This window comes from Lentzea sp. NPDC092896, assembly GCF_044754905.1.
In the GTDB taxonomy this organism is placed as follows: Bacteria; Actinomycetota; Actinomycetes; order Mycobacteriales; family Pseudonocardiaceae; genus Lentzea.
The window spans coordinates 113,419-171,089 of sequence record NZ_JBIVPX010000015.1; the positions used below are offsets into that span (position 1 = coordinate 113,419).

The 57,671-nt window shown below is 69.9% G+C and carries 22 protein-coding genes (2 of these 22 only partly in view); 20 read left to right on the forward strand and 2 right to left on the reverse strand.

Features of this window, described 5'->3' with window-relative positions; genetic code table 11:
- Together ACIQF0_RS44670 and ACIQF0_RS44675 are read left to right on the forward strand one after the other, a co-directional pair.
- Window positions 1-476, forward strand: the 3' end of a protein-coding gene (locus ACIQF0_RS44670; RefSeq protein ID WP_401040648.1) for a hypothetical protein. 601 nt of this gene lie to the left of the window's left edge; only the last 476 of its 1,077 coding nucleotides appear in the window; its start codon lies off the left edge, out of view; its stop codon occupies window positions 474-476.
- A gap of 144 nt (window positions 477-620) precedes the next feature.
- On the forward strand, window positions 621-1,484 hold the full coding sequence (locus tag ACIQF0_RS44675; RefSeq protein WP_401040651.1) for a class I SAM-dependent methyltransferase: 864 nt from the start codon (window positions 621-623) through the stop codon (window positions 1,482-1,484).
- Window positions 1,485-1,537: 53 nt separating this feature from the next.
- Here the strand turns inward: ACIQF0_RS44675 and ACIQF0_RS44680 are convergent, their stop codons facing one another.
- The gene (locus ACIQF0_RS44680; protein WP_401040654.1) at window positions 1,538-3,898 is read right to left on the reverse strand and encodes an ATP-binding protein; all 2,361 of its coding nucleotides are present in this window, start codon (window positions 3,896-3,898) and stop codon (window positions 1,538-1,540) included.
- A 150-nt stretch (window positions 3,899-4,048) separates the two neighbouring features.
- Between ACIQF0_RS44680 and ACIQF0_RS44685 the strand changes: the two genes are divergently transcribed.
- The 14 genes from ACIQF0_RS44685 (at window position 4,049) to ACIQF0_RS44750 (ending at window position 17,343) form a co-directional block, all read left to right on the forward strand.
- Window positions 4,049-5,965 (forward strand): S8 family serine peptidase, encoded by a 1,917-nt coding sequence (locus ACIQF0_RS44685; protein ID WP_401040656.1) that lies wholly within the window; start codon window positions 4,049-4,051, stop codon window positions 5,963-5,965.
- Window positions 5,966-6,167: 202 nt separating this feature from the next.
- Window positions 6,168-6,470, forward strand: a complete 303-nt coding sequence (locus ACIQF0_RS44690) for a gas vesicle protein (RefSeq protein ID WP_401040658.1) — start codon at window positions 6,168-6,170, stop codon at window positions 6,468-6,470.
- 17 nt (window positions 6,471-6,487) lie between these two features.
- Window positions 6,488-6,793, forward strand: coding sequence for a gas vesicle protein (locus ACIQF0_RS44695; protein WP_401040661.1), 306 nt, complete (start codon window positions 6,488-6,490; stop codon window positions 6,791-6,793).
- On the forward strand, window positions 6,790-7,473 hold the full coding sequence (locus ACIQF0_RS44700; RefSeq protein ID WP_401040665.1) for a GvpL/GvpF family gas vesicle protein: 684 nt from the start codon (window positions 6,790-6,792) through the stop codon (window positions 7,471-7,473). The genes ACIQF0_RS44695 and ACIQF0_RS44700 overlap by 4 nt, the downstream gene beginning before the upstream one ends.
- The gene (gene gvpJ / locus ACIQF0_RS44705; RefSeq protein WP_319980723.1) at window positions 7,466-7,624 is read left to right on the forward strand and encodes a gas vesicle protein GvpJ; all 159 of its coding nucleotides are present in this window, start codon (window positions 7,466-7,468) and stop codon (window positions 7,622-7,624) included. The genes ACIQF0_RS44700 and gvpJ (ACIQF0_RS44705) overlap by 8 nt, the downstream gene beginning before the upstream one ends.
- Window positions 7,621-7,890, forward strand: a complete 270-nt coding sequence (locus ACIQF0_RS44710) for a gas vesicle protein K (RefSeq protein ID WP_360045624.1) — start codon at window positions 7,621-7,623, stop codon at window positions 7,888-7,890. Before gvpJ (ACIQF0_RS44705) ends, ACIQF0_RS44710 begins: the two co-directional genes overlap by 4 nt.
- The gene (gene gvpJ, locus ACIQF0_RS44715; protein ID WP_360045626.1) at window positions 7,887-8,222 is read left to right on the forward strand and encodes a gas vesicle protein GvpJ; all 336 of its coding nucleotides are present in this window, start codon (window positions 7,887-7,889) and stop codon (window positions 8,220-8,222) included. The genes ACIQF0_RS44710 and gvpJ (ACIQF0_RS44715) overlap by 4 nt, the downstream gene beginning before the upstream one ends.
- On the forward strand, window positions 8,219-8,926 hold the full coding sequence (locus ACIQF0_RS44720; RefSeq protein WP_401040670.1) for a GvpL/GvpF family gas vesicle protein: 708 nt from the start codon (window positions 8,219-8,221) through the stop codon (window positions 8,924-8,926). The genes gvpJ (ACIQF0_RS44715) and ACIQF0_RS44720 overlap by 4 nt, the downstream gene beginning before the upstream one ends.
- Window positions 8,927-9,050: 124 nt before the next feature.
- Window positions 9,051-10,520, forward strand: coding sequence for an FAD-dependent oxidoreductase (locus tag ACIQF0_RS44725; RefSeq protein WP_401040672.1), 1,470 nt, complete (start codon window positions 9,051-9,053; stop codon window positions 10,518-10,520).
- Window positions 10,517-11,563: a hypothetical protein gene (locus tag ACIQF0_RS44730; protein ID WP_401040674.1), complete on the forward strand. Its 1,047-nt coding sequence runs from the start codon at window positions 10,517-10,519 to the stop codon at window positions 11,561-11,563. Before ACIQF0_RS44725 ends, ACIQF0_RS44730 begins: the two co-directional genes overlap by 4 nt.
- Window positions 11,564-11,591: 28 nt before the next feature.
- On the forward strand, window positions 11,592-12,188 hold the full coding sequence (locus ACIQF0_RS44735) for a TetR/AcrR family transcriptional regulator (protein WP_401040779.1): 597 nt from the start codon (window positions 11,592-11,594) through the stop codon (window positions 12,186-12,188).
- 156 nt (window positions 12,189-12,344) lie between these two features.
- Window positions 12,345-15,995 carry a CHAT domain-containing protein gene (locus ACIQF0_RS44740; protein ID WP_401040677.1) on the forward strand — a complete coding sequence of 1,217 codons (3,651 nt, stop codon included), beginning with the start codon at window positions 12,345-12,347 and terminating at the stop codon, window positions 15,993-15,995.
- A gap of 17 nt (window positions 15,996-16,012) precedes the next feature.
- Window positions 16,013-16,405 carry a hypothetical protein gene (locus ACIQF0_RS44745; RefSeq protein WP_401040679.1) on the forward strand — a complete coding sequence of 131 codons (393 nt, stop codon included), beginning with the start codon at window positions 16,013-16,015 and terminating at the stop codon, window positions 16,403-16,405.
- Entirely contained in the window at window positions 16,402-17,343 is a 942-nt protein-coding gene (locus tag ACIQF0_RS44750; protein WP_401040682.1) for a hypothetical protein, read from the forward strand. Before ACIQF0_RS44745 ends, ACIQF0_RS44750 begins: the two co-directional genes overlap by 4 nt.
- A gap of 300 nt (window positions 17,344-17,643) precedes the next feature.
- Here ACIQF0_RS44750 and pdxY read toward each other — a convergent pair whose 3' ends face one another.
- Window positions 17,644-18,495, reverse strand: a complete 852-nt coding sequence (gene pdxY, locus ACIQF0_RS44755) for a pyridoxal kinase PdxY (RefSeq protein ID WP_360045640.1) — start codon at window positions 18,493-18,495, stop codon at window positions 17,644-17,646.
- Between the two features lie 237 nt (window positions 18,496-18,732).
- Here pdxY and ACIQF0_RS44760 point away from each other — a divergent pair, with 237 nt between their 5' ends.
- The 4 genes from ACIQF0_RS44760 to ACIQF0_RS44775 all read left to right on the forward strand — a co-directional run.
- Entirely contained in the window at window positions 18,733-20,028 is a 1,296-nt protein-coding gene (locus ACIQF0_RS44760; RefSeq protein WP_401040686.1) for a serine hydrolase domain-containing protein, read from the forward strand.
- 86 nt (window positions 20,029-20,114) lie between these two features.
- Window positions 20,115-20,399 carry a hypothetical protein gene (locus tag ACIQF0_RS44765; protein WP_401040689.1) on the forward strand — a complete coding sequence of 95 codons (285 nt, stop codon included), beginning with the start codon at window positions 20,115-20,117 and terminating at the stop codon, window positions 20,397-20,399.
- A 229-nt stretch (window positions 20,400-20,628) separates the two neighbouring features.
- A complete protein-coding gene (locus ACIQF0_RS44770; protein ID WP_401040691.1) occupies window positions 20,629-38,880 on the forward strand; it encodes a non-ribosomal peptide synthase/polyketide synthase in 18,252 nt (6,083 codons plus the stop codon).
- Window positions 38,877-57,671, forward strand: partial view of a non-ribosomal peptide synthase/polyketide synthase gene (locus ACIQF0_RS44775; protein ID WP_401040693.1) — the 5' portion only. The gene runs 636 nt beyond the window's last position; only the first 18,795 of its 19,431 coding nucleotides appear in the window; the start codon lies at window positions 38,877-38,879; its stop codon lies beyond the right edge, outside the window. The genes ACIQF0_RS44770 and ACIQF0_RS44775 overlap by 4 nt, the downstream gene beginning before the upstream one ends.

Below are 57,671 nucleotides of genomic sequence, written 5' to 3' on the forward strand. Positions count from 1 at the left end.
CGATGTACGTGCACGTGTCCGCCGAGCACGGCAGCACCGCGCCCGCACAGCAACTCGTCGACGCCGGCCGCCGGATCGCGGAGAACATCCAGTTCCCCGGCACGACGACCGTGACCCCGGCGTACGGCCTGCGCGACCTGCCCGACGGGATGCGGATCTGCGCCTTCGAGGTCGGACAGAGCCTCGACCGGGCCCCGGTCGCGCAGGGGACCAAGCCCGGGACCACCACCACGAGCTACTCGCTGGGCACGTGCGCCGTCCCGCCGACGGTCTTCGTCAACAGCGCTGTCGCGGGCGAACCGGCCGGCACACCGGGACAACCCGTGCAGGGCCGTGCGACACGCTACGTCGACGACAACGGCTACCACCGGTTGTGGGTCCTCGACGCGATCGGGGGAGCCCCGCTCTTCATCGCCGGCGAGGTACCCGAGGCCGATCTGTACGACATCGCCAACCGGCTCGTCCTGCCGCGCTGACCGCGGCTCGAACAGAGGTGAGCCAGAACCTGTCGCCGTTCAGCACTGGGGGGTACAGGTTCTGGGTGACCGGGATGTGGACGCGGCGACGTCGACGCCGGCTCGGCTGGGTTCTGACCGCACTTCGTGAGTAGCGTCGTGACCATGGAGAACGGCGGACCCAGCCGGACGGCGCTCGTCACCGCGTACGCCCGCGCCTACCACCAGATCGTTGACCAGCCACGGATCTTCACCGACCCCCTCGCGGCACGGCTGCTCGGCCATGCCGCGGACGAACTGCCGAGTCTGGGCACGGCCGCGACCGATCGCCTCGGCGGCGCCGTGACGGATCGGCGCCGCCGCCTGGTCTTCGCCACCAGGGCTCGTTTCGCCGAGGACACCGTGGCCGCGGCCGTCACCGCCGGTGTGCGGCAGGTCGTGATCCTGGGCGCGGGCCTGGACACCTTCGCCTACCGCAATCCGCGCCGTGATGTGCGCGTCTTCGAGGTCGACCACCCCGCCACCCAGGCGTGGAAGCGAGAACGCCTTGCCACGACCGGAATCGACAGTCCCGACACGCTGACCTTCGTGCCGGTCGACTTCGAAACCCAAGCGCTGGCAACGGAACTCGAAGCCGCCGGGTTCAGCCGGACGGACCCGGCCGTGTTCGTGTGGCTGGGCGTCGTCTACTACCTGACCCCCGACGCCGCCCACGCCACCCTCGCCTACATCGCCGGTCAGGCCCAGCCGGTCGAGGTGGTCTTCGACTACCTGCGGTCCGCGACCACCGACGCGGAACGCGCCCACCAGCGCGCCCGTGCCGATCGGCTGGCCGCCGTCGGCGAACCCCTGTTCAGCTACTTCACTCCCGACGGCATCGCCGCGCAGTTGCGCGCTCTTGGGTTCACCGATGTCGAGGACCACGCCGCTCCGGATCTGATCGCCGGCTACCTCGGCGGATCCGCGGAGTTCGAGGGCGAACCACCCTCGGCGCTGCACGCGATCCGCGTACTGCGCGCGAGCCGCTGAGGACGCCGTGGGTGCTGGCAACCGACGCGGCCCGTGGAGAAGCCGCGGGCCGTTCATCGAGGACTGTGCGTGGCGAGGTCGTCGGCGAAGGCGACGAGCGCGGCGTCGTCCAGGACGCGGCACTCGGTCCAGCGGTCTCCGAGCACGGTCAGGACATGATCCCGTGCGGCGGCCACGAACGGTGTGATCTTCTTGCGCCGCAGGCGATCCGCTGATCCCAGCAGCACAGCGGCCGACTCGGGATCGCGGGCGCAGAGGTACCGGGCGTGCAGGGTCAGGGCCTCCGCGACCGAGTCGCGGTCACGGGTCGTGTGGCTCAGCGAGATCCGCATGGCCTCCGCAAGTTCCCGCCACGCCGTCGCGTCGCGGAGCGCGTGCCGCACCACGCTCGCCCGCAGGTGGACGGTGGCCTCGACGCGGTCGCTCCCGTTCTCCCCGACGGTGTCCGCGAGCAGGCGGTCGGCGCGGTGCACGCAGGCGGCGGCCGCCGCCGGGTCGTGGTCCAGCAGCGCCAGTGCGGCGGTGGTCTCGGCGAGAGCGGCGAGCAGGGTGTGGCCGCCCTCGGTGAGCAGGCGGACGGCCTCGGCTGCCCTGCTGACGGTGGTCTCCAGGGCACCGAGGTCCAGAGTCAGCAGCGCGAGGTTGAACAGCGTGCGCCCCAGTTCGAACGGTCCGGCGCCCGCTCGGCGTTTCGCCGCCAGCGCCGCCTCCAGCTGCCGGATCGCCTGGTGCGGGCGTCCGATCTCGGCCAGCGCCGACGAGAGGTTGTTGAGCACGCGGCCGAGCGTCGCGTCGTCGCCGGAGAGGCGGGCGCCGGCCAGCGCCTGGCGCAGGTGCGCCAGAGCGGCACCGGGGTTGCCCCGCTCCACCGCGACCATGCCGAGCAGGCTCAGACCGGCGGTTCGCGTGCTGTGATCGTCGTCCGCCGCCACGGCGAGCGCACGCTCCGCCGACTCGCCGGCCGCGTCCAGGTCGCCGCGCAACGCCGCCAGCTGACCCGACCTGATCAGCAACGGCGGGATCCCGCCCGTGCCCACCTGGCTGAGCAGCTCCGCGCCTTCACCGAGCCGTCCAGCGCCCTCGTAGAACTGGGTCAGCGCCATCGCCGTGGCCGCGTCGAGCCGCGCGGGGTCCTCGGCGGCAGCCCAGCGCACCGCGGCCCGGATGTTGGCCGCGTCGAGGGCGCCGAACGTCGAACCGGCGCGCAACCGGTCGAGGTAGTGCGAGGCGATCCGGCCGCGGGCGTCGTGGGAGTCGAGCTGTTCGGCGGCCAGTTCGGCGACGGTGTCCGGCAGCGTGTACCGCGACGTGTCGCCGTCCGGGGTGAGCCGGACCAGGTTGATGTCGACCAGCTCGGTCAGCTCCGGCAACGGCTGGCCGAGCAGCGTTTCGAGGTCCTCCAGGCGGACACCGCCGTGGAAACCGCCCAGGAAGCGGAACGTGGTGCGCGCTTGCGCGGTCACCAGGTCCAGCGTGGCCTCGATCGACGCACGCAGCGAACGGTGCCGGGCGGGCAGGTCGCGCGGCCCGTCGGTGAGGTACCGCAACCGGTGTGTGAGGCGCGTGGCGAGGTCCGCAGGGCTCATCAGCCGCACCCACCCCGCCGCCAGTTCGATCGCCAGCGGCAGGTGCTCGACCTTCTGACAGATGGCGTGCACCGCGTCGTCGGCGCCCTCCAGCCCGGCTCGTCGCACGAACAGCGCTGCCGCCGCTTCACGCGGCAAGCCGCTCAACGCGAGCACGTGTTCGTCGCGCACCCGAAGCGGCCGCTGGCTCGTGACCACGACGGTCAGGCCGGGGCAGCGGCGGGGCAGCGCGGCGAGGTCCGCCGCGGCGTCCACCAGTTGCTCGAACCGGTCGACCACCAGCACCACCCGCCGGTCGCGCAGATGCGCGGCCACCCGGTCCGGCGGCGCCAGCCGGGACGGACCACAGCCCAGCGCGTCCGCCACGAGATCGCCGACCAGCGTCACGTCGCTGACGGCGGACAGGTCGAGCGTGCACACCACCAGATCGGTGCGCCCGCCGAGCAACGCGGCCAGTTCCGCGGCGAGGCGCGACTTGCCGGCGCCCGCCGGGCCGGTGATCGAGACGAGCCGGTGCCGGGTCCGCAGCACCAGGTCCAGCAACGACCGCAGCTCGTCGTTCCGCCCGACCAGGCCGTCCGTGCCGGCAGGTGCCGAGGGGGCCGACGGTGTCGAAGGGCGTGCCGTGGCGAGGAACGCGGTCAGGTCGTCGCCGGTCAGCTTCAGCGCCGTGGCCATCAGCCGCGCCGACTGCGCTCGCGGAACCCTCCTGCCCTGCTCCAGGTCCCGCAACGCGCGGTCACTGATTCCGCTGAGGCGCGCCAGCTCCACCTGGCTCAGCCCGGCGGCGGCCCGGTGACGGCGCAGCAGCTCGGCGAACGCGGACACCGCGCCGACCGTAGCGGAAGTTCACCGGAAACTCCGGCGGTTTCCCTGGCTTCCGCCCGCACCGGGTAGTCATCGTCGGTGCCGGACGTCGGGGGACATGTCCACGATTTCGTTGGGAGGACGGAATTGTCGTACTCATCAAGACGGGTGGTGCTCACCCTTGCGACAGCGGCGCTCGCTTTCGCGGGGCTGGCCACACCCGCGACTGCGGCACAGGGCGAGATCCGCGTGGGCGCGGGGGCGAAGACCATCGCGGGCCGATACATCGTGGTGCTCAAGGAGAACGCGGACGCGGCGGACGTCGTCACCAGGAACGGTGGCGGTGAGGTGAGGCAGACCTGGCGGCACGCGCTCAAGGGGTTCGCGCTCGGGGCCGACGAGACCACGGCCAGGCGGATCGCGGCGGACCCGCGCGTCGCCTACGTCGAACAGGACGCCGAGATCACCGCGGACGCGACCCAGCCGACGCCGTCGGCGTTGTGGGGCCTCGACCGGCTCGACCAGATCAGCGGGAGGTCCAACGGCCAGTACGTCTCCGCCGGTTCCGGTGCCCGCGACGTGCGTGCGTACGTGATCGACACCGGCATCCGCACGACGCACACGGACTTCGGCGGCCGCGCGAGTTGGGGCACGAACACCACTGGCGACAACAACAACACCGACTGCAACGGCCACGGCACCCACGTGGCGGGCACCATCGGAGGCACCACGCACGGCGTCGCGAAGTCCGTGCGGCTGGTGGCGGTGAAGGTCCTCAACTGCTTCGGTTCGGGCACCACCACAGGTGTCATCAGCGGTGTCGACTGGGTGACCCAGAACGCCGTGCGCCCGGCCGTGGCGAACATGAGCCTCGGTGGCGGTGCCAGTGCGGCGCTGGACGCGGCGGTCGAAGCCTCGATCGCCGCGGGCATCACGTACGCGGTCGCCGCGGGCAACTCGAACGTCGACGCCTGCCAGACCTCGCCGGCCCGCGCGCCGAACGCGATCACCGTCGGCGCCACCGACCGCAACGACGTGCGGCCGACGAACTGGACCAGCGGTGGCAGCAACTTCGGCAGCTGTGTGGACGTCTTCGCGCCCGGCGACGACATCACCTCGCTGTCGAACACCAGCGACACCGCCACCAGGTCGCTCAGCGGAACGTCGATGGCGGCGCCGCACGCCGCCGGTGTCGCCGCGCTGTACCTGCAGCGCAACGCGAACGCCTCGCCGACCACCGTCTGGTTCGAGATGGCGTTCACCGAGTCCGTCAAGGACGTGGTGGTGAACGCGGGCGCGGGCTCGCCGAACCTGCTGCTCAACTCCCGCTACACCTTCGGCGGGCCGGACGGCGACTACAACGGCGACCAGCGCACGGACACCACTGTGTGGCGTCCGTCGACGGGCCAGTGGTTCGTGCGCAACCAGTTCACTCAGCAGTGGGGTCAGCAGGGCGACGTCCCGGTGCCGGGCGACTACAACGGTGACGGCGTGTCCGACGTGGCGGTGTGGCGTCCGTCCACCGGTCAGTGGTTCGTGAACGGCCAGTTCACCGTCGCGTGGGGGCAGCAGGGCGACGTCCCGGTGCAGGGTGACTACAACGGCGACGAGATCACCGACGTCGCGGTGTGGCGTCCGTCGACGGGCCAGTGGTTCGTGCGCAACCAGTTCACCCAGCAGTGGGGCCAGCAGGGTGACATCCCGGTGCCCGCCGACTACGACGGCGACGGCGCGGCGCAGGCCGCCGTGTGGCGTCCGTCCACCGGCACCTGGCACTACATCGGTGTGTTCGGCGTCGTCGTGTCCGTCCAATGGGGACAGAGCGGTGACGTTCCCGTGGTGGGCGACTACGACGGTGACGGCGGGTTCGACCTGACGGTGTGGCGTCCGTCGACCGGTGAGTGGCACGTGCGCGGCGTCAGCTCGACGCAGTGGGGTCAGCAGGGCGACGTGCCGGTGCCCGGCGACTACAACGGCGACGGGGTGGGGGACCTGGCGGTCTGGCGCCCGTCCACCGGGCAGTGGTTCGTGCGCGACCAGTTCACCGTCGCGTGGGGCGTGCAGGGGGACAAACCCCTGGCGTCATGACGACAGAGCCGGGGCCGCCTTCCTCGCGAAGGCGGCCCCGGCCGTCCTGCGTTCCAACGGACGCGGCTGAGACGCCTTTCGGCGCTGCGCATTCGGGCAGCTGGACCAGTATTCGATTCGTTCGACCGCCTGAGTGAATGTGTCAATTGTTCCCCTCAGTGGATGCGGTAACGTTCGGTCCCGTATGCCTAAGATGTTTCTAGTGGACGTCGAATCGAACGATACTCATCCACCTGGCAAACCTGAGAAATTGAGTGCCGCATTCGCCATTCGCGCTGCGACGGAGCAGTTCGGTGCTCTGATCGGCAGGGCGCCGGAAGCCGTTTCGGGGATACGCGCGCTGCCGGACGGCGGCTGGTCGGTGCTGGTAGACGTCGTCGAACTCGAACGCATCCCCGCCACCACCAGCATCATCGCCACCTATCGGGTCGACGTCGACCCGGCGGGTGAGCTGTGCGCCTGCGAGCGGCTCAGGCGCTACACCCGTGGAACGACTGACATGTGACGGGACGGTTGCGAGAGGTGAACAACACATCCAGTTCGCTCGCCGACACATTGGAACGGGTTCTCGACAAAGGCGTCGTGATTGTCGGCGACATTGCCGTGTGCGTGGTGGACATCGAGCTCCTCACGTTGCGAGTCCGGCTGTTCATCGCGTCCGCGCAGACAGCGCGTGAAATGGGAATGGACTGGTGGACGAACGATCCGTTCTTCACGCCGAAAGCGGTGGAAACGGACACCGGGAAGAACGAGTTGGCCCAGGCGAACGCCGACCTGCGCGACCGCGTCGCGGCGTTGGAGCGGGCACTGGGGGAGGAACGGGCGTGAGACGCGGCCTGTACGCCTACGCGATCACCAGAGCACGGCGGATCGACCTGGAAGGGCCCTGTCTGATCAGCCATCGGGGCCTGGCGCTGGTCGTGGCCGAGGTCGACCTCGACCGGTTCACCGGGCTCGACTGCGACGAACCAGAGGAGAACAGCCCGTTGGCCGTGCTGGTCCGCGAGCACGACGCCGTGGTGCGCGCCGTGTTCCGGCACGAACCGGTGCTGCCGTTGCGGTTCGGCACCGTCCTCGACGGCGCCGACGCCGCCGTACGGCTGCTCAGCGCCCGTCACGTGGAGGCGCTGGCCTGGCTGGACCGGGTGGAGGGACGGCGGGAGTGGGGAGTGCGGGTCCGCGCGGCCGGGCAGGATCCGGTGAACCTGGACGAGGTGTCGGGAACGGCTTACCTCTTGCAACGGCGTGCACGGCTGGCCGCCGCCGAGAACGCCCGTCACGACGCCGCTGCCGTGCATCGGGAACTGGCCCGGCGAGCCGCCGAGAGCACCTTCCGCGACCTCGCGGGCGATCTGCTCCTCGAAGCGGCGTACCTGGTCGACACCGGAAACGAGGAGGACTTCCAGGCGGAGGTCCACCGGCTGACCGGGGAACTGGGGCTGTCAGCGGAGATCACCGGGCCGTGGCCGCCGTACTCGTTCACGAAGGTGGAGTTCGCCGATGCCTGAGCACAGCACCACGACCCTGGTCGACCTGCTCGACCGCGTAGTGCACCGGGGTGCGGTCGTGCGCGGTGACGTGGTCATCACGCTGGCGGGTGTCGAGCTGATCCGGCTCGACCTGCGACTGCTGCTGATCGGCCTCGGCGGCGCCAGGTGAGTGCGCAGGACGCGGGCAGAGGACTCGGCCGGATCGTCGTGGCGGTCCTGGAGATCGTGTGTGAACTGCTGGAACGCCAAGCACTGCGCCGGGTGGACGCCGGCACCCTCACCGACGAGGAGGTCGAGAACCTGGGGCAGGCGCTGGTCTCGCTGCAACGCCAGTTCGCGGCGCTGCGCGAAGCACTCGGAGAACCGGACACCTCCGCGGTCAGGCTTCCCGTCGACATCGCGAGCCTGCTGCACGAAGAGAGGACATCATCGTGACCGCTCCCGCCACGCAGAACTCGGGCGGCCTGGCCGACGTGCTGAACGTACTGCTGGACAAGGGACTCGTGATCGACGCGTCGGTGCGCGTCTCGCTGATCGGCATCGAGATCCTGGCCATCGAGATCAAGGTCGTGATCGCCAGCGTCGACACCTACATCCGGTACCTGGAGGCGATGCACCGCCTGGAGACGGTCCGGCGCGGAGTGGTCGTACCGCCGCCCGTCGCACAAGGCATCGGCGGCACCTACGGCCTGCTGGCCGCCGCTGTCCCCGCTGTGGTCACCCCTGCCGTGGCCACCCCGGTGCCGGCGGAGCAGACCCACCCGTGAGCCTGCACCTGCACGCCGTCGTACGGGCGACCCATCTGCTGCCGCACGGGTCCCCGTTCCGGCTCGTCGAGCTGGAGGACCTCGCCGTCGTCGTCAGCGAGCATCCCGATGGCCGCGCGCTGACCGAGCAGGAGGCCGTCGACGACCTGGCCGGGTTGTGCGCGCTGCTGCCAGGCGGACCGGTGGTGCCGCTGCGCATCGGCACCACGGCAGTGGACGAGACAGCCGCCCGTGCCGCCGTGCACGCGCTGTCCGTGCCGGTGGTGCGAGACCGGCTGAACCAGCTCGACGGTGTGGCAGAGGTGCACGTGCGCTTGGTGTTCGACGAGGACACCGCACTACGCGCCGTCCACAACGAAAGCGGCTTCACCGGCGGCGGGGCCGATCTCGCCGCCACCATCGCACAGGGCGAACGGATCGCGCGGCAGATCGTGGCCTGGCGCCGGAACCAGGCCGACGGAATGCTCGCGTCGGTTTCAGCCGTTGCCCTCGCGGTGGCACTGCTCGACCCGCCGGTGCACACCGAGGAACACCGCGCGTTCCTGGTTCCGCTCGGCGAGGTCGAGGCAGTGCGGGACGGTGTCGCCGCGCTGGCCGGCGTCACGGCGATCTGCACCGGCCCGTTGCCCGCGTTCCACTTCCTTGACCTGGCACCACGACAACCGCGCCACCAGGACCAGCCGGCATCGCGCTGGGGCTGGTAGGCCCGGCGGCGGCTGGCCCGGCCGGCGCTCGTGGAGGAGCCGTAGCCCGTAAGCCGGATTGACGCCACCTCTCGTCATTCATACATTCGAGCTCTGGTTGTATGAATGACGAGGGGTGGTCCGCGTGACGCTGGGCAGAACCGCCGTCGTACTGGGTGGCAGCACCGCTGGTCTGTGCGCCGCCGGGGCGCTCGCCCCCTACTTCGACCAGGTGGTGGTGCTGGAACGGGACGAGCTCCCGGCCGTCGCGGAGCACCGGCGTGGCGTGCCGCAGAGCAAGCACCCGCACTTCCTGCTGAACTCGGGACGGCGCGCGATCGGGTCGCTGTTCCCCGGATTCGAGGATGAGCTCATCGCCGCGGGCGGGTTGCACCTGATGCCGTCTCTGGACGCCGCCTACCTCGACGGGGAGGGCTGGTCGGCGCGCAAGCGCGGGGCGATGACGATGATCTACGGATCGCGGATCCTCATCGAACGCGTGTTGCGCGACGCGGTTCGAGTTCTGCCCAACACGACCATTCGCGAGGGTGTCTCGGTGCGCGGCCTCACCACGCGGGACGGGGCGGTCACCGGGGTCGGCCTGTCCACGTCCGCCGGCGAGGAGCGCCTCGACGCCGACCTCGTGGTGGACGCGATGGGGCGCGGGTCCGCGGTCAGCGGCTGGCTCGTGGCCGCCGGATGGCCCGAGCCCGAGGTGCGCACGCTCGACGCCAAGGTCACCTACACCTCGCGCTGGTACGAGCTGCCCTCACCGGCCGAGCGACCGGCGTCGTGGTGGTGGCGGCACCTGGTGATCATGCCCACCCCGGACAAGGGGGAGCACCCCGCCGAGCACGAGTTCCTGGTGAACTTCTTTCCCGTCGAGGGGAACCGGGTCATCGCCTGCATGGGCTCGTGGGGAATCGACATGCCCCGCACCACCGAGGCGTTCGTCGAGTCGGCGCGCCGGGTGCGGACGCCGTTGTTCGCGGCCGCGATGGACCGGTGTTCACCCACCTCGGAGGTGCACCTGACCCGGTCGACGGGCAACAAGTGGCGGCGTTACGACCGCGTGAGCACACCAGGTCTGGTGTTCGTCGGCGACTCGATCTGCGCGTTCAACCCGTTCTACGCACAGGGAATCAGCTCTGCGGCGATGTCCGCGCTGTTGCTGCGCGAGCACCTGTCTCGCGCGCGACGCCTCGACGCGGAGGTCTGCACCAGGTTCTCCGCGGCACAACGCAAATCGCTCACCGTGCCCTGGTCGCTGGCCATGGCGAGGGACCAGGGCTACGAGTGCGCGGTGGGCACCGAGAAGGTGCCGGAGTGGTGGCGTCGCGTTCTCGCGGCCATGTCCGGCCCGGCTTTCAGCCTCATCGTCGGTGCGGCGCGTGAGTACGAGGTGGTCGACAAGCACTTCGCGAAGGTGTTCAACATGGACGAGTCGCTGGGCGAGATGATGCGGAACCCGCGGGTGATCGCGGCGCTCGTGCGCTACCGGATCCGGACGGCGCTGGGACGGCAGCGGATCCCCTTCGGGTTCGATCCCCAGGCGGAGCCGCCGGCCACGGACTACTCGCCGAACGGTGCCGCGGCAACGGTTACCGCTCGATGAGCGCCGGGTGCGGGCCGGAGGCGGAAGCCGTCGTCCGCGGCCTCGGCTTCGACTGCCACGACGTGTCACCCGTGGTCTCGGTGCGGTTTCCGTGGGATCTCGCGCACTGGACGATGCCGCTGCTCGAGCTGCTCGTCATCGGCGGCGCCGTTTTCGCTCTGGTGCACGCGGTGCGCCGCTACCGCCACGGCGATCCGATCAACCTGGCGCTGTGGTGGACGTCGCTGGTGTACCTCGCGGTGGTCGAACCGCCGCTGTACTTCCCGGAGTGGTTCGGACTCGACGAGATCTACGGTTTCATCTTCGCCCACAACCAGTTCACCGTGCAGTTCATGTGGGACAGGTTGCCGCTCTACATCATCGCGTTCTACCCGGTGATCAGTCAGCTCGCCTACGAGCTGGTGCGGTCGCTCGGCATCTTCCGGCGCCGCGGCGCGCTCGTGGGGTCGGTCGCCGTCGCCTTCGCCTGCCAGGTGTTCTACGAGGTCTTCGACCACATCGGACCTCGGCTGCAGTGGTGGGCCTGGAACCCGGACAACCGCATCGTCAACCACCCCGCGCTGGCAGGGGTGCCGATGACGAGCATGCTGTTGTTCGCGTCCGTTTCGTTGGGGGCCATGACGTATCTGGTCGTGCGCCTGGCCGGCGAGCGCCGCGGGCGGTCGTTGGTGCCGCGCGTCCTGCTCGCCGGCGTCCTCACGCCACCGACCATGACGATCGCGGGCATTCCGTCGAGCCTCTTCAGCGGCAACGCCACCGCCCAGGCCTGGGTTCTCGGCGTCGAGCTGGCTCTGGTGTGGCTGGCCGGTGGCTGGATCGTCCTGTCGCAGCTGAGGTCGCCGGGCCCTGGTGAACCGCTGTCCGCCTTCGTCCGGATCTACCCAGCCGTCTACCTGGGCGGAATGGCGGTGTTCTGGCTCAGCGCTCTTCCTGACGGCCCACCGATCGCAGGCGCGCTCTACGCGCTCGCCTGTTTCATCGGGGCCGGTCTGTTGCTCGCGGCGCTGCGTCGCGTGCACCGGAAAGCACCTTCCACCGTGTGAGCCAACGCTCTCAGGGATGATGGTGCGCATGGGGTACCACGGCTGGCAGGGCAACCCTCCCGGCACCGAGGACGAGGCGCGCCGCCGGATCGTGAAGGCGGCGATGGCCTGTGTGGACCGCGTCGGGCTCGCCAAGACCAGCATGTCCGTGGTCGCCGCCGAGGCGGGCGTGACGCGGCAGACCGTCTACCGCTACTTCCCACGCCTCGCGGACATCCTCAGCGCCGTCGCGCTGGCAGGCGTCGAGGACTTCGCCGCGCGGATGGCACGGCACCTCGCCTCGTTCGGCAGCCCGGCCGAGGTGGCCGTGGAGTCCGTGGTGTTCGGCGTCCTGGAGGTCCCGCGGGAGCCGTACCTGGGCCTGCTCCTGCAGGCGGGCGAATCCGACTTCTTCACCGTCGCGGTGACCTCCCCGGAGTCCTTCGCGCTCGGCGCGCGCATCCTCCGCGAGGTGCCGGTGGACTGGGCCGGTGCCGGGATCGCCACCGACGACGAGCTCCAGGGGCTCGCCGAGATCCTGATGCGGCTCTTCCTGTCGTTCCTGCAGCATCCCTCGACGCCGGCGCTCACCGACGACCAGCTGCGGGCTCTGGTCCGCCGGTGGATCGGGCCCGCTCTTCGGTAGCCGCCGTGTCCGACAGGCCAGAAGCCGCATGCGCACAACGGTCCCGCGCCGGTTCGCCCGCGTCGACGTCCGCACGTTCCTCCCGGCACGAGCCCGCTGACCGGGCGAGGAAGGGGAGGGGCTAACGACATCGGTTCGGAAGCCGACTACCCGTCCATGCGCGAGAAGTACCTGAAGGCGATCCAGGACCGGTTCATGGCGTTCACCCGGTCCCAGGACGGCTCTTCGGTGCTCGCGCCCGAGGCCGTCGCCGAGGCCGTGCGGCTGCTGGGTCCCGGTTACGCGGACCAGGGGATCCTCGTGCGTGACCCGGAAGCCCTGATGTGGGTGGGGATGTTGCACTGGGCCCGGTACGAGTCCTCGCCGATCGAACTGGCCGGTCGCGACCTCCACACGATGCTGAAGCTGTTCGCGATGGTGCACGACATCGCGCCGCAGTGGCTGCACCCGTTGGCGCGCAAACGGCTCGACGAAGCGGGCGAGCTGGTGCTCGACCAGCGCGTGCGGACGTTGACCGTCACCGGCAGGAGGATGGCGGACGAGGGCGCCCGGCGAGGTGACCTGGTTCTGATCGACCGCGCCATCGGCGTTCTCCTCGAGGCCGTCGAGATGCTGCCGGCCCGGCATCCGTTGCGGGCGGGATCTCTGAACGACGTGGGTAGCGCGTGGCTCACGCGCTACCACAACTCGGGGCTCGGCGAAGACGGTGAGCACGCGCTGCGGATGTTCCGCGAGTCGGTCGCCGCGGCGGATGCCGAAGACCTGCCGGAGATGCGGGTGGGACTGAGCAACGGTGCCCGCATGGTCTTCGACCGCACTGGACGGCCGGAACACGTCGAGGAGGCGGTGAACGAGGGCAGGGCGTCGGTCGAGGCGACGTCGCCGGACGATCCCCGCCGCGGCACCCGGTTGAACGTCCTGGCGGTGGCGTTGCGCAGCCGGTTCGAGGGAACGGGGAACATGGCCGACCTGGACGCGGCGGTCACACTGCTGCGAACGGCCGCTGAGGCCGCCACGGCGGATCACGGCACGGCGGGGATGCAGTGGAGCGACCTGTGTCTCGCACTGAGAATCAGGTTCGAGCACAGCGGTGACGCCGCCGATCTCCGAGAGGCGGTCACCGCCGGTCGCGCCGCCCTCCGTGACACCGGGGACGACGCCCTTCCCGGCACGCGCTCGGCTCGCCTGTGGTCGCTGGGGACCGCGTTGTCGACCTCCTACGTGCATTTCGGGATCGAGAGCGACCTGGTCGAGGCCACCGAGTGCGCCGAGGCCGCGGTCTCCCTCACCCCACCCGGCCACACCGAGGAGACGAGAGCGCTGCACCTGCTGGCGACCGTCACGGCGTTGCGGTTCGAGCTCACGGGCGACATCGACCTGATCGGCCGGGCCGTCGAGCACCACCGGCGCGCCGTGCGGATCATGCCGGACGACTACTGGGCGCGCGACGCCGTGCGGACCGGACTGGCCGCCTCGCTGTTGCGGCGGTTCTCCCGCATGGGACGCGTGGCCGATCTGGACGACGCCGTGCTGGAGGCACGTGCCGCGGTGGAGAGTTCGGAGCGCGGGACGGCGGGCCACGCTGCCTGCGTCGACACGTTCCGGCAGGCTTTGCTGCTGCGCTATCGCCACACGGGTGAACCGGCGGACCTGGCCGAGGCGGCCGAGGTGGCGCGCCGGGCGATCGCGGCGATGGGACCGGACGTTCCCGATCGTCCGCTCCTGCTGGCGAACCTCAGCGACGTTCTGATGAACCTCTTCGCCGCCCGCAAGAACCCCGCGTACCGGCAGGAAGCCATCACGCTGGCGCGGGAGGCGTTCGCCACCATCGGCGCGGCGAACGTGTCCAGAGGCAAGATCGCGCTCAACCTCGCGTTCGTGCTCGCCGGTGGAAGGGACGAGCTGGACGGAGACCGGGAGGACCTGGCTGAGGCGGAACGCCTGTGCCTCAGCGCACTGGCCGAGGCGCCGCGGTCCGAGGGCAGCGCCGAGGTGCTGAACCTGCTCGGGCTCATCACGGCGAGCACGTCCGACGGGCGGCTCACGAACCTCGACCGGGCAGTGGACGCGCACCAGCAGGCACTGGACCTGACGCCGCCGGACGATCCCGCACGCGCGGCCACCCTGGTGCTCCTCGGCACGGCCCGGCAACATCGCTTCGCGGTGTCGGACGACCCCGCCGACGCCGAAGCCGCGATCGACGCCTACCGGGCAGCGGCGTCCCACCCGCTCGCCCGGCCGGAAGTGCGTGCCAAAGCCGCCCGGTTCTGGAGCATGCTGGCGATGACCCGCGACGACCACGCGGAGGCCCTGGAGGGGTTCACCGCGGCGGTCGCGTTGCTGCCCGATCTGACCGGCCGCCGGCTCAACCGGACCACCAGGGAGAACCTGATCGCCGACTGGACAGGGGTCGCGGCCGACGCCGCCGCCTGTGCGTTGCAGGTGGGACGGCCGCGACGGGCCGTGGAACTGCTCGACCACGGGCGCTCGGTGTTGTGGGCGGACGCACTCCGGTCGCAGCAGGACCTCTCCGCACTGCTCGCGCACGTTCCGGATCTCGCCGAGCGGTTCACCGGCCTGCGCGCCCGGCTCGCCGCGGCCGACGCCGACGTGGCCGACCTCGATCCCACCTCGACCAGGCGACGGCGTGACGCGCACACGAGGCTGGTGACGGAGTGGGAGGAACTGCTCCAGCAGATCCGCGGTCTCCCCGGCTTCGAACACTTCCTGCTGCCCATGCCGTTCGCCGACCTGACCCAGGCCGCGGCCGGGGGACCGGTGGTGCTGGTCAACACCAGCAGGCTGCGCTGTGACGCCCTGATCGTGACCGCGGCGGGAGTCGACGTTCTGCCGTTGCCGCTCGATCTCGACGACGCGCTGCGCATGTGCAACGTGCTCCTGTCGGTGATCACCGATCTGACGGGCACCGGACTGGCCTCCCGCGTGGCGGCGCGCAGCAACCTCCGTTCGCTGCTGGCCGAGCTGTGGGACAGGATCGCGGAGCCGGTCCTGACCCATCTGGGGTTCGAAGGGGAGCTCCACGAGGACGAGACCGCGCCACGCGTGTGGTGGTGCCTCGTCGGGCCGCTGTCGTTCCAGCCGATTCACGCCGCGGGCCGCGACTCCGACCGAGTCTTCGACCGAGTGGTGTCCTCGTACACACCAACGCTGTCGATCCTGACCTCGGCACGCGCCCGCCCGGTGTCGGACGCAGTCCCGTCGGTGCTCGCGATCGGCCTGCCCGAGACGCCGGGACAGGCACCCCTGCCGTCGGTAGACGACGAGCTGCGCGTGCTGAGCAGCAGGCTGGCACCCCTGACGACACCGACGGTGCTCCGCGGCGAGGAAGCGACCCGCGACGCCGTCACGCAACTGCTGGAAGATCACCGGTGGGCGCACTTCTGCTGCCACGGCCACCAGGACATCACCGAGCCGGCCAACGGGCAGATCAGGCTCTGGGACCGCCCGCTGACCGTGCGAGACCTGGTCGCGTTGCGGCTCACGCAGGCGGAGCTCGCCTTCCTGTCGGCGTGCGACACCGCGGTCGGCGGGATCGCGCTGATCGACGAGTCGATCAGCCTGGCCTCCGGGCTGTCGGCGGCCGGCTACCGCCACGTGATCGGAACCCTGTGGTCGGCGGACGACGGGCAGTCGCCCGCCGTCGCCGATGCCGTCTACGCGACCCTGGTGCGGCCGGAAGGCGTCGACGCCGCTGCTCTCGCGGTGCACCGGGCCACCCGGGAACTGCACCGGCGGCTACCGCGCCGTCCTGAAGTGTGGGCCTGCTACGTGCACGTCGGCCCCTGACTCCGAAGGAGCTCGCAGTGGACCTCCCCCCGGGATACGACCTGCTGGTCGACCCCGAACTGACACCGGACCCGTCCTGGGTGACGGTCGATCTGCGTGAGGGAACTCCGGTGACGGCCGCGGCCGCGGCGCTGGAAGCACTGCTGCTGACGGACGGCCACCCCGGTGGGATCGTCCTAGCGGTCGAGGGACGACTGATCGGCGCGACGTCGCGTTCCTTCCTCGAAGCCGAGTTCTTCTCCGGCAGACGCACGTTCAGCGACGGCGACCGCGCGGCCCAGCCAGGGCAGTCGACCGCGTTCCGGCTGATCCGCTTCGAATGCGGCGTCTGCGACCGCACCGTGCACCGGATCTTCTACGACGAGCGGGCCGTCCCGGTCTGTCACGGCCCGATGCGGCTGGTCCGATGAGCCCGGCCGACGTCGCCAAGTCCTCGCTCGACATTCTTTCGCTGCGGTTCTTCGTGGTGAGCTTCCTTCCCACGTTCGCAGGCACCTGGTTCCTGCTGACGTTGGTGTGGGCCGGTGCGCCTGGGAACCGGATCGACTTCGGCACTGCCTGGGCCACCACCGCCAAGCTCGGTGCGGGCCAGGTGCTGCTGATCGTCCTCGCCGTCGTGCTGGTCTCCCTTCTGCTCACCCCTGTGCAGCTCGCCGCGGTCCGGCTGCTGGAAGGCCGATGGCCGAGATGGCCGCGAGCCGCGGGCCGGTGGTGGCAGTTGCGTCGCAAGAAGCGGCTCCAGGCACTTGCCGAGCCCGCCGAGTTCGACGAAGGCACACAGCCGGCCCCCGAGGCGGTGTTGCGCGCCGCAGAGGCTGGGGAGCTGCTGTCGCGACGGTTCCCGCATGACGACCACCTCGTCCGCGCCACAGCACTCGGCAACGCCCTGACCGCCATGGAGGACACAGCAGGGCGCGTGTACGGGTTCGACGCGGTGGTCGCGTGGCCAAGGCTCTACGTCGTGCTCGGCGACCGCATGCGAGCGATCGTCGACGATCGCCGCGACGTCCTGGACTCCAGCGCCCGGACCGCGGTCACCGGCGCTTTCGTCGCCGTGGTCTCGGCGGCGCTGCTCCTCCGTTCCGGACCGTGGCTGCTGCTGACCCTGGCGCCTGCCGCGATCGGAGTGCTCGCCTACTCGGGCGCGCGGCGAGCGGCGGAGAGCTACGCGGAGGCCGTGCGGGCCGCGTTCGACCTGCACCGGTTCGACCTGATCGGATCGCTCCACCTCCCTCTGCCGGCAACACCGGCGGACGAGGTCACGGTCAACAAGGCGCTGTGCGACCTGTGGCGGCAAGGAGTCCCGTTCGAGGACCCCTACCACCACCCCGGACAGGCCGACAAGTGAGCTGTAGGCGCGCACAAGCAGATCTGAGCACGCTCCTGGACGTTCCTGCCGGCATGGGTCCGCTGACCTCCTAAGTCGTCACCACCTGCGGAGACGCGCCGGCGTCGGCCGCGAGGTCACCGGAACAGTCGACGTTCTACGGGGGATCGGGCTTGGCGTTGAGTTGGGCGGGGGACGCGGGAGCGGCTGCACCGTCCGGCCCGCCACCCGGTGCTGTCGGTCTCGTGGCTCGGCACCGACCAGCACGGGTGGCGGTCGAACGGTCACAGGTCGTCCTGCGCGGGGTGGCGCGACTCGGGCTCAGCGCACCTGCTCGGCCTTGAACTGCATCCGCGGCGTCGCGTAGTACTCCTGGGCCTGCACCAGCCGCAGCTCGCGCTCACCGGAGCGGTAGGTCAGGTCGATCAGGTCGAAGACGCTCGACGCGGTGCGCTCCAGCGCCAGCGCCGCGTCCTTGGTCTGGACGTAGTGGGCGGTGAACAGCGCGGCCGTGACGTCGCCGGACCCGTTCGCCTTGAACGGCAGGTGCGGGGTGCTCACCAGCCACGACCCGGCGGTGTCCACGACGAGCATCTCGATCGTGCCCTCCTCCCGGTCGGGGCGCTCGACGCTCGTGACCAGCACGGTCGACGGGCCCATCGCGCGGGCGAGGTCGGCCGACGCCAGCGTCTCCTCGACGCTCGCCGGTTCGGTGCCGGTGAGGAAGCCCAGCTCGAACTGGTTCGGGGTGATGATGTCGGCCGCCGGCACGACCCTGTCGCGCAGCAGCACGGGGATCTCGGGCGCGACGAAGCAGCCGGACTTGGCGTTGCCCATCACCGGGTCGCACGCGTAGAGCGCCGCCGGGTTCGCGGCCTTCACCCTGCGCACCGCGTCGATGATCACGTCGGCGATGCCCGTGCCGCCCTGGTAGCCGGACAGCACGGCGTCGACCTGCGGGAACACTCCGCGTTCTTCCACCCCGAGGAGGATCTCGGCCACGTCCGACGGCGGCAGGAGCGGACCGCGCCACGCGCCGTACCCGGTGTGGTTGGAGAAGTTCACGGTGGGGATCGGGACGACCTCGACCCCGAGGCGCTGCAGCGGGAACACGGCGGCGGAGTTGCCGACGTGGCCGTGGGCGACGACCGACTGGATGGACAGAACCTTCATCCGTCCACCCTAGAACGGACCCCTTGACGTCGTGGCACCCACCGGACCACGTGCGAGAACGTCCGAGAGGACCACCGTCCCTCGCAGACTGCGTGGACGCGGTTTTAGGCGTGATTCGGCGCACGGCCGAATGGCGGATGCTGCGGTATCCGGCGGTACTCGCCGGTGTGCGGGAGACGTAACGTCGCGGTGTTGCCCTGGACCCCGGTAGCGCAAGCATCGGGAGGACTCGCTTTCATGCCCGGCACCGACACCGCGCAGCTCGGGAAGATGTTCGCCGATCTCGCGCGACGCCACGGTGTTCCCGCCGCCCAGCTCTCCCTCCACGGAGACGGCCGGGCGATCGACGTGACCGCCGGCGACGTCGACTCCGACGCCAAGTTCCCGGTGGGGTCGATCACCAAGACGTTCACGGCGTCGCTCGCGATGCTCCTGGTGGCCGATGGTGACCTCGATCTGGACGACCCCGTCGGTGCGCACCTTCCCGAACTGGGCACCGAAGTGGACAGCCTCGGTGGCCGACTGACTCTGCGTCAGATCCTCAGTCACACCAGCGGGTTGCCGTCGAGTCTGGACGAACGGTCCGACGCCGCCTCCTCAACGCGCCAGTACCTGCGCGACTGCCGCGAGCTCGCTCTCGTCCAGCCTCCCGGCTCCGGGTTCACCTATTCCAACGTCGGATACGTGCTGATCGGCCGAATGGTCGAGGAGATCACCGGGATGAGCTGGTGGGACGCGGTCGAGGCGCTCCTGCTCAAGCCGCTCGGCGTGGAACCGTCGTTCACGGTGCGGCCGGGTGCGCGCGACTCCTTCGTGCCGGGGCACGCCGTGAACGAGACGAGCGGCAGGGCCGTCGCGGTCGCCCAGACGATCCGAGCGGTCGAAGCCGCCTGTGGTGCGCTCGCGTTGAGCGCCAAGGACCTGGTCCGGTTCGGGCTCGCGCATCTCGCCGGCTCCGCACCGCTGGATCCCGATGTGTGCCAGGACATGCGACGCCCTGTCGCCGGCGCCGAACCGTTCGGTCTCGCCGACGGGTGGGGGCTGGGCTGGGCCGTATTCCGGGGTGCCGACGGCGACTGGGCCGGTCACGACGGCAACGCCGACGGCACGTCCTGCCGCCTTCGAGTCGATCCGGCGCACGACCGCGTAGTCGCCCTCACCACGAATTCCGGCACCGGCTCGGCGTTGTGGGACGAGTTGGTTTACGAGCTGCGGTCGAGGGACATACCCGTGGGGCACTACGCCCTGCCAGAGTTGAACGAGCAAATTCCATTACCTGGCAACATGTTCGGCAGTTACCGGAATGGAGACGTGGAGTACGTGGTGGACGGGCCGGACGGTGACACGGCCTCCCTCGCGGTCAACGGAGAGAGGTACCAGGACCTCGCGCTGCACGAGGGCTGGCTCTTCTCTGTCCGTGAGCCTGCCTCCGGTCGCCGGATTCTCGGTGGTCGCTTCCTGGGCGATTCGTCGACGGGACAGGTGAGCGGGATCCAGACCGGCGGTCGTGTCGCCGGTCGCCGTAAACCTTGACACAGAACAACCTTGTGCACTGAGTTCCCGACGTCCTCCGACGGGCGCCGGTCGGTTCGACGCGCCCGGAAGGTTCGACATCCCCCATGGCCCACGACACGTTGCCGCACGAGACTGTGAGTTGTTCGACTCGGCTGCTCGGTGCGCTGGACGCGACCGCGTCGGCCGACGCGGTGCTGGTGCAAGAGGACGAACATGTGGTGCTGTTTTCCGCGCACCGTAACGAAGTCGACGAACGGTCGTTGTACATCGTGCCGGAGACGCTCAGCGTGCACGTTCACTGCGACCGCGCCACTCTCCACGACGCGGACCCGCTGGTCGTGGCCGCGACGGTGACCTCGACCCGGTGGTCGGCTCGTTCGCGACGGTAGCGGCGCCGCAGTCCACAGTGGATGATGCGGGCCCGCTCGCAGGCTTTTTGGCCCAGGTGGGCGGTTTGGCGCACGAACGAGCCTGAACGACTCATGGCCGACGGTGGTCGTGGCGGATCGCTTCGCCGACACACCGTCGTTGCCGGGACTTCAACTAGCCGATCTGGTGGTGTGCCAGGTCGAGCACGAGGGTGGTGTGTCGAGCGTGGTCGAATTTCAGCGAGATGGCGTGGATCCGGTTGTGGCTGAACGGTTCGCCGAGCATCTCGGCTTCGTGCTCGCCGGGGACCCGTCCGTGCCGCTGGGAGAGATCGACCTTCCGGGACTGACGCTGGCGGAGCTGGTCGAGGCACAGGTCGACCGGTCGCCGGAAGCGACAGCCGTGGTGTTCGACGGCGGGACGTTGAGCTTCGCCGAGTTGGACGAGCGGGCGAACCGGCTCGCGCACGTGTTGATCGCGCGCGGTGTGGGGCCGGAGGGGATCGTGGCGCTGGTGTTGCCGCGGTCTGTCGACATCGTTGTCGCGCAGCTGGCGGTGGCGAAGGCGGGCGGGGCGTACCTGCCGGTCGATCCCGCCTATCCGGCCGAGCGGATCTCCTTCATGCTGTCGGACTCGCGGCCGGTGCTGGTCGTGACGACGACGGAGTTCGCCGATGTGGTGCCTGATTCCGATGTATTGCTGATGGATGAACTGTCCACGGAGGACGGTATCGGTCACCGGCCGGATCGCCTGTCCCCGCTGAATTTGGCGAACGCGGCGTACGTGATCTACACGTCAGGCTCGACGGGACGTCCCAAGGGCGTCGTCGTGTCGCACGCCGGGTTGGCGAGCTTTTCGGCGGCCGAGATCGAGCACTATCAAGTCGGTGCCGGTGATCGGGTGTTGCAGTTCTCGTCGCCGAGTTTCGACGCGTCGGTGCTCGAACTGTGCATGTCGTTGCCGGCGGGTGCGGCGCTGGTGATCCCTCCGCCCGGGCCGTTGCTGGGGGAGGCGTTGGCGGACGTCGTGGCGTCCCGGGGTGTGACGCACGCGTTGATCCCGCCGGTCGCGCTGGCGACGGTGCCCGAGGGCGTGGACCTGCCTGGCCTGCGGATGCTGACGGTGGGCGGGGACGCGTGCTCGGCGGAGCTGGTGGCGCGCTGGGCGCCGGGCCGACGGCTGATCAACTCGTACGGGCCGACCGAGTCCACGGTGGTCTCGACGTGGAGCGAGCCGTTGACGGCAGGGGAGGTTCCCCCGATCGGCAGACCGATCAGGAACACCCGGGTGTTCGTGCTGGACGACGGGTTGCGTCCGGTTCCCGTGGGCGTCGCGGGCGAGTTGTACGTGGCCGGTGCCGGGCTGGCGCGCGGGTACCTGGGGCGTGCGGGCCTCACGGCGGAGCGCTTCGTGGCGTGCCCGTTCGGGCCCGCGGGATCGAGGATGTACCGGACAGGAGACCGGGTTCGGTGGAATCCGGCGGGGGACCTGGAGTTCATCGGCCGGATGGACCACCAGGTGAAGGTGCGCGGGTTCCGGATCGAGCCCGGCGAGATCGAGACGGTGCTGCGAGGGCACGCGGACGTTGACGATGTTGTTGTCGTGGCACAGGAACAGCTGTCGGGTGGCAAGCGGCTGGTGGCGTACGTGGCCACGTCGAACGTTGATGAGGCGTTGACGGCCGAGCTGCGGGCTGTGGTCGCCGGAAGTCTGCCGGACTACATGGTTCCGGCGGTGTTCGTGCGGCTGGACCGCTTGCCGTTGAGCCCCAACGGCAAGCTGGATCGCGGCGCGTTGCCTGAGCCGTCGGGCACAGCGGCGGGGTCCGTGGAGCCGCGGACTGACAACGAACGGATTCTGGCGGGGATCTGGGCAGAGGTTCTGGGCGTGCGCGGCGTTGGCGTCGAGGACGACTTCTTCGCACTCGGTGGTGACTCGATCCTCGGCACTCAGGTGCTGGCACGAGTGCGCGCCGCGTTCGGGATCGGGCTGTCCGCGCGTGCGGTGTTCGACGCCGGCACGGTCGCGGAGCTCGCCGAGTTGCTGCCCGTCCGGCCGGAGTCCGCACAGACGGAGGTAACGCCTGCTCTCAGGGATCAGGCGTTACCTCTTTCCTCCGCGCAGCAACGGTTGTGGTTCCTCGACAACCTGACCGGCGGAGGGACGGAGTACAACACCGGGGTCGGGCTGCGCCTGTCCGGGCCGCTGGACGTCGACGCGCTGCGGGCCGCGTTGACCGCTCTGAGCGCCCGGCACGAGTCGTTGCGGACAACGGTCCACACGGTGGACGGTCGTGGGGTCCAGGTCGTGGCCGCGGAGGCCGATCTTCCGTTGCGCGTGGTCGAACTGTCCACAATGGATCTGGATCAGGTCCTGGCGGAGGAGCTGTCGCTGCCGTTCGACCTCCGGCAGGGCCCGCTGACCCGTGCGGTGCTGGTGCGGATCGCCGACGACGACCACGTCCTGATGCTGAGCCAGCACCACATCGTCACCGACGGTTGGTCGGTCGGCCTGCTGGTGGACGAGCTGGGCAAGCTCTACGCGGGTGCGGACCTGCCCGAACTGCCGATCCAGTACCCGGATTTCGCGGTGTGGCAGCGTTCGCAGCTGTCCACTCCGGCCTCAGCTGAGCAACTGGGCTACTGGAAGGAGAAGCTGGCCGGTGTCCGGCCGCTGGAACTGCCCACCGACCGGCCCCGTCCGCACCTGCGCACGAGCGCTGGCGCGATTCACCGCGCGTCCCTGCCGTCGGAGCTGATCGAGGGACTGGCGGCAGTGGGACGTGAGCACGGCGCCACCGTGTTCATGACGCTCACCGCGGCCGTGCAGGTGTTGTTCTCGCGCTACGCGGGCCAGCAGGACATCGCGGTGGGAACCGTCGTCGCCGGCCGTGAGAGAGCCGAGTTGGAAAGACTCGCCGGCTTCTTCGTCAACACCCTCGTGCTGCGTTCGCGGGTCGAGCCCGCCCGGCCGTTCACCGAGTTCCTCCGCGAGGTCCGGGAGACCGTGCTGGAGGCGTTCGCCAACGGGGAGGTTCCCTTCGACAGCGTCGTCGAGGAACTGCGACCCGAACGCGACCCCAGCCGGACGCCGCTCGTGCAGGCCCTGGTCGTCCTGCAGAACGCGGTGGTCCGGCCGCACGAGGCCGGTGGACTGCGGATCACCGAGCAGGATCTGCCGCGGCCGTCCGCCAGGTTCGACCTCGTGGTCGAGTTCTGGCCGCGCGGATCCGACGGCATGGACGTCGCGATCGAGTACAACACCGACCTGTTCGACGCGGCCACCGTGGAACGGATGACCGAGCACCTCGTGGTGCTGTTGAACGGAATCGCCTCCCAGCCGGGCAGCACGCCGGCGCAACTGCCCCTGCTGACCGATGCCGAACGACAGCAGGTCGTCGTGGCGTGGAACGACACCGCGCAGGACGTTCCCCCGACGACGATGCCCGCGTTGTTCGAAGCGCAGGTGGCACGGACACCGGAGGCCACGGCCCTGGTCTGCGACGACGTCCGGCTGTCCTATGTGGATCTGAACGAGCGGGCCAACCGGTTGGCGCACCTGCTGATCAGCGCGGGTGTGGGACCCGAGCGGTCCGTCGTGCTGGCGATGCCCCGGTCCGCCGACCTGGTCGTGGCGGCCATGGCCGTGCTGAAGTCCGGCGCCGCATACCTGCCGATCGACCCCGGCTACCCTGCCGAACGGATCTCCCTGATCCTCGACGACGCCCACCCCGCGTTGGTCCTGACGACGACCGGTGTCGCCGACCGGATCCCCGACCACGAGAACGTGACCCGGTTGGTCCTCGACGCTCCCGCTGTCGTCGAAGAACTTGCCGCGAGCCAGGCAGACGATCCGGCCGGCGGTCTGCACGTGGACAGTCCGGCGTACGTGATCTACACGTCCGGCTCGACCGGCCGCCCCAAGGGAGTCGTGGTCTCCCACCGGAGCATGGTCGACCTGGTGGCCTGGGCGGCGGCCGAGTTCGGCGCGACCGGCCTGGCCCGGGTCGTGGCGTCGACCTCGCTGACCTTCGACGTGTCCGTGTTCGAGATCTTCGGTCCGCTGGCCGTCGGCGGCACCGTCGAGATCGTGCGCGACCTGCTGGCGCTCGGCGAGGGCGCGGTGACCGGGCAGGTCAGCCTGATCGGCGGAGTTCCGTCGGCGTTCGCCCAGCTGCTCGCCCAGGACCGATTACCCCTCAGCGCGAACACCGTCGTCCTCGCGGGTGAGGCGCTGCCGGCGGCACTGGTCCAGGACATCCGCACCGCGCTGCCCGGCAGCAGGATCGCCAACATCTACGGCCCCACCGAGGCGACGGTCTACGCGGCGGCCTGGTACTCCGACGGTGGCGACCAGCGGCAGGCGCCGCCGATCGGCCGTCCCATCGCCAACACCACCGCCTACGTGCTCGACCCGTCGCTGCGCCCTGCCCCGGTCGGCGTTCCCGGCGAACTCCACCTGGGCGGCCGCGGCCTCGCCCGCGGCTACCTCAACCGGCCGGGTCTGACGGCGGACCGCTTCATCGCGGACCCGTTCGGCGAGCCGGGTGCCCGGCTGTACCGCACCGGGGACGTCGTGCGGTGGAACCGTGCGGGCGAACTGGAGTACCTCGGCCGGGCCGACCACCAGGTGAAGATCCGCGGGTTCCGGATCGAGCTCGGCGAGGTCGAGGCCGCCCTCCGGCAGCACGACGACATCGACGACGTGGTCGTGGTCGTCCGGCAGGAGGAGTCCGGCCACAAACGGCTCGTCGCCTACGTCGTCGCGACGGCCGTCGACGTCGCCGAACTGCGTGATCTTCTCGGCCGGACGTTGCCGGACTACATGGTCCCGTCGGCGTTCGTCGCCCTCGACGCGTTTCCGCTCAACTCCAGCGGCAAGCTCGACCGCGCCGCCCTGCCTGAACCGGACTTCGGCGCCGGTCGCACCGGCTACGTGGAGCCCAGGACCGACGTCGAACGCGTGCTCGTCGGGATCTGGGCCGACGTGCTCGGCCTGGAGCAGGTCGGCGTCCAAGACAACTTCTTCGGCCTGGGCGGTGACTCGATCCTGAGCATCCAGGTCGTGTCCCTGGCGCGCCAGGCGGGTCTGACGGTGATGTCGAGGGACCTGTTCCTCCATCAGACCGTCGCGTCCCTCGCTCCGCACGTGACGGCGGCACCGTCCGAGGTGCTCGACCAGGGTCCGGTGACGGGCCCGGTGCCCCTGACACCGGTTCAGCGCTGGCTGTTCGACTCCCGCACGGACCCGCGGCACTTCGGCCAGTCGCTCGCGGTGGAACTGGCCGGCGACGTCGATCAGGACGCACTCCGCGGCGCGTTGAACACGGTGATCGCCCACCACGACGCTCTGCGCATGCGGTTCGAGATCGTGGACGGCCAATGGACGCAGCACAACGCGCCTGTCGAGCCCGCGGACGTTCTCGAGGTGAGGAACCTGTCCGACGGCGAGGTGACCTTCGACCTCGGTCACGGGCCGCTGCTGAAGGCGGTGCTGCTGGTCGGTGGCGAACGGCCGGTGCTGTCGCTGGCCGTGCACCACCTGGTGGTCGACGGCGTGTCGTGGCGGATCCTGCTGGAGGACATCGACGCCGCCTACCGGAACGTGGCCCTGAGCCCGAAGACCACGTCGTTCCGGGACTGGTCGCGCACACTCACCGAGCACGCGCTCAGCGGCGGGTTCGACGACGAGCTGACGTACTGGGACTCGGTCACCCCGACCGCGGAGACCGACTCGGGCAGCGTCGCGTCGACGCGGTCGGTCTCGGTGGCGTTGAGCGCCGCGGAGACGAAAGCGGTGCTGCAGGACGTTCCCGGGGTCTATCGGACGCAGGTCAACGACGTGCTGCTGGCGGCGTTGGGCCGGGCGCTGGGCGACCGGGTCGTGGTGGATCTGGAAGGCCACGGTCGTGAGGAAATCCTTGCCGGGGTGGACACCTCTCGCACGGTGGGGTGGTTCACGACCATGTTCCCGGTGGTGCTGGAGACGACCTCCGGCGACTGGGGCGCGGCGCTGAAGTCGGTCAAGGAGCAGTTGCGTTCGGTCCCGCGGCGCGGACTGGGGTACGGCGCCCTGCGTTACCTCGCGAACAAGCTGCCGCACACGCCCGCCCCGCCCGTGCGGTTCAACTACCTCGGCCAGACCGACTGGGTGACCGGTGAGAGCGCGCTGTACCAGGGGCTCCACAGTGGACTTGAGCTGAGCGATGACCCGACGGCCAGGCGCACCCACGTGCTCGACGTCGTCGGCATGGTCGAGGAAGGAACGCTCAAGTTCACCTGGTTCTACTCGGAGGACGTGCAGGACGAGAGCACTGTCCGAGAATTGGCCGAGGGCCTGGTCACAGCGCTGCGGGAGATCGTCGCGCACTGTGCGGAACCTGAGGCAGGCGGACGCACTCCTTCGGACTTCCCGCTCGCGCGGCTGGACCAGGCGGGCGTGGACCTCCTCGCCGGTGACGGGCGCACGGTCGAGGACGTCTACCCGCTCACCCCGGCCCAGCGGGGCATGGTGTTCCACGGGGTCTCGCAGGGTGATCAGGGCGTCTACTTCCAGCAGCTGACGTTCGTGCTCGACGGTGTTCGCGACTCGCGGACCTTGGCCCGGTCCTTCCAGCACGCGGTCGACCGGAATCCGGTGTGCCGCAGCGGCATCGTCTGGGAGGACGTCGACGAGCCGGTGCAGGTCGTCCGGCGCGAGGCGTCGATCCCGGTGTCCATCTTGGACTGGAGCGACCTGTCCGCCGCTGATCGGGCGCAGCGGCTCGCCGAGTTCCTGGCCGCGGACCGCGAACGGGGACTCGACCTGCGGACCGCTCCCTTGATGCGGCTGGCGCTGGCGCGACTGTCCGCCACCGAGGTGCAGGTCGTGTGGACGTTCCACCACGTGCTGCTCGACGGGTGGAGCATCTTCGGCGTTCTTTCGGACGTGTTCGCCGCCCACGCCGCGCTCGCGGGAGGCCGGGCTCCTGAGCCGGTGAGCCGCCGGCCGTTCCGCGACTACCTGCGGTGGCTGTCCGAACAGGACCAGGACGCGAGTGACAAGTACTGGCAGGACGTCGTCGGGGACCTCGACTCGCCCACGCCGCTGCCCTACGACCGGCCCCCGCTGGACGCCCACCACGCCGAGTCGTCGGACACCGTGGACGCGACCCTCTCCGCGGAGCGGACGGACCGGCTGCGTGCGATGACTCAGCAGGCAGGGTTGACGTTGAGCTCGGTCGTCCAAGGCGCCTGGGCGTTGGTGTTGTCGGCCTACAGCGGTCAGCGGGACGTGGTGTTCGGGACGACCGTGTCCGGCCGCCCCGCCGAGCTGGCCGGAGTGGAGTCGATGATCGGCATGTTCATCAACACCATCCCCACCCGGCTGGCCGTCGACCCCCGGCAGAACCTGCTGACGTGGCTGCGGGAGGTGCAGGCGGGCCAGGCAGAGGCCCAGCGGTTCGGGCACGTCTCGCTGGCGCGGCTGCAGAAGAGCGGCACCACCCTCTTCGACAGCATCGTGGTGGTCGAGAACTACCCGATCGACGTCGAGGCCGCCGCCGCGCACGGTCTGGGGCTCCGCGAGCTGTCCGCGGTGGAGACGACGAACTTCCCGCTGAGCGTCATGGTGACTCCCGGACGGCAGCTGTCGGTCGAGCTCGGCTACGACCCGGCCCTGTTCGACGCGGCCACGATCAGCCGCCTGACCGACCACCTCGTGCTCGTGCTGGGCGGCATCGCCGAGGACGCGGAACGGCGGGTGTCCCAGCTCCTCGTCACGACTGCCGACGAACGACGTCAGATGGTCGTCGAGTGGAACAGCACGGGCAACGAGCTGGCGCCGGCCACGGTGTCGAGCCTGTTCGCGGAGCAGGTGAGCCGCACCCCGCAGGCGGTGGCCGTGACGTCGGACGCCGGTTCGCTGACCTACGCCGAACTGGACTCGCGGGCGAACCAGCTCGCACACCGGCTGATCGAGCTGGGCGTGCGGGCGGAGACCCTCGTCGGTGTGCTGATGGAGCGTTCGCTCGACGTCGTGGTCGCGGAGCTCGCGGTCGTCAAGGCGGGTGGCGCGTACGTGCCGGTCGACGTGCGGGCTCCCGTTGAACGGATGCGCGCCGTGCTGGCCGGTGTTCCGGTGCTGCTGGTCGATCAGCGGTGGGAGTCGACGGATGTCCACAGTGGACGCCGCATCGTCGTGGATCGCGATCTGGTGTGGGAGCCCACTGATCCGCCTGCTGTGGTCGTCGATCCGGAGAACCTCGCCTACGTGATGTACACGTCGGGTTCGACTGGAACTCCGAAGGGAGTGATGGCCCGCCAGTGCGACGTCACCTCGTTCGCCCGCGACCGCCGGTTCCGCGGTGGCGGGCACGAATGCGTGCTTCTGCACTCGCCGTTGGCCTTCGACGCCTCGACGTACGAACTGTGGGTGCCCCTGCTCAACGGCGGACGCGTCGTCCTGGCACCTCCGGGCGAGGTGGACGCCGACGTGCTGCGCCGGATGATCGACGAGCACGGGGTCACCGGGCTGTTCCTCACCTCCGGTCTGTTCCGGATGGTCGCCCAGGACGCGCCGGACTGCCTCGCCGGCGCGCAGGAGGTCTGGACTGGCGGGGAGATCGTTCCCGCCGCGGCGTTGCGGCGCGTGGCCGCCGCCTGCCCAGGCCTTGTCGTCGTCGACGTCTACGGGCCGACCGAGACGACGACGTACGCCACCCAGCGAAGCATGGTCGGTGTGGCCGCGGTCCCCGATGTCGTGCCGATCGGGCGTCCGCTGGACAACGTGCGTGTGTACGTTTTGGACAGTGCGCTGCGTCCGGTGCCGATCGGTGCGCCGGGGGAGCTGTACATCGCCGGTGCCGGACTCGCCCGCGGGTATCTGGACCAGCCCGGGATGACCGCGGACCGGTTCGTGGCGGTGCCGGGCTTCGGCACCGCGGGCGAACGGATGTACCGCACGGGTGACGTCGTCCGCTGGACGGTTGACGGCGAACTGGAGTTCGTCGGCCGGACCGACGACCAGGTGAAGATCCGCGGGTTCCGGATCGAGCTCGGCGAGATCGAGGCCGCGCTGCTCGGCCACGCAGACGTGGCCGAGGCCGTCACCGTCGCGACCGCGGACAGCGCCGGTCGCAAGAGGCTCGTCGCCTACGTCGTCGGAACCCCGGACACCACCGAACTGCGAGCGTTCCTGGCGCGGACTCTGCCGGACTACATGGTGCCCTCGGTGTTCGTGCCGCTGGACCGGTTGCCGCTCAACGTCAACGGCAAGGTCGACCGCCGCGCGCTGCCCGAGGTCGACTGGGCGGCACTGACGACGTCCGGCCACGTGGCACCCCGTGACGCCGAGGAACTGGAGCTGGCCAGGATCTTCGCCGAGGTCCTGCGTGTGCCGCAGGTGGGCGTCGAGGACAACTTCTTCGAACTGGGCGGCGACTCGATCCTCAGCATCCAGATCGCCTCCCGCGCCCGCCAGGCCGGTCTCACGGTGCTGCCCCGCGACCTGTTCCGGCATCCGACCGTGGCTTCCCTGGCCGCCGCGGGTGCGGGCACCGTGCTCAAGGCCGTCGACCAGGGCCCGGTGACCGGTGACGTGCCTCTGACGCCGATCCAGCACTGGTTCTTCGAGACCCAGACCGTGCACCCGGAGCACTTCAACCAGTCGGTCCTCGCCGAACTGGACCCCGGTACCGACCGTGCCGCGTTGGCGAAGGCGCTGGCCGCGGTGATCACTCACCACGACGCGTTGCGGATGCGGTTCGACGAGCTCGACGGCCGCTGGACGCAGCACAACGCTCCGGTCGAGCCCGCCGACGTTCTCCAGATCCACCACCTGCCCGACGTGCAGGCGGCGATCGACGAGGTCCACGCGAGTTTCGACCTGCGGCACGGGCCACTGCTCAAGGCCGTGTTGTTCGACCTCGGCGAGACTCAGCAGCTGTTCATCGCGGTGCACCACCTGGTGGTCGACGGCGTGTCGTGGCGGATCCTGCTGGAGGACCTCGACACCGCCTACCGGAACCTCGCGCTACCAGCGAAGACGACGTCGTTCCTGGACTGGTCGATGCGGCTGACCGAGCACGTGCGCGGCGGCGGGTTCTCCGACGAACTGGCGCACTGGGCGACCGTGACGGCCGATCCGGCGCTGCCCGCCGATGATCACGGTGCCAACACCATCGGGTCGATGCGGGAAGTCGTGGTGCGCCTGGAGGCCGAGGACACCAGGGCGTTGCTGCAGGACGTTCCCGCGGCCTATCGCACGCAGGTCAACGACGTCCTGCTGAGTGCGCTCGCCAGGACGTTGTCCGGGTGGACGGGCCGTGACCAGGTGCTCGTCGACCTCGAAGGACACGGCCGGGAGGAGCTGTTCCCCGACGTCGACCTGTCCCGGACCGTCGGGTGGTTCACCAGCATGTTCCCGGTGGTGCTCGACGCCGGTGCCGGCGACTGGGGTTCGGCGCTGAAAGCGGTCAAGGAGCAGCTGCGGTCGGTGCCCGGACGCGGCCTGGGCCACGGCGCCCTCCGTCATCTCGCCGGCACCACCCTGTCGGTGTCCGAGGCGTCCCCGCAGATCAGCTTCAACTACCTCGGCCAGTTCGACTGGAACACCACCGGCCTCTTCCGCGACGTTCGTGGCGGTGTGGGCGGTAGCGCGGACCCGGACGCACCAAGGCCGCATCTGCTGGACGTGGTCGGCGCGGTCGAGCACGGGGCGTTGGAACTCACCTGGTACTACTCGCCGAACGTGCACCGCGAGTCGACGGTCGAGTCGTTGGCGCGGCAGATGATCCTGGCCCTGCGCGAGATCATCCCGCACTGCGCCGAACCGGGAGCAGGCGGCCGCACGCCCTCCGACTTCCCGTTGGCAGGCCTCGACCAGACCGCGGTGGACCTCCTTGCGGGCGACGGGTCCCGGGTCGAGGACGTCTACCCGCTGACCTCGATGCAGGCCGGGATGTTGTTCCACAGCCTGGTGGAGGACGTCGGCTCCAGTGACTACCTCAACCAGGTGCGCCTTCGCCTGACCGGTGTCGGTGACCCGCGGGCGATGGGAACCGCGTGGCAACGCGTCGTCGACCGCACCCCGGTGCTGCGCAGCGGTGTGGTGTGGGACGGCTTCGCCGAACCGTTGCAGGTCGTCGAACGCGACGTGGTGCTGCCGGTCCGCTACGACGACTGGACGGAGTGGACGGACGAGCGCAAGGACGCCGAACTGACCCGTGTCCTCGCCGAGGGCAGGGCCGAGGGACTGGATCTCGCCGCGCCACCGCTGATGCGGCTCGCCGTGATCACGACCGGGCCCGGCGAAGTGCTGCTGGTGTGGACCTTCCACCACGTCCTGCTGGACGGGTGGAGCGCGGCCCAGCTGTTCGCGGAGGTGTGCGAGCAGTACGCGTCGATCGTCGAGGCGCGGGTGCCGGACCTGCCGGTCAGGCGGCCGTTCCGCGACTACCTGGAATGGCTGTCCGAACGCGACCTCGGTGCCGCCGAGGAGTACTGGCGTTCACTGCTCGGTGACGTCGACTCCGCGACCCCGTTGCCCTACGACCGCAAGCCCGGCGAGGCGCATCGGACGCATTCCTCCAAGACCGTCCGCGTCACGCTGTCCGCCGAGGAGTCCGACCGTGTTCGCACGGCGGCGAAACAGAACGGCTTGACGTTGAGCACGGTCGTCCAAGGCGCGTGGGCCGCGTTGCTGTCGGCCTACAGCGGTCAGCAGGACGTGGTGTTCGGCACGACCGTCTCGGGCCGGCCGGCCGAACTGCCCGGCGTGGAGACCATGATCGGCCTGTTCATCAACACGGTGCCGACGAGGGCGAACGTCGAGGGTGCCCGGCGACTGGTCCCGTGGCTGCGCGATCTCCAGGCCTCCCAGGCGGAGTCGCGGCGCTTCGGGTACGTCTCCCTGGCCCAGCTGCAGAACTGGTGCGGCACCAACCTCTTCGACAGCATCGTGGTGTTCGAGAACTACCCGTTCGATCCGGGCACCAGCGCCACCCAGGGCATCGGCCTGGTCGAGTCGCAGGACGTGGAGCCGACCAACTACCCGCTCACGGTCGTGGTGAGCCCCGGCCCCGCACTGTCGATCAGGCTCGACTACGACCCGGCGTTGTTCGAGGCCACCACGATCGAACGGATGACGGCGAACCTCGAAGCGCTGCTGGCGAGCATCGCCAGGGACTTCGACCGTCCCCTGCGCAAGCTGCACACGGTGTCTCCGATGGAGCGCATCCACGTGTTGCTGAAGTGGAACGAGAACGTCCGCGAGGTCGAGCATTCGACGGTTCCCGGGAAGTTCTCCGCTCAGGTGGCTCTCACTCCGGACGCGGTCGCGGTGGCGTCGGACGACCAGTCCCTGACCTACGCCGAGTTGGACGCGTGGTCGAACCGGCTGGCACATCGCCTCCAAGGGCTCGGCGTCGGCGGAGAAAGCCGTGTCGGCCTGCTGATGGATCGTTCGGTCGACTTCGTCGTCGCCGAACTGGCGGTGCTCAAGGCCGGTGGGGCGTACATGCCGGTGGACCTCCGCGCTCCGGTGGAACGGATGCGGACGATCCTGGCCGAGGCCGACGTGTCCGTCCTGATCACCGATCAGGAGTGGAACGTGACCGCGTCCCTGGCGCACAACGGTTCGGTGATTCGCGCCGCGGACGTCGACGAGGAGTCGAGCGAGCCGCCCACGACCCACATCGATCCGGACAGCCTTGCGTACGTGATGTACACGTCCGGCTCCACGGGAGTGCCGAAGGGCGTGGCGGTGTGCCATCGCGATGTCGTCACCCTGGCCGCCGACCGGCGGTTCACCGGTGTGCACGACCGGGTGTTGCTGCATTCCGCGTCGGCGTTCGACGCCTCGACCTACGAGGTGTGGGTTCCGCTGCTGACCGGCGGCCGGGTCGTGGTGGCGCCGGCGGGTGACGTGGATCCCGACGTGTTGCGCGCGTTGATCTCCCGGCACGGGGTGACGGCGTTGTGGCTGACGGCGGGGCTGTTCACCGTGCTGGCACAGGACGATCCGACGTGCCTGGCGGGCGTGTCGGAGGTGTGGACCGGCGGGGACGTGGTGTCCGCGGGGGCGGTGCGCCGGGTGCTGGAGGCCTGTCCCGGGCTGACCGTCGTCGACGGCTACGGGCCGACCGAGACGACCACGTTCGCGACCGCCTTCCGCGCGCCGGACCCGGTGCCGGACATCGTGCCCATCGGAAGTCCGATGGACGGCAAGCAGGTCTACGTCCTGGACGGCGGCCTCGGCCCACTGCCCATCGGCGCGCCGGGGGAGTTGTTCATCGCCGGAGCCGGCGTCACGCGCGGCTATCTGGGCCGCCCCGGTCTGACCGCGGAGTCGTTCATCGCCGATCCGTTCGGCGAACCCGGCGGCCGGATGTACCGGACGGGCGACGTCGCGCGCTGGACGGACGAGGGCGTGGTGGAGTTCGTCGGTCGCGCCGACGACCAGGTCAAGGTGCGCGGGTTCCGGATCGAGCCCGGTGAGATCGAGTCGGCGCTGACCGGGCACGACGGTGTCGGCGAGGCCGTGGTCATCGCCCGCCAGGACCGCAGCGGCGTCAAACGCCTCGTGGCCTACGTCGTGCCGGAGAACGGTGGCGGTGTCGAGGTGGAGGACCTGCGGCGGCACGCGGCCGTGCAGCTGCCCGACTACATGGTCCCGTCCGCGGTGCTGGTGCTGGACGAACTACCGCTGACCCTCAACGGAAAGCTCGACCGCAACGCGTTGGCCGCCAAGGACTTCCACAGCGCCCTCGCCGACCACGTGGCTCCGCGCACCGCCGCGGAGACCGAGCTGGCGCGGATCTGGGCGGAGGTTCTGGGTGTTCACCAGGTCGGTGTGGAGGACGACTTCTTCGAGCTCGGCGGCGACTCGATCCTGAGCATCCAGGTGGTGTCCCGGGCCCGGAAGTCCGGATTCGGGATGACACCGAGGGATCTGTTCCGCAACTCCACGGTCGCGGCGCTCGCCGCCAGTGTCAGCGAGGTGGTCGTCGAGCGGGTCGACCAGGGCGTGGTGACCGGCGACGTGCCGCTGACCCCGATCCAGCACTGGTACTTCCAGACCAACCCGGATCACGCCGGGCACTTCGACCAGTCGGTGACCGTCGAGCTGAGCAGCGGAGCGGACGAGAAGGCTCTCCGCGGCGCGTTGGCCGCGGTGTTCGCCCACCACGACGCGCTGCGGATGTGTTTCGACGCGGTCGACGGCCGTTGGACGCAGCACAACGCACCGGTCGAACAGGCCGATCTGCTGGAGATCCACGACCTGTCCGAGGCGGAGAGCGAATCCGTGATGCGCCAGGTCTCCGCCGAGGTGCACGCGGGCTTCGACCTCGCCGGCGGGCCGTTGCTGAAGGCCGTGTTGTTCCGGTTCGCGGGCGACCGGCGGCCGGTGTTGTTGCTGGCCGTGCATCACCTGGTGGTCGACGGCGTGTCGTGGCGGATCCTGCTCGAGGACGTCGACGCCACCTATCAGAAGCTGGCCGCGGGTGAGCCGGTCAACGCCGAGCAGAAGACGACCGCGTTCCGCGACTGGGCGTTGCGCCTCAACGAGTTCACGCTCGGCGGTGGGTTCGACGACGAGCTGGCGCACTGGGCGGAGATCCCGGCCGACACCGGGCTCCCGGCGGACCACGACGGCGAGAACACCGCCTCCTCGGTCCGGTCGGTGTCGGTGGGGCTGAGCGTCGCGGAGACCGAGGCGTTGCTGCGTGATGTTCCTGGCGTGTACCGGACACAGGTCAACGACGTGCTGCTGGCGGCGCTGGGCAGGGTCCTGGGCCGATGGGCCGGACGTGACCGCGTCGTCGTGGACCTGGAAGGGCACGGTCGTGAGGAAGTCCTTGCCGGCGTGGACGTGTCGCGCACGGTGGGGTGGTTCACGAGCATGTACCCGGTGGTCCTGGACGGCGGCACGGGCGACTGGGGCTCGACGCTGAAGTCGGTCAAGGAAGGGCTGCGGGCCGTGCCACGCCGTGGCCTGGGCTACGGCGCCCTGCGTTACCTCGCGGGCCGCGACGTGACGCCCACGGCACCGGTCAGCTTCAACTACCTGGGCCGGTTCGACTGGACGAGCCTCGGCGACGGGCTGTTCCACGAGGTGCTCGGCGGGCTTCAGTCCGACATCAGCGCCGAGGCCACGCGTGGACATCTCCTCGACGTCGTGGGAAGTGTCGAGGCCGGGCGACTTGAGTTCACCTGGCTGTACTCGGGCAACGTGCACGAGGAGGGCACGGTCCGCGTGCTGGCGGAGAAGCTGGTGGCGGCGCTGCGCGAGATCATCGCGCACTGCGCGGAGCCGGGCGCGGGTGGTCGCACCCCGTCCGACTTCCCCCTGGCCGGGCTCGACCAGACCGCGGTGGACCGGCTCGTGGGAGACGGGCGCTCGGTCGAGGACGTCTACCCCCTGACGCCGATGCAGGCCGGCATGGTGTTCCACGGGCTGTCGCAGGAGGGGCAGGGTCTTTACTTCGAGCAGGCGACGTTCGTGCTCGACGGCGTGCCCGATTCCGAGGTGCTGGCCCGTGCCTTCCAGCACGTCGTCGACAGCACACCGGTGCTGCGCAGCGGCCTGGTCTGGGAGGGTGTCGCCGAGCCGCTGCAACTGGTCCACGCCGAGGCTGCGGTGCCGGTGATGTTCCTCGACTGGGACTCGCCGTCCGAGGAGGACCGGGAGCGCAGGCTCGCGGAGCTTCTCGCCGCTGATCGGGCCGAGGGGCTGGATCTGCGGACCGTTCCGTTGATGCGGCTGGTCCTGGCACGGCTGTCGGCCACCGAGGTCCAGGTCCTGTGGACCTTCCACCACGTCCTGCTGGACGGGTGGAGCGTCTTCCGGGTGCTGTCGGACGTGTTCGACGCGCACGCCGCGCTGTCCGGTGGACGGCCCCCCACGCCCTCGAGCCGCCGGCCGTTCCGGGAGTACCTCCGGTGGCTGGCGGAGCAGGACCACGACGCCGCCGAGACCTACTGGCGTCAGGTGCTCGCGAGCTACGAGGCGCCGGCGACCTTGCCGTACGACCGGAGCCCGGCCCAGAGGTACGCCACCCGCTCGTCGGAGTGGCTGCCGTTCGAGCTGGGCGCCGACGAGACGAGCCGCCTGCGCGACATGGCCCAGCACAACGGGTTGACCGTGAACACCGTGGTGCAGGGCGCCTGGGCGTTGCTGCTGTCCAGGTACAGCGGGCGTCAGGACGTCTGCTTCGGTGCCACCGTGTCCGGACGTCCGGCCGATCTGCCCGGCGTGGACGACATCACCGGCATCTTCATCAACACGCTGCCCGTCCGGGTGGACGTCGACGAGGCGGCCGGCCTCGCGGACTGGTTGCGGGAGTTGCAGGCCGCGCAGGCGGAGTCCCGGCGGTTCGACTTCGTGTCGCTCGGGAAGTTGCAGGGCTGGAGCGGACTGCCTAGCGGGGCGGACCTGTTCGACAGCATCCTGGTGTTCGAGAACTACCCGATCAACGACGAGGCGGCAGCGGTGCGCGGGCTGCGGCTGCGCGCGTTGTCGGCGGTGGAGACGACGAACTACCCGTTGAGCGTGGTCGTTTCACCAGGGGAGCGGCTGTCGGTCGAGTTCGGCTACGACCCCCAGCTCTTCGACGGGGCGAGTGTCGAGCGGATCGCCGGGCACCTGACCCGAGTGCTCGGGCTCGTCGCCGCCGATCCGTCCATCCTCTTGGGGCAGATCGACGTGCTGACCGAGCGCGAGCGGGATCAGGTCCTGGTGGAGTGGAACGACACCGCGCGGGACGTGCCCGCACTGACGCTGGCTGAGCTGTTCGAGGGCCAGGTGGCGCGGACTCCTGAGGCGCCCGCTGTGGTGTTCGGGGACTCGGCGCTGAGCTTCGCCGAACTGGATGCGCGGGCGAATCGGCTGGCACACGTGCTGATCGGGCGCGGTGTCGGGCCCGAAGAGATCGTGGCGCTGGTTCTGCCTCGGTCGGTGGACATCGTGGTGGCGCAGCTGGCCGTGGCGAAGGCCGGCGGTGCCTATCTGCCGGTCGACCCCGCTTATCCAGCTGAGCGGATCGCGTTCATGCTCGGCGACGCACGTCCAGTGCTGGTGGTGACCACGGCTGATCTCGCCGGGACGCTGCCCGGCGACGTGCTGGTGCTCGATCAGTCCGTTGTGGACGGATCGGCCGAGGTGGAACGACCGGCCGTGTCGCCGGGCAGGTCCGCCTACGTGATCTACACGTCCGGATCGACGGGGACGCCGAAGGGCGTTGTGGTGTCGCATGCCGGGCTCGCGAGCTTCTCGGCGGCCGAGGCTGAGCACTACGAGGTTCGTGCCGGTGATCGGGTGTTGCAGTTCTCGTCGCCGAGCTTCGACGCGTCGGTGCTGGAGCTGTGCATGTCGTTGCCGGTCGGCGCGGCGTTGGTGGTGCCACCGCCAGGTCCGTTGCTCGGTGAGGCGTTGGCCGATGTCATCGAGTCCCAGGGCGTCACGCACGCGCTGATTCCGCCGGTGGCGTTGTCGACTGTTCCGGAGGGCGCGGAGTTGCCGGGGCTGCGAGTGCTGACGGTGGGCGGAGACGCGTGCTCGGCGGAGTTGGTGACGCGGTGGGCACCGGGCCGCAGGATGATCAACTCGTACGGCCCGACGGAGTCCACGGTGGTGTCGACGTGGAGTGATCCGTTGACACCGGGCGGTGTGCCCTCGATCGGCCGGCCGATCTGGAACACCCAGGTCTACGTTCTGGACCGCGCGTTGCGTCCGGTTCCGGTGGGCGTGGTGGGCGAGCTGTACGTGTCCGGCGAGGGGCTTGCTCGGGGATATCTGAACCGCGCGGGCCTGACGGCGGAACGGTTCGTGGCGTGCCCGTTCGGCGTGGCCGGATCCCGGATGTACCGGACCGGGGACCTGGTGCGGTGGAACTCGTCGGCCGAGCTGACCTTCGTCGGCCGAGCCGATCACCAGGTGAAGATCCGCGGGTTCCGGATCGAGCCCGGCGAGATCGAGACGGTCCTGCGCCGGCACGGCGAGGTCGACGACGTCGTCGTGGTGGCGCGTGACAAACGGCTCGTGGCTTATGTGGCGACGTCGAACGAGACTCTCGCCGGCGAGCTCCGGGCCGTGGCGGCCGAGTCGTTGCCGGAGTACATGGTTCCGTCGGCGTTCGTGCTGCTGGACCGGTTGCCGTTGAGCCCCAACGGGAAGCTGGACCGGCAGGCGTTGCCCGAACCCTCCGGCGTCGTGCAGTCGACGGAGTACGCCGAACCGGAGACGGACACCGAACGGGTCCTGGCCGAGATCTGGGCGGAGGCGCTGGGTGTGCCACGGGTCGGGATCCACGACGACTTCTTCGCGCTCGGCGGTGAGTCGCTGAGCAGCCTCGGCATCGCGGCCAAGGCCAAGGAGGCGTTCGACATCTCGCTGACACCCCGCGACGTGCTGGTCGCGAGAACGGTCTCGGCACTGGCCGAGGTGGTCGAGGAACAGGTCCTGCTCGAGCTGGAACGGCTCGTCGGGGAATCCGGGCACGGAACAGCGGGAGAACAGCGATGACCGGATCCAAGCAGAGCCGAATCGACGCGTTGCCGCCCGAGATGCGGGAGCTGTTGAAGCGCCGGTTGGCCGGAGGCGCCGAGCGGTCCGACGTGATCCCTCGGGCCGAGCGTGACGGCGCGCTCCCGCTGTCGTTCGCCCAGCAGCGGTTGTGGTTCCTCAACGAGTTCAAGCCGGGGGACTCCGAGTACAACAGCGCGGTGGCGCTGCGGCTGGTGGGCGAGCTGGACGTCGCCGCGCTGCAGTCCGCGCTGGACGAGTTGGTGGCGCGGCACGAGTCCCTGCGGACCACGATCGACGACGTGCACGGTGATGCCGTGCAGATCGTCCATTCCCCGGCCGGCCTCCCGCTGCCGGTCGTGGAGCTGCGGCCGGACGAGCTGGACCGGGCGCTGTTCGAGGAGTACTCCCAGGCGTTCGACCTGCAGCAGGGACCGCTGTGGCGTGCCCTGCTCGTCCGGGTCGACACCGATGAACACGTGCTGCTGCTCACCGCGCACCACGTCGTCACCGACGGCGCGTCGATGGGCATCGTCGTCGACGAGTTGAGCAAGCTGTACGGGAATGCCGAGCTGCCTGCGGTCTCCCTGCAGTACGCCGACTTCGCGGTCTGGCAGCGCGCCCGGCTGGCCGGTGCCGTGATGGACCAGCACCTCGACTACTGGACCGGGAAACTGGCCGACGTCGTTCCGCTGGAGTTGCCGACCGACCGGCCGAGGCCCGCTGTACGCACGTCCGCAGGTGCGACCCACGAGTTCGAGATCGGTGCCGAGGCCGCCGCCGGTCTGGCCGCACTGGCCCGCGCTCACGGCACGACCCTGTTCACCGTCCTGATCGCGGCCTGCCAGGTGCTGTTCGCCAAGTACAGCGGTCAGCAGGACGTCGCTCTCGGCACGGTGGTCTCCGGCAGGGGCCGGCCCGAGGTGGAGCGGATGGTCGGGTTCTTCGTGAACACCGTCGTCCTGCGCTCCACTGTGGACGGCTCGGCGCGGTTCGCGGACTTCCTGGACGCGGTGAAGGACACCGTGCTGGACGCCTTCGCGCACGACGAGGCGCCGTTCGAGAAGCTGGTCGAGGTGCTGAGGATCGAACGCGATCCCAGCCACAACCCGTTGTTCGACGTCATGGTCCTGCTGCACGGTGCCCAGGGGGAGTCTCCGCAGTTCACCGGCCTCGAAGTCGGCCCGGTCGCCCTGACCAGGCGCACGACGAACTTCGACCTCACCGTGGAGTTCCAGGAGTCGGCCGGGGTGCTGCGCGGCTCGATCGACTACAGCACGGACCTGTTCGACGCCGGCACGATCGACCGGCTGGCCGGACACCTGGTGCGACTGGCCGAGGCCATCTCCGACGATCCGGAACGGCCGGTGTCGCGGCTGCCGTTGATGTCCGGTGCCGAACGGGACCGGGTGCTGGTGGAGTGGAACGACACCGACCACGACTGTCCAGACGGGACGATCGCCGGCCTGTTCGCCGAACGGGTTCGGCAGAACCCCGACGCCGTCGCCCTGTTAGCGGACGGGCTGTCGTTGACCTACGCGGAGCTGAACGCGCGAGCGAATCGGCTGGCACACCACCTGATCGAGCTCGGTGTCCGGGCGGAGCACGCGGTCGGCCTGCTGATGGACCGCTCGGCTGACGTCGTCGTGGCCGAGCTGGCGATCGTCAAGGCCGGCGGGGCGTACCTGCCGCTGGACGTCCGAGCACCGGCCGACCGGCTGCGGTCGCTCCTGCTGGAGACCGGTGCGCCGGTCCTGGTCACCGACCCTGCCTGGGAGACGACGGCACGGGAGATCCACCCCGGCCACGTGATCCTGGTGGACGGCGAGAACGGACCGGACACCGATCCTGAGGTCGCAATCGACCCCGACAACCTGGCGTACGTCATGTACACCTCGGGCTCGACAGGTGCGCCGAAGGGCGTGGGCATCCGGAACCGTGACGTGGTCGCGCTGGCCGCCGATCGCCGCTTCGAAGGCGGGCATGAACGTGTGCCGCTGCACTCGCCGTGCGCGTTCGACGCCTCGACCTACGAGCTGTGGGTGCCGCTGCTCAACGGCGGCAGGCTCGTGGTCGCACCACCCGGCGATGTGGACGCGGACGTACTGCGGCAGATGGTCACCGAGCACGGCCTGACCGCCGTGTTCCTCACGGCCGGGCTGTTCCACGCCGTGGCCCAGGAAGCACCGGACTGCCTCGCCGGAGTCCGCGAGGTCTGGACCGGCGGCGACGTGGTGTCCGCGTCCGCCGTGCGCCGGATCTTGGCGGCCTGCCCCGGTCTCACGGTCACGGACGTCTACGGACCGACCGAGGCCACGGCGTTCGCGACCACGCACCAGTTGTCCGATGCCGGACAGGTGCCGGACGCGGTGCCGATCGGGCGTCCGTTGGACAACATGCGTGCCTACGTCCTCGACCACGCGCTGGCACCCGTGCCGGTCGGAGTCGCGGGTGAGCTGTTCGTCGCGGGTGCCGGACTGGCCCGCGGCTACCTGAGCCGACCGGGGTTGACCGCGGACCGGTTCCTGGCCGATCCCTTCGGTGAACCGGGTGTGCGGATGTACCGCACCGGCGACGTCGTGAGGTGGACGGCCGACGGCGTGCTGGAGTACCGGGGCCGGGCCGACGACCAGGTGAAGATCCGCGGGTTCCGGATCGAGCCTGGCGAGATCGAGAACACGCTGACGCGGCACCCCGAGGTCGCCGAGGCGGTGGTGGTCGCGCGGGACGACAACGGGCGCAAGCGCCTGGTCGCCTATGTGACTCCTGCGGGGACGACAGTCGGTGACCTGCGGCCGTGGCTGAAGCAGAGCCTGCCCGACTACATGGTGCCGTCGGCGTTCGTGGTGCTGGACGAACTGCCGCTCGACGCCAACGGCAAGGTGGCCAGGAAGGCGTTGCCTTCTCCCGAAACGGAGGCGGGGGCGCGGTACGTGGCGCCGCGCAACGCGGTGGAGACCACGCTGGCCGAGATCTGGGCGGAGGTCGTCGGCGCGCAGCGGGTCGGCGTCCAGGACAACTTCTTCGAACTCGGCGGCGACTCGATCCTCAGCATCCAGGTCGTGTCCAGGGCCCGGCGCGCCGGGCTGCGGCTGAGCTCGCGAGACCTCTTCCTGCACCAGACCGTCGCCGACCTCGCCGCCCGCGTCGAGACGGTGACGGAACCGGCGATCGATGATCACCAGCTCACCGGTCTGGTACCGCTGACGCCGATCCAGCGCTGGTTCTTCGAGACCGTGCCGGTGGCGCGCGAGCACTTCACGATGTCCATGCTGGTCGAGCTGCCCGCCGACGTCGACGAGAAGGCGCTGCGAGAGGCCGTCGACGCCGTTGTGGCGCACCATGACGCGCTGCGCACGCGGTTCGTGCAGGTCGACGGTGAGTGGCGCGTGGAGATCGCGCCGTCCGAGCCGGCCGAGGTGCTGCACCGGCACGATCTGTCCACACTGGACTTGGCAGCGCAACGGGCCGCGATCGAGACCGAGGCGCTGATCGCCCAGACCGGCCTGAGTCCGCAGACCGGTCCGGTGATCCAGGCCCTGCTGTTCGATCTCGGGTCCGAGCGGCGGCCGCGGCTCTTCCTGACCGCGCACCACCTGGTGATCGACGGAGTGTCCTGGCGCATCCTGCTCGGTGACCTCGAAACGGCCTACCGCCAGATCGAACTGGAGCCGGTCGGCACCTCGTTCGCCCGCTGGGCACAACGCCTGACGGAGTACGTCGAGTCCGGTGCGTTCGACGACGACCTCGCGCGCTGGACGTCCGTGTCGGGCGGGACCGATCTGCCGGTGGATCGTTCCGGACACAACACCGTGGGTTCGACCCGTACTGTCACTGTCCGGCTGGACGCGGAACACACGGACGCGTTGCTGCACAAGGTTCCCCGGGCCTATCGCACGCAGATCAACGACGTGCTGCTCAGCGCCCTCGGCAGGGTCCTGTCGAGCTGGACGGGTCGGGACGGCACGCTGGTCGCGATGGAAGGGCACGGCCGTGAGGAGATCCTCGACGGCGTCGACCTCTCCCGCACGGTCGGCTGGTTCACGACCATGTTCCCGTTCGCGCTCAACGCTCCCACTGACAGCAACTGGGGCCAGGTTCTCCAGTCGGTGAAGGAACAGCTGCGTGCCGTGCCGCGGCGGGGACTCAGCTACGGAGCCCTGCGCCATCTGCGCCCGACTGCTCTGGGTGGCGACCCGTCGCCGCAGATCAGCTTCAACTACCACGGCCAATGGGACCTCGCACCGGACGAGAACTCGCTGTACCAGGCCAGATGCGCCAACGTCGGCCAGGATCTGGCCCCCGAGCAGACCCGTGCCCACCTGCTGGACATCTCAGGTGCGGTGGAGGACGGGGAACTGGCGCTGAGCTTGCTCTATTCCGACCAGGTGCACGACGACGCCACGGTGACGCGCCTGGCCGAGGAGATGCGCCAGGCACTGTTGGAGATCATCGACCACTGCTCCCTGCCGGACGCGGGTGGGCGCACGCCGTCCGACTTCCCTCTGGCGACGCTCGATCAGGCGGCGGTGGACCGCCTGGTGGGCAACGGGAAGACGGTGGAGGACGTCCATCCGCTGACGCCGTTGCAGGCGGGGATGGTGTTCCACAGCCTGGTGGACGCCGAGTCCGGCGCCTACTTCGACCAGGCCCGCCTGACGTTGGCCGGCGTCGCCGATCCCGAGGCGCTCGGAGCGGCCTGGCAACGAGTCGTGGACCGCACGCCGGTGCTGCGGAGTTCCGTGGCCTGGGAAGGTGTGGCCGAGCCACTTCTCCTGGTGCACAGCCAGGTCGTGGTCCCGATCTCGTACCACGACTGGCGCGAGCTGTCCGATGTGGACCTCGAGGCTTCGCGGGTGGCGGCGGAGGAACGCGCTGCCGCGAAGGACCTCACCACGGCCCCGCTGATGCGCGTGAGCATCGCCGCGTTGCCGGACGACGAGGTGCTGCTCGTCTGGACCTTCCACCACGTCCTGCTGGACGGCTGGAGCCTGGGGCAGGTCTTCGCCGAGGCGTGCGAGCAGTACGCGGCGATCGTGCAGGACAGGCAGCTGGACCTGCCCGCCCGGCGCCCGTTCCGCGACTACCTGCAGTGGCTGCACCGGCAGGACCGGTCCGCGGCGGAGCGGTACTGGCGGGGAGTGCTGTCCGGATTCGAGTCGGCCACCGCGCTGCCGTTCGACCGGAAACCCCTGGAGGCCCACCGAACCGAGTCCTCCGAGTCGGCGCACATCGCGTTGTCGGAGGAAGAGTCCGCGCAGCTGCGAGAGGTGAGCAAGCAGAACGGCCTGACCGTGAACACGGTTGTCCAGGGCGCGTGGGCTTTGTTGCTGTCGCGCTACAGCGGCGAGCAGGACGTCGTCTTCGGCACCACCGTGTCCGGGCGTCCGGCTGAGCTCGCCGGGGTCGAGTCGATGATCGGCATGTTCATCAACACGGTGCCGACCCGTGTGCGGGTCGACGAGACCCAGCAGTTGGTGGACTGGCTGCGTGACCTGCAGGTGCAGCAGGCCGAGTCCCGGCGGTTCGAGGCGGTGTCGCTGGCCGAACTGCGGACCTGGAGCGACCTGGCGGCAGGGAACTCCCTGTTCGACAGCTCCGTCGTCTTCGAGAACTACCCGTTCGACGAGTCCTCCACCGCGGGCATCCGGGTGACCGGGGTGCGGGCGGTGGACACGACCAGCTTCCCGCTCAGCGTGCGCGCTCACCTCGACGAACGACTTCACGTCGCGCTCTCCTACGACCCGAGGTTGTTCGACGCGAACACCGTCGAACGGATGGCGGCGCACCTGGGCGTGTTGCTGACCGCGTTCATCACCGAGCCGGCCCGCGCTGTGTCGGAGACGCCGATGCTGACCGAGTCCGAGCGGCACCAGGTCCTGGTGGAGTGGAACGGCTCTGCCCACGATCTGCCCGCCGGAACCTTGCCGGGGCTGTTCGAGGCGCAGGCGGCCAGGACTCCTGACGCGATCGCGGTCACGAGTGAGGACGAGAGCCTTTCTTACGGGGAGCTCGACGCGCGGGCCAACCGCCTGGCCCACCGGCTGATCGATCTGGGCGCCGGACCGGAGCGGTTCGTCGCCCTGGTCCTGCCGCGCTCGGCCGAGATGATCGTGGCGATCCTCGCCGTGCTCAAGACGGGGGCGGCGTACCTGCCGGTGGATCCGGGCCTCCCGCCGGAGCGGATCAAGGCGATGCTCGACGACGTCCAGCCCGTTGTGGTGCTGGAGGACATCGGGGACAGCGACGGCTGCCCGGACACCGCTCCAAGCCCGCTGCTGTCCCCGGAGAACGCGGCGTACGTGATCTACACCTCCGGCTCGACCGGTGTGCCCAAGGGAGTGGTCGTCCCGCACAGCAACGTCACGCGCCTGTTCGAGGCCACCCGCGAATGGTTGTCCTTCGACGAGCACGACGTGTGGACGTTGTTCCACTCCTACGCGTTCGACTTCTCGGTCTGGGAGATCTGGGGTCCGCTGCTGCACGGCGGACGGCTGGTCGTCGTTCCCCAGGCCGTGTCCCGGTCACCGCGGGAGTTCCTGCGGCTGCTGGCCGACGAGCGGGTGACCGTGCTGAACCAGACCCCTTCGGCGTACTACGAGCTGATGGGCGCGCCGGAGCTCGACGCGCTGCGGTACGTGATCTTCGGTGGCGAAGCACTCGACGTGCGGCGGCTGGGGGAGCGGCACTCCGGGCCGGTGCTGGTCAACATGTACGGCATCACCGAGACCACCGTGCACGTCACCTGTTCCGTGCTCACGAAGGACTCGGCCGGCACGATCGGTGCGGGCCTGCCCGACCTGAGGGTGTACGTGCTGGACGCCCGCCTGCGCCCGGTTCCGGTCGGGGTGGCCGGCGAGATGTACGTGGCGGGAGCAGGCCTCGCCCGTGGCTACCTGAACCGCCCCGGCCTCACCGCGGACCGGTTCGTCGCCGACCCGTTCGGTGCGGCCGGCACCCGGATGTACCGCACCGGCGACCTCGCCCGGTGGAACGGTGAAGGCGAGTTGGAGTACGTCGGCCGCGCCGACCGGCAGGTGAAGATCCGCGGGTTCCGCATCGAGCTCGGTGAGGTCGAGGCCGCCCTCCTCGCACTGCCCGAGATCACCTCGGCCGTCGTGATGGCGCGCGACGCCAGGCTGGTCGCCTACGTCGTGCCGGACGGAGAACTGCCGAGCACGGTGGACCTCCGTGCCGCCCTGATGCGCACCCTGCCCGACTACATGGTGCCGTCGGCCTTCGTTCCGCTCGCGGAGATCCCGTTGACCCGCAACGGGAAACTGGACCGGCAGGCGCTGCTGGCACTGGACGCGGGCGCGGTGGCGAGCAGCGGGTACCGGGAGCCTCGGACGGAGGCCGAACGGACCGTCACCGCCATCTGGGCCGAGGTGCTGGGCGTCGAGCGGGTGGGCGCGGACGACAACTTCTTCGAACTGGGCGGCGACTCGATCCTGAGCATCCGGGTCGCGTCCCGGCTGCGCGCGGCCTTCGGTGCGGACGTGTCGCCGCGCGTCCTGTTCTCCTCACCCACGCCCGCATTGCTGGCTGCCGACCTGCCTGTGAGCGGCGGCGCGGTCGTGCCCGCGATCCCGGCTGTGCCTCGCGACCAGGATCTGCCGTTGTCCTTCGCACAGCAGAGGTTGTGGTTCCTCAACGAGTTCGACCCGGACAGCGCCGAGTACGTCACGGTCTTCGCGATCCGGCTGAACGGGTCGCTGAACGTCGATGCGTTGGGCCGCGCGTTGAACTCGTTGGTCGCCAGGCACGAGTCGTTGCGGACCACTTTCGAGTCGGTCGACGGAAGGCCGCGGCAGGTCGTGCACCCACCGCACGAGATCGCTGTGTCCGTGGTCGAGACCCAGGACGTCGAACTCCGCGAACTGACCCGGCCGTTCGACCTGAAGAACGGCCCGCTGCTGCGAGTCCTGCTGGCGCGATTGGCCGCGGACGAACACGTTCTCGTGCTGTCCATGCACCACATCATCACCGACGGCTGGTCGATGGGCGTGCTGTCGGAAGAGCTGAGCGCGCTCTACAACGGGTCCGCCGAACTGCCCTCGTTGCCGATCCAGTACGCGGACTTCGCTGCCTGGCAACGGGAACGTCTCGCCGACGACTCGATGAAGGAGCAGGTCGAGTACTGGCGCGATCAGCTCGACGGGCTCGCCCCGCTGGAGCTGCTGACCGACCGCCTCCGGCCCCCGGTGCAGACCACCAACGGCGCCTCGCGGGAGTTCACCGTGCCCGCGGACGTCACTGCCGCGCTCAGGGAGTTGGGCAGCCAGAAGGACACGACGCTGTTCATGACGCTCGTGGCCGGGTGCCAGCTGTTGCTGCAACGCCTGTCCGGTCAGAACGACATCGCCGTCGGCACGGTCAGCTCGGGCCGCGAGCAGCCGGAGGTGGAGCGGCTGGTCGGAATCTTCGTCAACACCCTCGTGCTGCGGTCGGAGATCGACGGCAGGCACGGGTTCCGGGAGCTCCTGGCGGACGTCCGGGAGACCGTGCTCGACGCCTTCGCCCACCAGGACCTGCCCTTCGAACGGGTGGTGGACGAACTCCAGCCGGACCGCGACACCAGCCGGTCACCGCTGTTCCAGGTGATGGTGACGTTGCAGAACGCGGGCAACCGGCTGCCCGAACTGGACGGCCTCGCGGTCAGCGAGTTCGCGCTGCCGATCACCAAGGCCACCTTCGACATCGGGTTCGAGTTCGAGGAACACGACGACGGCCTGCGTGGACTCGTCGACTACAACACCGACCTGTTCGACGCCGGCACCATCGACCGGATGATCGGGCACCTCGGCGTCCTGTTCGCCGCGGTCGTGGCCGACCCCGACCGTCCCGTGGCGCGGCTCGACCTGCTGACCGGCACCGAGCAGGAGCAACTCGTGGTGTCGTGGAACGACACCGATGTCGTTGTGCCTCCGGCGACCTGGCCGGAGTTGTTCGAGCAACAGGTGGCGAAGACCCCGGACGCGACCGCGTTGGTCTTCCAGGACCAGGAACTGACCTTCGCCGAGCTGAACGCCCGCGCGAACCGGCTGGCCCGCCATCTGATCGACAACGGTGCCGCACCCGAGCGGTTCGTGGCCGTGTCCCTGCCTCGGTCCGCGGACGTGGTCGTGGCGATCCTCGCGGTGCTCAAGTCCGGCGCGGTCTACCTGCCGCTGGACCCTGAGCTTCCACCCGACCGGATCGAGTTCGTGCTGAGCGACGCGCGACCGGTGGTGGTCCTCGACTCGATTCCGGCACTCGGCGGCTCCGCCGTGAATCTGGACATCGAGGCTGATGGCGCCGCGTACTGCATCTACACCTCTGGTTCGACCGGTGTGCCGAAAGGCGTGGTCGTCGACCACCGTGCGTTGGCCGAGCTGAGCCACGACCACCGCACCGAGTTCGGTGCCGCTCAGGCGAACGAGCGGATGCGGGTCGCGTTGACGTCCGCGTTCTCGTTCGACGCCTCGTGGGACGGCCTGCTCATGATGGCCGACGGTCACGAACTGCACCTGATCGACGACGTCCTGCGTCTCGACCCCGAGGCGTTGGCGGACTACGTCGTCAGCCGTCGGATCGACCTGGTCGACTCGACTCCTTCCCATGTCCAGCAACTGGTTCTGGCAGGGCTGTTCGCCGGCGGACGCCATCGGCCGTCGGTCCTCATGCTCGGCGGCGACGCGGTCGACCAGGCGTTGTGGCGTGAGCTGTCCGCGATCGAGGGGACGGTCGCGTACAACCACTACGGGCCGACCGAGACCACGGTCGACGTCGTGTGGACGCGGCTCGACGCCGCGGACCGCCCGGTGATCGGCCGGCCGGGCCACAACGTGCGGGCGTACGTGCTCGACGAACTGCTGCGCCCGGTGCCGATCGGCGTCCCCGGTCAGCTCCACCTGGCGGGCGGCCGCCTGGCCCGCGGCTACCTGAACAGGCCGGGACTGACCGCGGAGAGGTTCACGGCCAACCCGTTCGGGCCGCCCGGCAGCCGGCTCTACGGCACCGGCGACCGGGTGCGCTGGACCGCCGGCGGACTCCTGGAGTACCTGGGACGCGTCGACGAGCAGGTCAAGATCCGGGGCTTCCGCATCGAACCCGGTGAGGTCGAGGCGGCACTGCGCGGGCACGCCGAGGTCGCCGAGGCCGTTGTCGTCGCCAGGGAGGACGAGGGGCACCGCAGACTGGTCGCCTACCTCGTGCCCGCTCGACGGACGCCCGAGGCGCTGGAGTTGCGTGCCTGGCTGAAGCAGACCCTGCCCGACTACATGGTGCCGTCCGCGTTCGTCGTGCTCGACCGGTTGCCCATGACCACGAGCGGCAAGGTCGATCGCAACGCCCTTCCCGCACCGGACCGCCTGCGGGAAGGTCCGAGTGGGACTGCCCCGCGCACGGAGACCGAGCGCCGGCTGGCCGAGGTCTGGGCCGCCGTGCTCGGCGTCGAGCGGCTGGGCGTGGAGGACAACTTCTTCGCGCTCGGCGGTGACTCGATCCTGAGCATCCAGGTCGTCTCCCGTGCCCGGCAGGCGGGATTGAGGCTGACCTCGAAGGACATCTTCCGCCACCAGACCATCGCCGAACTCGCGGTCGTCGTGGGGGAGGGACCGGCAGACGAACCCGCGGACCCCGACCTCATCATCGGCCCGGCACCGCTCACCCCGATCCAGCGCTGGTTGCTGGAGACCGAGCACGACGATCCGCGTCACTTCACGATGTCGACGCTCGCCGAGCTGCCCCCTGACCTCGACGAAGAGGCGTTGTCCTCGGCGTTGGACGCGGTCGTGGCCCACCACGACGCGCTGCGCGCCCGGTTCACCCAGGTCGACGGCCAGTGGCGGCAGGAGTTCGCGCCGGCTGAGCGCATCGTGCTCGTGAAGCGCCACGATCTGTCCGAAGAGGACGTTCAGGACCTCGCTCTCAGGGCCCAGTCGGGCCTCGATCTGGAGAACGGACCGCTGGTCGCGGCGGTGTTGTTCACCTTCAGCGACCGGGCGCCGCGGCTCTTCCTCGCCGTCCACCACCTCGTCATCGACGGAGTGTCGTGGCGGATCCTGCTCGGTGACCTCGAGACCGCCTACCACCAGGTGCGGGCGGATCAGCCGATCGACCTCGGTGCCAAGACGACCTCCTATCACCTGTGGGCACGGCGGCTGGCCGACCACGTGGCGACCGGTGGCTTCGACGAAGACCTCGCGTACTGGGACAACGCCGTGGCGTCACCGGGGCTGCCGGTGGATCGCACCGGTGCGAACACGGCCGGGTCCAGTCGCACGATCTCGATGCGACTGGACCAGGAGAACACCGATGCCTTGCTGCGCAAGGTTCCCGACGTGTACCGCACCCAGGTCAACGACGTGCTGATGGCGGCGCTGGGCCGGGTGCTGTCGCGGTGGACCGGCCACGAGCAGGTCCTGGTGGCGATGGAAGGTCACGGCCGCGAGGAGATCCTCGACGGGATCGACCTGTCACGCACCGTCGGCTGGTTCACCGCGGAGTTCCCCGTCGCACTCACGGTGCCCAACACGGGCTGGGGCGACGCACTCAAGTCCACCAAGGAACAGCTGCGCGCGATCCCCCACAAAGGACTGAGCTACGGCGCGCTGAAGACCGGCCAGCCGGCGGAGATCGGCTTCAACTACCACGGCCAGTGGAACGCCACCGCGGACTCGGACGGGTTCTACCGCTCGTGGGGCACCGGCATCGGCCAGGACGTGGCCGCTGACCGGCAGCGCGCCTACCTGCTGGAGGTGACCGGCGTCGTCGAGGACGGCGAGCTGGAGCTGGGCTGGACGTACTCCACCGCCGTGCACGACGAGGAAACCGTGCAGGGCCTGGCAGAACAGCTGATCGCGTACCTGCTGGACATCGTCGAGCACTGCGGCACACCGGGAGCAGGAGGCCGGACCCCGTCGGACTTCCCGTTCGTCCGGCTCGATCAGGCGCAGGTCGACGACCTGGTCACCGGTTCGGTCGAGGACATCTACCCGCTGACCCCGTTGCAGGCCGGAATGCTGTTTCACAGCCTGGTGGACACCGACTCGGCCGCCTACTTCGAACAGATCCGCCTTCGACTTTCCGGTGTGACGGACCCGAGTGGGCTGGGCGAGGCGTGGCAACAGATCGCGAACCGGACCCCGGCGCTGCGCAGCAGGCTCGCGTGGGCCGGCGTGGAAGAACCGGTGCAGATCGTTGAACGTGACGTGGTGCTGCCCGTCACTCACCACGACTGGCGGGACCGGTCCGAGGCCGACCGCGAAGCCGCGCTGCGAGACCTGCTGGAAAGCGATCGTGCCGACAGGTTCGACCTGGCCACGGCACCGCTGTCCCGGGTGGCGATCATCGCGCTGCCCGGCGACGAGGTGCTGATGGTGTGGACCTCGCACCACGTCGTGCTCGACGGGTGGAGCGCCGCCCAGGTGTTCGCCGAGGTCTGCGAGCAGTACGCGGCCGTGGCGGGAGGAAGCGAGCCGCAACTCGTGGCCCGCCGCCCGTTCCGGGACTACCTGACCTGGCTGTCCGACCAGGATCCGGGGCAGGCGGAGGAGTACTGGCGGCGGACGCTCTCCGGCTTCGAGTCGCCGACCCCGCTGCCCTGCGATCGTCGCCCGCTTCAGGCGCACCGGACGCAGTCGGCCGAGTCGGTTCGCGTCGAGCTTCAGGCGTCCGGACTCCAGGAAGTCGCCCGGCGCAACGCCCTCACCCTCAACACGATCATCCAGGGCGCGTGGGCGCTGTTGCTGTCGCGCTACAGCGGCGAGCAGGACGTGGTGTTCGGCACCACGGTGTCCGGCCGCCCGGCCGAGCTTCCCGGTGTCGAGTCGATGCTCGGGATGTTCATCAACACCGTGCCGACCCGCGTCCAGGTCCACAGTGGATGGACGGTGGCCGGATGGCTGCGGGAGGTGCAGGCCGCGCAGAGCGAGTCGCGGGGCTTCGACTTCGTGTCACTCGGAGAGCTGCGGCCCTGGAGCGACGTGCCCGCCGGGCAGAACCTGTTCGACAGCATGGTCGTGTTCGAGAACTACCCGGTCAGCGAACCCGCGACCGCCGGGGCGCCCCAGGTGCTGGAGGTGAACTCGTCGGACGCGACCAGCTTCCCGCTGTGTCTGCGCGCCTCACTCGGTGAGAACCTTGCCCTGGACCTCGCCTACGATCCGGCGCTGTTCGACGCCTCCACGGTCCGTGCGATGGTCCAACGGCTGGGTTTGGTTCTCGAAGGCATCGCGAGCGACCCGGACGTTTCGGTGGCCACGTTGCCGTGGATGTCCGACGACGAGCGCGGCCGCGTCCTCGAAGCAAGCCAGGGGACTCGGCGTGACCTGCCCGCGGCGACGGTTCCCGAACTGTTCGCCGCCCAGGTGGCCCGCACGCCGGACGCACGGGCGGCCGGCACCCTGTCGTACGCGGAGCTGGACGCCCGTTCGAACCACCTGGCCAATCGGCTGGTGGAGCTCGGCGTCCGGCCGGAGGACCGCGTCGGACTGCTGCTGGAGCCCTCGGTCGCCCATTGCGTCGCCGAACTGGCGGTGCTGAAGGCCGGTGCGGCCTACGTTCCGCTCGACGTTCGCGCGCCACAGAAGCGAACGCGTTCGATGCTGGCGGAGGCCGGAGCTTCGGTGCTGATCACCGATACCACCTGGCAGACCGCGGCCGCTCAGGTCCACAGTGGACAGATTCTGCTCGCCGGTGCCGAGGAGTCGGCAACGGGCCCGGAGCCGCGCATCGATCAGGACGACCTGGCTTACGTCATGTACACGTCGGGGTCGACCGGAATGCCCAAGGGTGTCGCGGTTCGCCACCGGGACGTGGTGGGCCTGGCCTCCGACGGCCGTTTCCGCGGTGGCGCCCATGAACGGGTGCTGGCCCATTCACCGCTGGCGTTCGACGCGTCGACCTACGAACTGTGGGTGCCGTTGCTCAACGGCGGCCAGGTGGTGCTGGCGGACACTCCTGATCTGACCGTGGAGTCGTTGCACCGGGCGATCACCGAACATCAGGTGACCGGACTGTGGCTGACCGCGGGCCTGTTCCGGTTGGTGGCCCAGGACGCGCCCGGTTGCCTGGCCGGTGTCCGCGAGGTGTGGACGGGCGGCGACGTGGTCCCGGCGGCCGCGGTGCGCCGCGTCCTGGAGGCGTGCCCCGGTCTGGTGGTCGTCGACGGCTACGGGCCGACCGAGACCACCACCTTCGCGACCGCTCACCGGATGCACGACCTGGTGGCCGACCCGGTGCCGATCGGGCGCCCGTTGGACGACATGCGCGGCTACGTGCTCGACCACGACCTGCGGCCTGTACCTCTCGGCGTGCCGGGTGAACTGTGCATCGCGGGTTCGGGACTGTCCCGCGGCTACCTGAACCGGCCTGGGCTCACCGCCGAGCGGTTCGTCGCCGACCCGTTCGGCGCGCCGGGCGAGCGCATGTACCGGACCGGAGACGTCGTCCGGCGGACCGCCGACGGTGAGCTCGCCTTCCTCGGACGATCCGACGAGCAGGTGAAGCTGCGTGGGTTCCGGGTCGAACTGGGCGAGGTCGAGGCCGCGCTGGCCGCTCACCCCGCCGTCAGCCAGGCCGTGGCCGTTCTCGACGGCGGCAGGCTGGTCGCCTACGTCGTACCGGCGACCGTCGAGCCCTCGGACGTGCGCGAACACACCGTGGCGACGTTGCCGGAGTACATGGTCCCGGCCGTGATCATGGCGCTGGACGAGCTGCCGTTGAGCCGCAATGGAAAGGTCGACCGCCGGGCGCTCCCGGCACCGGGCGCGGCGACCACCGCACGTCATGTGGCACCACGTACCCGCCTCGAACGGACCGTCGCGGACCTCTGGGCACGCCTGCTCGGCGTGGAGCGCGTCGGTGTCGACGACAACTTCTTCGAGCTCGGCGGCGACTCGATCATGAGCATCCGGCTGGTGTCCGGGCTGCTGGCCGAGTGCGGAACGAGCGTGTCGCCGAGGATGGTGTTCAGCAACCCGACGGTCGCCGGTCTGGCCGCCGCGATCGGTGCGGAGAGCGCGGGCCGGATTCCGGTGCTGCCCCGGCACGGCACCGTCGAGCAGTCGTTCGCCCAGCAACGGCTCTGGTTCCTCGACGACTTCGAACCGGGTGGCACCGAGTACGTCACGTTCACCGCCGTGCGGCTGATGGGCGAACTGGACGTCGGCGCGCTGTCCACGGCGTTCACGGCACTGGTCGCCAGGCACGAATCTCTCCGCACGACGTTCGGAAGCGGCGTCCAGGTGGTGCAGGAGCCGTTCGAGGTTCAGGTGCCGGTGACCGACCTGCCTCCGGACACCGACCTGATGGCCGTGCTGGCCGAGGAGGGCCGTCGCCCGTTCGACCTGCGCCGCGGTCCGTTGATGCGGCCGGGCCTGATCAGGCTGGCGGACGACGAGCACGTGCTGACTCTGGCCCTGCATCACATCATCACTGACGGCTGGTCGAACGGAGTGATCGCCAGTGAGTTGAGCGTGCTGTACGGCGCCGCCCTGCGCGGCGAGCAGGCGGATCTGCCGGCGCTTCCCGTGCAGTACGCGGACTTCGCCGCCTGGCAGCGCGGATTGCTGTCGGAGAGCGCCCTGGACGAGCAGGTGTCGTACTGGCGCAACCAACTCGCCGATGTCCCACTGCTGGACCTGCCATCGGACCGCCCCAGACCCGCCGTGCGCTCGACGAGTGGCGCGGTGGCGGAGACCGTCGTTCCCGAGGCGGTCACCGCGCGGCTCACCGAGCTGAGCCGTCAGCGGGAGACCACCCTGTTCACCACGCTGGTCGCGGCCTGTCAGGTCCTCTTCGGACGGTTGGCGGGGCAGGACGACGTGACCGTTGGAACCGTGGCCTCAGGCCGTGAGCGCGCCGAGCTGACCGGGCTCGTCGGGTTCTTCGTGAACACGCTGGCGTTGCGGTCCCGCGTGCGTGGCGACCTCGCCTTCACCGACTTCCTCGGCGAGGTGCACGAGACCGTCCGGGACGCGTTCGACCGTCAGGACCTTCCGTTCGAGCGGGTCGTGGACAGCGTCCAACCCGACCGCGACACCGCCCGCACCCCGCTGTTCCAGGTCATGGTGGTGCTGCAGAACGCTCCGCGGGAGGCACCGCTGCTGCCCGGCCTGGTGGCAGAGGACGTGGAGCTGCCGCTGACGACGGCCAACTTCGACGTCACGGTCGAGTTCCAGGAACTCGACGGCCGGCTGCGGGTCGCGCTGAACTACAACACCGACCTGTTCGACCCCACCACGATCGAGCGGTTCGCCGACCAGTTGCAGGTGCTGCTCGCGGACATCGCGGACGATCCGCAACGAGCGGTGTCCCGCCTGACGCTGCTGTCCGAGACCGAACGGCGGCGGCTGGTGGTCGACTGGAACGACACGGATCGCGACGTTGCCGCCGGCCTGCTGCCGGAGTTGTTCGAGGCTCAGGTGCGGCGTGCCCCGGACGCTCCGGCGCTGCTCGGCGAGGACGAGGTGGTGAGCTTCGCCGAGCTCAACGCGCGAGCGAACCGGCTGGCCAGGGTGCTGGCCGGCAGGGGAGCAGGCCCTGAGCAGATCGTCGCGCTCGTCCTGCCGCGCTCGGTGGACATCATCGTCGCCCAGCTCGCGGTGCTGAAGGCAGGAGCGGCCTTCCTGCCGGTCGACGCGGCACATCCGGCGGACCGGATCGCGTTCATGCTCGACGACGCCCGTCCCGCCCTGATCCTCACCCTCCGCGACATGGACACGAACCTGGCCGGCAGAGAAGGAGTGCTGGAGCTCGACGAGCCCGGTTTGCTGTCCGAAGTGGACAGCGGCGATCTCACCGACGCCGACCGGACCTGCCCGCTGCTGCCGGAACACCCGGCGTACGTGATCTACACGTCCGGATCGACCGGGCGGCCCAAGGGCGTCGTCGTGCCGCACACCGGCCTGGCCAGTCTCTCGGCTGCTGCGATCGAGCACTTCGGCGTCACCTCGGCCGATCGCGTCCTGGAGTACGCGTCTCCGAGCTTCGACGTCTCGGTGCTGGAGCTGTGCATGTCGTTGCCCGCCGGGGCAGCGCTGGTCGTACCGCCTCCCGGCCCGTTGCTGGGGGAGGAGCTGGCCGAACTGCTGGCCGATCGGGCGGTGACCGTCGCCGAGATCCCTCCCGCCGCACTGGCCACCGTGCCGAGGTCTTCACTGCCGGACTTCCGCACGCTCATCGTGGGCGGCGATGTGTGCAGCGCGGACCTGGCGGCTCGCTGGGCGCCGGGCCTGCGGATGTTCAACGGCTACGGGCCGACGGAGTTCACGGTGTCGACGACCTGGAGCGCACCGCTGACCGGCGCGGGCACCCCGCCCATCGGAAAGCCGATCCCCAACACCCGTGTGTACGTTGTGGACAGTGCCCTCCGGCCCGTGCCGATCGGCGTTCCCGGCGAGCTCCACGTCGCAGGCATGGGCCTGGCCCGCGGGTACCTCAACCGTCCAGGGCTGACCGCGGACAGGTTCGTGGCGAACCCGTTCGGGCTGCCTGGGTCGCGCCTCTACCGCACGGGCGATGTCGTCCGGTGGACCAGGACCGGCGAGCTGGAGTTCATCGGGCGGACGGACGACCAGGTGCAGGTCCGCGGATTCCGGATCGAGCTGGGCGAAGTCGAGTCGGCACTGTTGCGGCATCCTGAGGTGAGCGAGGCCGTCGCGGCCGTGCAGGACGAACGCCTGGTCGCCTACGTGGTGGCGGGTTCGACGGCACCCGGTACGGCCGACCTGCGCGAGTTCCTGAGCCGGACGCTGCCCGACCACATGGTGCCCGTCGCGTTCATGGCACTGGAGTCCTTGCCGCTCAACGCAAGCGGAAAGGTCGACCGACGTCGGCTGGCCCCGGTCACCGCGGCTCCCGACCCAGGGGTCTCCTACGTCGAGCCGAGCACCCAGGCCGAGCGTGCGCTCGCCGAGATCTGGGCCGACGTGCTCGGGCTGGAACGCGTCGGCGTGCGGGACAACTTCTTCGACCTGGGCGGCGACTCCATCCTCAGCATGCAGGTGGTGTCACGGGCCAGGAAGGCAGGCCTGGGGCTGACGTCCAAGGACCTCTTCCTGCACCAGAGCATCGACGTGCTCGCCGCCGAACTCGGTGAGGTCGACACGTCGGCGACACGAGGACAGGCGGAACCGGTCTTCGGCCCGGCACCGCTGACGCCGATCCAGCACTGGTTCTTCGAGAGCCACATCGTCAATCCGCACCACTTCAACCAGTCGATGCTGCTGGAGCTGACCTCCGACCTGGACGAGAAGGCGTTGCGACAGGCCCTGGACACGCTGTGGACCCACCACGACGCTCTCCGGATGCGCTTCGAGCAGCTCGACGGTCAGTGGCGGCAACACAACGCCGCTGCCGAGCCGGTCGAGCTGCTGCAACGCCACGACCTGTCCGGTGTGGACGATCAGACGGCCGCGATGGAGGAGGTGGCCGACGCGGTCCACGCCGGCTTCGACCTGCGGACCGGCCCGTTGCTGAAGGCCGTTCTGTTCACCGGGGGAGAGCGGCCGTTCCTCTTCCTGGCCGCGCACCACGTCGTGGTCGACGGCGTGTCCTGGCGGATCCTGCTGGACGACCTTGAACTGGCCTACCAGCAGGCCGGCCTCGGCGAGAAGTCGACGTCGTTCGTGGACTGGGCCCAGCGCCTCAGCGAGCACGTGGCGGCGGGTGGACTCGATCACGAGCTCGGACACTGGGCCGCTGCCCTGGACGTGCGCGACCTGCCGGTGGACCGGGCACCCGAGAAGTCCGCGACCCCGGCCGAGATCGTGACGGTCACGCTGGACGCCGAGGCCACGGACGCG

What these genes read in the sequence shown, in the direction of transcription:
- ACIQF0_RS44675 (WP_401040651.1), top strand. Translation starts at nt 621, where the DNA reads ATGGAGAACGGCGGACCCAGCCGGACGGCGCTCGTCACCGCGTACGCC.
- gvpJ (WP_319980723.1), top strand. Translation starts at nt 7,466, where the DNA reads ATGCCTGAGCACAGCACCACGACCCTGGTCGACCTGCTCGACCGCGTA.
- ACIQF0_RS44730 (WP_401040674.1), top strand. Translation starts at nt 10,517, where the DNA reads ATGAGCGCCGGGTGCGGGCCGGAGGCGGAAGCCGTCGTCCGCGGCCTC.
- ACIQF0_RS44735 (WP_401040779.1), top strand. Translation starts at nt 11,592, where the DNA reads ATGGGGTACCACGGCTGGCAGGGCAACCCTCCCGGCACCGAGGACGAG.
- ACIQF0_RS44740 (WP_401040677.1), top strand. Translation starts at nt 12,345, where the DNA reads ATGCGCGAGAAGTACCTGAAGGCGATCCAGGACCGGTTCATGGCGTTC.
- ACIQF0_RS44750 (WP_401040682.1), top strand. Translation starts at nt 16,402, where the DNA reads ATGAGCCCGGCCGACGTCGCCAAGTCCTCGCTCGACATTCTTTCGCTG.
- pdxY (WP_360045640.1), bottom strand. Translation starts at nt 18,495, where the DNA reads ATGAAGGTTCTGTCCATCCAGTCGGTCGTCGCCCACGGCCACGTCGGC.
- ACIQF0_RS44760 (WP_401040686.1), top strand. Translation starts at nt 18,733, where the DNA reads ATGCCCGGCACCGACACCGCGCAGCTCGGGAAGATGTTCGCCGATCTC.
- ACIQF0_RS44765 (WP_401040689.1), top strand. Translation starts at nt 20,115, where the DNA reads ATGGCCCACGACACGTTGCCGCACGAGACTGTGAGTTGTTCGACTCGG.